The sequence below is a fragment of the Serpentinicella alkaliphila genome (genome assembly GCF_018141405.1).
GTDB lineage: Bacteria > Bacillota > Clostridia > Peptostreptococcales > Natronincolaceae > Serpentinicella > Serpentinicella alkaliphila.
In genome coordinates this window covers 3128645-3186315 of record NZ_CP058648.1, presented here as the reverse complement: position 1 = coordinate 3186315, position 57671 = coordinate 3128645, and the positions used below count along the sequence as shown (strand labels likewise).

The 57671-nt window shown below is 33.0% G+C and carries 60 protein-coding genes and 1 riboswitch (2 of these 61 running past the window's edge); of the genes, 50 read left to right on the top strand and 10 right to left on the bottom strand.

The window, feature by feature from the left end; genetic code table 11:
- The 27 genes from HZR23_RS16260 to HZR23_RS16135 form a co-directional block, all read left to right on the top strand.
- On the top strand, positions 1 to 194 hold the 3' portion of the coding sequence (locus HZR23_RS16260; RefSeq protein ID WP_132847716.1) for a LacI family DNA-binding transcriptional regulator. Its footprint begins 790 nt before the window's first position; only the last 194 of its 984 coding nucleotides appear in the window; its start codon lies off the left edge, out of view; its stop codon occupies positions 192 to 194.
- A gap of 171 nt (positions 195 to 365) precedes the next feature.
- Complete coding sequence (locus tag HZR23_RS16255) at positions 366 to 1859, top strand: sugar ABC transporter ATP-binding protein (RefSeq protein WP_132847715.1); 1494 nt, start codon at positions 366 to 368, stop codon at positions 1857 to 1859.
- 14 nt (positions 1860 to 1873) lie between these two features.
- Positions 1874 to 2881: an ABC transporter permease gene (locus HZR23_RS16250; RefSeq protein WP_132847714.1), complete on the top strand. Its 1008-nt coding sequence runs from the start codon at positions 1874 to 1876 to the stop codon at positions 2879 to 2881.
- 52 nt (positions 2882 to 2933) lie between these two features.
- A complete protein-coding gene (locus tag HZR23_RS16245; protein WP_132847713.1) occupies positions 2934 to 3920 on the top strand; it encodes a sugar ABC transporter substrate-binding protein in 987 nt (328 codons plus the stop codon).
- A gap of 102 nt (positions 3921 to 4022) precedes the next feature.
- A complete protein-coding gene (locus HZR23_RS16240; RefSeq protein ID WP_132847712.1) occupies positions 4023 to 5063 on the top strand; it encodes an NAD(P)-dependent alcohol dehydrogenase in 1041 nt (346 codons plus the stop codon).
- A gap of 28 nt (positions 5064 to 5091) precedes the next feature.
- Positions 5092 to 6567, top strand: coding sequence for a xylulokinase (xylB, locus tag HZR23_RS16235; RefSeq protein ID WP_132847711.1), 1476 nt, complete (start codon positions 5092 to 5094; stop codon positions 6565 to 6567).
- 326 nt (positions 6568 to 6893) lie between these two features.
- A riboswitch (cobalamin riboswitch) is annotated at positions 6894 to 7083 on the top strand.
- A gap of 263 nt (positions 7084 to 7346) precedes the next feature.
- Positions 7347 to 7700, top strand: coding sequence for a sirohydrochlorin chelatase (locus HZR23_RS16230; RefSeq protein WP_165913620.1), 354 nt, complete (start codon positions 7347 to 7349; stop codon positions 7698 to 7700).
- Between the two features lie 5 nt (positions 7701 to 7705).
- Positions 7706 to 8341 carry a precorrin-8X methylmutase gene (locus tag HZR23_RS16225; RefSeq protein ID WP_132847709.1) on the top strand — a complete coding sequence of 212 codons (636 nt, stop codon included), beginning with the start codon at positions 7706 to 7708 and terminating at the stop codon, positions 8339 to 8341.
- Positions 8334 to 9455 (top strand): cobalt-precorrin-5B (C(1))-methyltransferase CbiD, encoded by a 1122-nt coding sequence (gene cbiD, locus HZR23_RS16220; RefSeq protein ID WP_207667839.1) that lies wholly within the window; start codon positions 8334 to 8336, stop codon positions 9453 to 9455. Before HZR23_RS16225 ends, cbiD begins: the two co-directional genes overlap by 8 nt.
- Positions 9448 to 10062, top strand: a complete 615-nt coding sequence (gene cbiE / locus HZR23_RS16215) for a precorrin-6y C5,15-methyltransferase (decarboxylating) subunit CbiE (protein WP_132847708.1) — start codon at positions 9448 to 9450, stop codon at positions 10060 to 10062. Before cbiD ends, cbiE begins: the two co-directional genes overlap by 8 nt.
- Positions 10059 to 10637, top strand: a complete 579-nt coding sequence (gene cbiT / locus HZR23_RS16210; protein ID WP_165913619.1) for a precorrin-6Y C5,15-methyltransferase (decarboxylating) subunit CbiT — start codon at positions 10059 to 10061, stop codon at positions 10635 to 10637. The genes cbiE and cbiT overlap by 4 nt, the downstream gene beginning before the upstream one ends.
- A gap of 17 nt (positions 10638 to 10654) precedes the next feature.
- Positions 10655 to 11350 (top strand): precorrin-2 C(20)-methyltransferase, encoded by a 696-nt coding sequence (cobI, locus tag HZR23_RS16205; protein WP_132847706.1) that lies wholly within the window; start codon positions 10655 to 10657, stop codon positions 11348 to 11350.
- Between the two features lies 1 nt (position 11351).
- Positions 11352 to 12104 carry a precorrin-4 C(11)-methyltransferase gene (cobM, locus tag HZR23_RS16200; protein ID WP_132847705.1) on the top strand — a complete coding sequence of 251 codons (753 nt, stop codon included), beginning with the start codon at positions 11352 to 11354 and terminating at the stop codon, positions 12102 to 12104.
- The gene (gene cbiG, locus HZR23_RS16195) at positions 12101 to 13135 is read left to right on the top strand and encodes a cobalt-precorrin 5A hydrolase (protein ID WP_132847704.1); all 1035 of its coding nucleotides are present in this window, start codon (positions 12101 to 12103) and stop codon (positions 13133 to 13135) included. The genes cobM and cbiG overlap by 4 nt, the downstream gene beginning before the upstream one ends.
- Positions 13128 to 13868 (top strand): precorrin-3B C(17)-methyltransferase, encoded by a 741-nt coding sequence (gene cobJ / locus HZR23_RS16190; RefSeq protein ID WP_132847703.1) that lies wholly within the window; start codon positions 13128 to 13130, stop codon positions 13866 to 13868. The genes cbiG and cobJ overlap by 8 nt, the downstream gene beginning before the upstream one ends.
- Positions 13865 to 14629, top strand: coding sequence for a precorrin-6A reductase (gene cobK / locus HZR23_RS16185; RefSeq protein ID WP_132847702.1), 765 nt, complete (start codon positions 13865 to 13867; stop codon positions 14627 to 14629). Before cobJ ends, cobK begins: the two co-directional genes overlap by 4 nt.
- 15 nt (positions 14630 to 14644) lie before the next feature.
- Complete coding sequence (hemA, locus tag HZR23_RS16180) at positions 14645 to 15889, top strand: glutamyl-tRNA reductase (protein ID WP_132847701.1); 1245 nt, start codon at positions 14645 to 14647, stop codon at positions 15887 to 15889.
- 29 nt (positions 15890 to 15918) lie between these two features.
- Complete coding sequence (locus HZR23_RS16175; RefSeq protein ID WP_330571382.1) at positions 15919 to 16761, top strand: glutamate-1-semialdehyde 2,1-aminomutase; 843 nt, start codon at positions 15919 to 15921, stop codon at positions 16759 to 16761.
- Positions 16761 to 17198, top strand: coding sequence for an aminotransferase class III-fold pyridoxal phosphate-dependent enzyme (locus tag HZR23_RS17890; protein ID WP_330571381.1), 438 nt, complete (start codon positions 16761 to 16763; stop codon positions 17196 to 17198). The genes HZR23_RS16175 and HZR23_RS17890 overlap by 1 nt, the downstream gene beginning before the upstream one ends.
- A gap of 14 nt (positions 17199 to 17212) precedes the next feature.
- Entirely contained in the window at positions 17213 to 17863 is a 651-nt protein-coding gene (locus HZR23_RS16170) for a precorrin-2 dehydrogenase/sirohydrochlorin ferrochelatase family protein (RefSeq protein ID WP_132847700.1), read from the top strand.
- Positions 17856 to 18752 (top strand): hydroxymethylbilane synthase, encoded by an 897-nt coding sequence (hemC, locus tag HZR23_RS16165; protein ID WP_132847699.1) that lies wholly within the window; start codon positions 17856 to 17858, stop codon positions 18750 to 18752. Before HZR23_RS16170 ends, hemC begins: the two co-directional genes overlap by 8 nt.
- A gap of 18 nt (positions 18753 to 18770) precedes the next feature.
- A complete protein-coding gene (cobA, locus tag HZR23_RS16160) occupies positions 18771 to 20231 on the top strand; it encodes a uroporphyrinogen-III C-methyltransferase (protein ID WP_132847698.1) in 1461 nt (486 codons plus the stop codon).
- Positions 20224 to 21198 carry a porphobilinogen synthase gene (gene hemB / locus HZR23_RS16155; RefSeq protein ID WP_132847697.1) on the top strand — a complete coding sequence of 325 codons (975 nt, stop codon included), beginning with the start codon at positions 20224 to 20226 and terminating at the stop codon, positions 21196 to 21198. Before cobA ends, hemB begins: the two co-directional genes overlap by 8 nt.
- 264 nt (positions 21199 to 21462) lie before the next feature.
- Entirely contained in the window at positions 21463 to 24066 is a 2604-nt protein-coding gene (locus HZR23_RS16150; RefSeq protein WP_132847696.1) for a RyR domain-containing protein, read from the top strand.
- Positions 24067 to 24250: 184 nt separating this feature from the next.
- The gene (locus HZR23_RS16145; RefSeq protein ID WP_132847735.1) at positions 24251 to 25375 is read left to right on the top strand and encodes an amidohydrolase; all 1125 of its coding nucleotides are present in this window, start codon (positions 24251 to 24253) and stop codon (positions 25373 to 25375) included.
- A 145-nt stretch (positions 25376 to 25520) separates the two neighbouring features.
- Positions 25521 to 27353: a WG repeat-containing protein gene (locus HZR23_RS16140; RefSeq protein WP_132847695.1), complete on the top strand. Its 1833-nt coding sequence runs from the start codon at positions 25521 to 25523 to the stop codon at positions 27351 to 27353.
- 188 nt (positions 27354 to 27541) lie between these two features.
- The gene (locus HZR23_RS16135) at positions 27542 to 28528 is read left to right on the top strand and encodes a D-cysteine desulfhydrase family protein (protein ID WP_132847694.1); all 987 of its coding nucleotides are present in this window, start codon (positions 27542 to 27544) and stop codon (positions 28526 to 28528) included.
- A gap of 74 nt (positions 28529 to 28602) precedes the next feature.
- Here the strand turns inward: HZR23_RS16135 and HZR23_RS16130 are convergent, their stop codons facing one another.
- Positions 28603 to 29919: a M48 family metallopeptidase gene (locus tag HZR23_RS16130; RefSeq protein ID WP_165913618.1), complete on the bottom strand. Its 1317-nt coding sequence runs from the start codon at positions 29917 to 29919 to the stop codon at positions 28603 to 28605.
- On the opposite strand from HZR23_RS16130, the gene HZR23_RS17660 reads away from it, so the two are divergent.
- Positions 29903 to 30028, top strand: a complete 126-nt coding sequence (locus HZR23_RS17660; protein ID WP_283669813.1) for a hypothetical protein — start codon at positions 29903 to 29905, stop codon at positions 30026 to 30028. The genes HZR23_RS16130 and HZR23_RS17660 overlap by 17 nt on opposite strands.
- A 166-nt stretch (positions 30029 to 30194) precedes the next feature.
- On the opposite strand, the gene HZR23_RS16125 is transcribed toward HZR23_RS17660, so the two are convergent.
- Positions 30195 to 30716 (bottom strand): DUF6512 family protein, encoded by a 522-nt coding sequence (locus tag HZR23_RS16125; protein ID WP_132847692.1) that lies wholly within the window; start codon positions 30714 to 30716, stop codon positions 30195 to 30197.
- A 159-nt stretch (positions 30717 to 30875) separates the two neighbouring features.
- On the opposite strand from HZR23_RS16125, the gene HZR23_RS16120 reads away from it, so the two are divergent.
- The 7 genes from HZR23_RS16120 (at position 30876) to HZR23_RS16090 (ending at position 35994) form a co-directional block, all read left to right on the top strand.
- Entirely contained in the window at positions 30876 to 31100 is a 225-nt protein-coding gene (locus HZR23_RS16120; RefSeq protein ID WP_132847691.1) for a hypothetical protein, read from the top strand.
- Entirely contained in the window at positions 31057 to 31587 is a 531-nt protein-coding gene (locus tag HZR23_RS16115) for a phosphate ABC transporter substrate-binding protein (protein WP_132847690.1), read from the top strand. The genes HZR23_RS16120 and HZR23_RS16115 overlap by 44 nt, the downstream gene beginning before the upstream one ends.
- Before the next feature lie 166 nt (positions 31588 to 31753).
- Positions 31754 to 32407 (top strand): PstC family ABC transporter permease, encoded by a 654-nt coding sequence (locus tag HZR23_RS16110; protein ID WP_132847689.1) that lies wholly within the window; start codon positions 31754 to 31756, stop codon positions 32405 to 32407.
- 77 nt (positions 32408 to 32484) lie between these two features.
- Positions 32485 to 32727, top strand: a complete 243-nt coding sequence (locus tag HZR23_RS16105) for a hypothetical protein (protein WP_132847688.1) — start codon at positions 32485 to 32487, stop codon at positions 32725 to 32727.
- Positions 32720 to 33661 (top strand): phosphate ABC transporter permease PstA, encoded by a 942-nt coding sequence (gene pstA, locus HZR23_RS16100; protein WP_132847687.1) that lies wholly within the window; start codon positions 32720 to 32722, stop codon positions 33659 to 33661. Before HZR23_RS16105 ends, pstA begins: the two co-directional genes overlap by 8 nt.
- Before the next feature lie 2 nt (positions 33662 to 33663).
- Positions 33664 to 34470 (top strand): phosphate ABC transporter ATP-binding protein PstB, encoded by an 807-nt coding sequence (pstB, locus tag HZR23_RS16095; RefSeq protein ID WP_132847686.1) that lies wholly within the window; start codon positions 33664 to 33666, stop codon positions 34468 to 34470.
- Positions 34471 to 34776: 306 nt separating this feature from the next.
- The gene (locus HZR23_RS16090) at positions 34777 to 35994 is read left to right on the top strand and encodes a DEAD/DEAH box helicase (protein WP_132847685.1); all 1218 of its coding nucleotides are present in this window, start codon (positions 34777 to 34779) and stop codon (positions 35992 to 35994) included.
- Between the two features lie 60 nt (positions 35995 to 36054).
- Here HZR23_RS16090 and HZR23_RS16085 read toward each other — a convergent pair whose 3' ends face one another.
- Genes HZR23_RS16085 through HZR23_RS16065 form a run of 5 tightly spaced genes read right to left on the bottom strand, consistent with a single transcriptional unit; the run spans position 36055 to position 39997 of the window.
- Complete coding sequence (locus tag HZR23_RS16085; protein WP_132847684.1) at positions 36055 to 37152, bottom strand: NADH:ubiquinone reductase (Na(+)-transporting) subunit F; 1098 nt, start codon at positions 37150 to 37152, stop codon at positions 36055 to 36057.
- Positions 37153 to 37169: 17 nt separating this feature from the next.
- A complete protein-coding gene (locus tag HZR23_RS16080) occupies positions 37170 to 37757 on the bottom strand; it encodes an NADH:ubiquinone reductase (Na(+)-transporting) subunit E (RefSeq protein ID WP_132847683.1) in 588 nt (195 codons plus the stop codon).
- Positions 37757 to 38434 (bottom strand): electron transport complex subunit RsxE, encoded by a 678-nt coding sequence (gene rsxE, locus HZR23_RS16075; RefSeq protein ID WP_132847682.1) that lies wholly within the window; start codon positions 38432 to 38434, stop codon positions 37757 to 37759. Before rsxE ends, HZR23_RS16080 begins: the two co-directional genes overlap by 1 nt.
- Complete coding sequence (locus tag HZR23_RS16070; protein WP_132847681.1) at positions 38427 to 39041, bottom strand: FMN-binding protein; 615 nt, start codon at positions 39039 to 39041, stop codon at positions 38427 to 38429. Before HZR23_RS16070 ends, rsxE begins: the two co-directional genes overlap by 8 nt.
- Positions 39038 to 39997 (bottom strand): RnfABCDGE type electron transport complex subunit D, encoded by a 960-nt coding sequence (locus tag HZR23_RS16065; protein WP_132847680.1) that lies wholly within the window; start codon positions 39995 to 39997, stop codon positions 39038 to 39040. Before HZR23_RS16065 ends, HZR23_RS16070 begins: the two co-directional genes overlap by 4 nt.
- Before the next feature lie 256 nt (positions 39998 to 40253).
- Here HZR23_RS16065 and ftsH point away from each other — a divergent pair, with 256 nt between their 5' ends.
- The 3 genes from ftsH to HZR23_RS16050 all read left to right on the top strand — a co-directional run bounded on the left by ftsH (position 40254) and on the right by HZR23_RS16050 (position 44425).
- The gene (gene ftsH, locus HZR23_RS16060; RefSeq protein ID WP_132847679.1) at positions 40254 to 42074 is read left to right on the top strand and encodes an ATP-dependent zinc metalloprotease FtsH; all 1821 of its coding nucleotides are present in this window, start codon (positions 40254 to 40256) and stop codon (positions 42072 to 42074) included.
- A gap of 279 nt (positions 42075 to 42353) precedes the next feature.
- On the top strand, positions 42354 to 43031 hold the full coding sequence (locus HZR23_RS16055) for a SurA N-terminal domain-containing protein (RefSeq protein WP_132847678.1): 678 nt from the start codon (positions 42354 to 42356) through the stop codon (positions 43029 to 43031).
- Between the two features lie 152 nt (positions 43032 to 43183).
- Positions 43184 to 44425, top strand: coding sequence for a DUF401 family protein (locus HZR23_RS16050; protein WP_132847677.1), 1242 nt, complete (start codon positions 43184 to 43186; stop codon positions 44423 to 44425).
- A 115-nt stretch (positions 44426 to 44540) separates the two neighbouring features.
- Here the strand turns inward: HZR23_RS16050 and HZR23_RS16045 are convergent, their stop codons facing one another.
- The gene (locus HZR23_RS16045) at positions 44541 to 45827 is read right to left on the bottom strand and encodes an FAD-dependent oxidoreductase (RefSeq protein WP_132847676.1); all 1287 of its coding nucleotides are present in this window, start codon (positions 45825 to 45827) and stop codon (positions 44541 to 44543) included.
- Positions 45828 to 46144: 317 nt separating this feature from the next.
- Here HZR23_RS16045 and HZR23_RS16040 point away from each other — a divergent pair, with 317 nt between their 5' ends.
- From HZR23_RS16040 to HZR23_RS15985, 12 genes are all read left to right on the top strand, one after another.
- Positions 46145 to 46798 carry a (Fe-S)-binding protein gene (locus tag HZR23_RS16040; protein WP_132847675.1) on the top strand — a complete coding sequence of 218 codons (654 nt, stop codon included), beginning with the start codon at positions 46145 to 46147 and terminating at the stop codon, positions 46796 to 46798.
- A gap of 75 nt (positions 46799 to 46873) precedes the next feature.
- Positions 46874 to 47443 (top strand): LysM peptidoglycan-binding domain-containing protein, encoded by a 570-nt coding sequence (locus HZR23_RS16035; RefSeq protein WP_132847674.1) that lies wholly within the window; start codon positions 46874 to 46876, stop codon positions 47441 to 47443.
- A 210-nt stretch (positions 47444 to 47653) separates the two neighbouring features.
- Positions 47654 to 49255: an ATP-binding protein gene (locus HZR23_RS16030; protein ID WP_132847673.1), complete on the top strand. Its 1602-nt coding sequence runs from the start codon at positions 47654 to 47656 to the stop codon at positions 49253 to 49255.
- Positions 49252 to 49929 carry a response regulator gene (locus HZR23_RS16025; RefSeq protein WP_132847672.1) on the top strand — a complete coding sequence of 226 codons (678 nt, stop codon included), beginning with the start codon at positions 49252 to 49254 and terminating at the stop codon, positions 49927 to 49929. The genes HZR23_RS16030 and HZR23_RS16025 overlap by 4 nt, the downstream gene beginning before the upstream one ends.
- Before the next feature lie 142 nt (positions 49930 to 50071).
- Entirely contained in the window at positions 50072 to 51244 is a 1173-nt protein-coding gene (locus HZR23_RS16020; protein ID WP_132847671.1) for an NAD(P)-dependent malic enzyme, read from the top strand.
- A gap of 15 nt (positions 51245 to 51259) precedes the next feature.
- Complete coding sequence (locus HZR23_RS16015) at positions 51260 to 52573, top strand: 2-hydroxycarboxylate transporter family protein (protein WP_132847670.1); 1314 nt, start codon at positions 51260 to 51262, stop codon at positions 52571 to 52573.
- Between the two features lie 88 nt (positions 52574 to 52661).
- On the top strand, positions 52662 to 53936 hold the full coding sequence (locus tag HZR23_RS16010; protein WP_132847669.1) for a 3-isopropylmalate dehydratase large subunit: 1275 nt from the start codon (positions 52662 to 52664) through the stop codon (positions 53934 to 53936).
- A complete protein-coding gene (locus HZR23_RS16005) occupies positions 53933 to 54436 on the top strand; it encodes a 3-isopropylmalate dehydratase small subunit (RefSeq protein ID WP_132847668.1) in 504 nt (167 codons plus the stop codon). The genes HZR23_RS16010 and HZR23_RS16005 overlap by 4 nt, the downstream gene beginning before the upstream one ends.
- 154 nt (positions 54437 to 54590) lie before the next feature.
- Positions 54591 to 54968 carry an AEC family transporter gene (locus tag HZR23_RS16000; protein ID WP_132847667.1) on the top strand — a complete coding sequence of 126 codons (378 nt, stop codon included), beginning with the start codon at positions 54591 to 54593 and terminating at the stop codon, positions 54966 to 54968.
- 79 nt (positions 54969 to 55047) lie between these two features.
- Positions 55048 to 55419, top strand: a complete 372-nt coding sequence (locus tag HZR23_RS15995) for an AEC family transporter (protein WP_132847666.1) — start codon at positions 55048 to 55050, stop codon at positions 55417 to 55419.
- 14 nt (positions 55420 to 55433) lie between these two features.
- Positions 55434 to 56321 carry a 2-hydroxy-3-oxopropionate reductase gene (gene garR / locus HZR23_RS15990; RefSeq protein ID WP_132847665.1) on the top strand — a complete coding sequence of 296 codons (888 nt, stop codon included), beginning with the start codon at positions 55434 to 55436 and terminating at the stop codon, positions 56319 to 56321.
- A gap of 134 nt (positions 56322 to 56455) precedes the next feature.
- Entirely contained in the window at positions 56456 to 56788 is a 333-nt protein-coding gene (locus HZR23_RS15985) for a hypothetical protein (RefSeq protein ID WP_132847664.1), read from the top strand.
- 62 nt (positions 56789 to 56850) lie between these two features.
- Here the strand turns inward: HZR23_RS15985 and HZR23_RS15980 are convergent, their stop codons facing one another.
- Both HZR23_RS15980 and HZR23_RS15975 read right to left on the bottom strand, forming a co-directional pair.
- Entirely contained in the window at positions 56851 to 57429 is a 579-nt protein-coding gene (locus tag HZR23_RS15980) for an indolepyruvate oxidoreductase subunit beta (protein ID WP_132847663.1), read from the bottom strand.
- Positions 57426 to 57671: the 3' end of a thiamine pyrophosphate-dependent enzyme gene (locus HZR23_RS15975; RefSeq protein WP_132847734.1), read on the bottom strand. 1563 nt of this gene lie beyond the right edge of the window; 246 of the gene's 1809 nt are visible here — the last part of the coding sequence; the start codon falls outside the window, past its right edge; the stop codon is at positions 57426 to 57428. Before HZR23_RS15975 ends, HZR23_RS15980 begins: the two co-directional genes overlap by 4 nt.

The window sequence follows — 57671 nt, the reverse complement described above, 5'->3', positions numbered from 1 at the left end:
GGTTTGACAATAGTTTTATTGGTGAGCTTCTATATCCTTCACTAACTACTATTAATCAGCCAATAGAAGAAATAGGTAGAACTATCGTTGAATTATTAATCAAGCAAATCAATGGAGATGAAGTTGCAGTAAAAGACTATATTTTGCAAACAAAACTTATAGAACGAGAGACAACTTTGTCTTTAGAAATATAATGTACTTTTCATGTAAGTTTATTCTAATTATAGGATTAAATTAGGTCCTAGGCGGCTAATTTTTACAAATACATTTAGACATAACTTTACATCTTTAAAAAAATATAACTATTTGTAAAACAAAATTTAATAAGTATATAGAAATATTCTATAGCATGAAAGGAGATTAAAATGGATGAGGTTGTTAAACTAAGAGTTCGTAACATTGAGAAATCTTTTCCTGGTGTTAAAGCATTAGATAATATTAACTTCTCTGTAAGAAAAGGCACAGTTCATGTATTGTGCGGTGAAAATGGGGCTGGCAAGTCTACTTTAATGAAGATTATTAATGGGATTTACAAAGCTGATGCTGGGGAAATATTAATCGATGGAAAAGTTGTTGAAGTACAGGATCCGATTAAAGCTAGAAGCTTAGGGATATCTATGATATTCCAAGAGTTAAACTACATTCCAGAAATGACTGTAGAGGAAAGTCTATTTGTAGGGAACTGGCCTAAGAACAGGTATGGTAATGTTGATTGGGGGGCAATACGAAGGAATACAATTGTACTTTTAAATAGAGAGGGTCTAGATTACTCTCCTGAAACAAAGCTAAAGGATTTAACAGTCTCTGATATACAAATGTTAGAGATATTAAAAGCTATCTCATGGAATTCAGATATAATTATTATGGACGAACCTACCTCTGCAATCACTCAAAAAGAAGTTGAAGTACTGTTTAAAAAAATAAATGAATTAAAAAGTAGAGGCGCATGTATTATATATATTTCTCATAAAATGGATGAGATTTTCAAAATTGCTGATGAAATAACTGTTTTTAGAGATGGATGTGTTATTGATTCAAGACCCAAAGAACAGTATGATATGGAAACTGTTATATCTCAGATGGTAGGTAGAAAATTAGAAAATAATTTTCCTAAAGAAGAGGTTGAAATTGGCAATACATTACTTGAAGTAAAAAACCTAACAAATAAAGGTAATTTTAACGAAATAAGCTTTCATGTTCGTGAGGGTGAAATAATTGGTTTTGCTGGGCTTATGGGGGCTGGTAGAACAGAGATTATGAGATCTCTATTTGGTCTTGATGAATACCAATCTGGGGAGATTATAATCAAAGGTGAGAAAGTCAGTATTAAAACTGTTAAGGACTGTATAAATAAAAAGGTTGTAATGTTATCAGAGGATAGACGTAGATATGGTATAGTACCAGTAAGAAGTGTTAGGGAAAACGTTTCTCTTAGTAGTCTAAAGAAGTTTATATATAGAGGTAGACTACACGCTAAAGAAGAGAATGCTGTTATAGAGGATTATTGCAAGAAAATGAGGGTTAAAACACCTACTGTTGAAACCTCAATAGAATCTTTAAGTGGTGGTAATCAACAAAAAGTAATTCTTGCTAAATGGATGGTTACTGATCCAGATGTTTTAATTTTAGATGAACCAACAAGGGGAATTGATGTTGGGGCAAAGTATGAAATATATGTTTTAATGATGGAATTGGCTAAACAGAAAAAAGGCATTATAATGGTTTCTTCTGAACTTCCTGAACTTATTGGAATGTGTGACAGAATATATGTTATATCAAAAGGTAAAGTAGCTGGTGAGTTAATGAGAAGTGATTTTTCACAAGAAGAAATTATGAAATTAGCCACTAAAACAAGTTAAATTGAGGTGAATACATGACAACTAATAAAATAAATAAAATTTGGACAGAGATAAAAAGTAAATATAGTATATTTTTAGTATTAGCTGTTTTATTCATTATATGCTCCTTAGCAAATGAAAACTTTTTATCCTATACTAACTTAACGAATATTTCTAGGCAAATTTCTGTAGTAACGATTTTAGCCTTTGGGCAAACAATACTAATAATATGTGGTATGTTAGACTTGTCATCAGGTTCAGTTTTAGCCTTGGCAGGGGTGCTTTCGGTATCAACCTACATTAATACTGGATCTCTACTTTTAGCTTTCATAGTAGCTATTATTGCCAGTGTAATATGTAATATACTAAATGGTCTAATGGTTACAAAATTTAAGACACCGCCTTTTATTGCTACTTTGGCTATGATGACTATGGCCCGTGGAGCAGCACTGTTATATACTAATGGACAAAACATATATCAAATTGGTGATTATATTAAGTTTGGTCAAGGCTCAACCTTTGGACTTCCAACACCTATAGTTTTCATGTTAGTAATATTAGCAATTACCTGGTATATTTTAAAACATACTATTTTCGGAAGATCGGTATATGCGATTGGTGGTAACGAGGAAGCAGCTAATGCCTCAGGAATAAGTGTAGATAGTATTAAGATGAAAGCATATATTATAAATGGTGTATTTGTAGGTATTGCTGGAGTTATATTCATGTCTAGGGTTAATGGTGGAATGCCTAACGGTGCGGTTGGTTTTGAGTTCCATGCCCTTACAGCAGCTGTAATTGGCGGAACAAGCTTCACTGGTGGAATTGGATCTGCAGTAGGTACTCTAGCAGGTGCATTCATTGTTGGTTTTCTAGATAATATCATGGTTCTAACAAGAGTAAACTCGTATTTACAACAAATTATTCGTGGTGCAATAATAGCACTAGCTGTAATATATGATATATGGGCAAAGTCAAAAAGAACAAAACGAAAGTTAAGAAGTGTTGAAGCAGATTCGAAAGAAACAGCGAAGAATAACTAAAGGCTTTAATAGAGTAATCTATTAAAATAAAATTATTTAAGGGGGAGATTAAATGAAAAAATGGTTATCAGTATTACTAGTAGTTGTATTAATGATGTCAGTGTTAGTAGGGTGTAGTAAACCTGCAGAAACTAAAACGGAACCTAAAAATGAAGGTCCTCAGGTTTATAGAGTAGCTTATATTGCGAGAGCACAAGCTGACTCATTTGCTGCATGGTTAGCAAACGCTGTTAAAGAAGAAGCTGAAAAGTATGACAATATTGTTGTAGACATATTTGATGGTCAAGCTAATGACTCAACTCAAAATGCATTAATTGAAAATGCTATAACAAGCAAGTATGATGCAATAATTATCCAACCAAACAATGGTGAAGCACAAAGACCATATGCTGAAAAAGCTGTTGCGGCTGGAATCATTACAATTACGACAAATGCAAGAATCGATGGAATCGAAGGAGCATCTTCAGTAGACGCTGATCCATATGCACAAGCAGCAGTTAACGCGGTTGTTGCAATTGATCAAATTCCTCAAAATGCTAATGTAGTTGTATTAAATGGACCTCCAGGAAACTTCCATGCTGATGCAAGACGTGTTAGCTGGCAAAAAGAGTTCTTTGAAAAAAGACCTGATGTAAAAATCGTTGGAGAAGAAATCGCTAACTGGAATAAAGATGAAGCTATGAACTACATGGAAACATGGGTACAAGCGAACAGCAAAATTGACGCTATAATTGCTATGAACGACAATATGGCAGCTGGTGCACTTGAAGTAGTTAAAGGTGATGCAAGATTTGCTAATATTTTAGCTTACGGTGTTGATGGAACAGCTGAAGCGGTACTATTAATTAAAGAAGGATTAATGACTTCTACAAGTTTACAAAGTGCTTATGAACTTGCTACTAATTTATTAGCAACAAGCCATAAACTTTTAACTGGTGAAGAAACTAAAATCGATATGGATATCGATTGTCCATTAATCAATATTGATAACGTTGATGAATTCATTGAAATGCACAAAAGAGCAGGAGCAATAAGATAAGTAAGGTTTGAATTTCAATATAATTGGTGCGCAGCTAGCAATGGTATGCGTACCAATTTTAATATAAGGATAAAAATATAATTAATTAAGGGGGCAATCTTAATGTGTAATAAGGCAATTTTTATGCAAGGTACTAACAATATGGTAGTTAAAGATGTTCCGATGCCTGAAATAAAAGAAAATGAAGTACTTATTAAAGTGGATGTAGTTGGTATATGTGGATCTGACGTTCATTACTATACACATGGGAAAATCGGTAGTTTTGTTGTTGAAGGAGATTTTATCTTAGGCCATGAGTGTGCCGGAGAAGTTGTAGAGATTGGTAAAAATGTAAAAAATCTTGTTGTTGGTGATAGAGTAGCTTTAGAACCAGGTAAAACTTGTGGAAAATGTGAATTCTGTAAGAGTGGTAAATACAATCTTTGTACAGATGTGGAGTTCTTTGCAACACCTCCTTACCACGGTGTATTTACTAACTATGTTGCTCATCCAGAAGATATGTGCTTTAAGCTACCTGAAAATGTTTCAAATACAGAAGGGGCTTTAGTAGAACCATTAGCAGTGGGGTTACATGCAACTGACCAAGGTGGAGTTAAACTAGGAAATACAGTAGTTATTTTTGGAACTGGTTGTATCGGCCTTGTAACATTACTTTCAGCTAAAGCTAAAGGTGCTTCTAATGTGATTGTTGTTGATGTATTAGAGAATAGATTACAAGTGGCTGAGAAAATTGGCGCAACTCATGTTATTAATGCTAAAACTACTAATGTAATAGAGAAAATTGCAGAACTTACAAATGGCAGAGGTGCAGATGTAGTAATTGACACTGCTGGGGCAGAAATAACACTAAAACAAACTGTAGATGTAGTTAGACGTGGCGGAACAATAGTATTAGTTGGAATGACACCTAAAGACGAAGTTGAATTTGACTTTATGAAGCTTATGGGTAAAGAAGCAGAAATTAAAACTGTTTTTCGTTACAGAAATCTATATCCGACTGCAATTAATGCTATCGCAAGTGGATCATTAAATGTAAAAGATATAGTTAGTCATGAGTTTGAGTTTGACAAAACTAAGGAAGCCTTTGATTTCGTTGCAGGAAACGCTAGTGACGTAGTTAAAGCTGTAATTAAAATTAAGTAAATACCCAAATCAGAAAAGAGGGGAAAAAATGTATTTTGTTGGTATAGACATTGGAACAACCTCAGTTAAAATAATTGCAATAAATGAAAATGGTGAAATTGTCAAATCAGTCAGTAAAGAATATCCTATATCATTTCCAAAACCTCTTTGGTCTGAACAAAATCCAGAGGATTGGTGGGAGCAATGTATAGTAGGACTTAATGAGCTTTTGGATGATTTAGATAAAAGTAAAGTTAAGGCTATAAGTTTTAGTGGTCAAATGCATGGAATGGTTACTCTAGATGAGAATGACAAAACTATAAGGCCTGCAATACTATGGAATGACCAAAGGACCGAGAAAGAGTGTGAGTATTTAAATAATGTAGTAGGACAGTCGAAGATATCTAGCTGGACAGGGAATCTAGCATTACCAGGTTTTACTGCTCCAAAAGTATTATGGTTAAAGGAAAATGAGCCAGAGAATTTTAAAGCCGTAAAGAAAATAATGCTTCCTAAGGATTACATTGCATATAAAATGTCAGGAATATTTGCAACGGATATGTCTGATGCATCTGGCACTTTGTATTTAGATGTGAAAAATAGAAAATGGTCTTTAGAAATGCTTGAGGTCTTAGGTGTTTCAGAGAGCCAATTACCAAAGCTACTTGAATCTTATGAGGTAGTTGCTAATATAAAATCTGATCTAGCAGCTGAGTTAGGACTTCGTGATGATGTGAAAATTGTGATTGGCGGTGGAGATCAGGCTGTTGCTGCTGTAGGTGGCGCAGTAGTTAAACCAGGCTCCTGTTCATTATCCCTTGGTACTTCAGGTGTTGTTTTCACGTCAAATGAACAATTCTTTGTAGATGAAAACAATAGTCTACATTCTTTCTGTCATGCAAATGGAAAATATCATCTAATGGGAGTAACACTTGCTGCGGCTGCATCTCTTAAGTGGTGGATAGAAACTATAATTAAAACGGAAAACTATGAAGAACTACTAAAAGAAGCGAAAGAGGCTGAAGTAGATGACAATGTATTTTATCTCCCTTATTTAATGGGTGAAAGAACACCACATAACGATCCTAATTGCAGGGGGACCTTTATTGGACTTAATATGATTCATGAAAGAAAGCATATGACTAGAGCAGTACTGGAAGGTGTAGCCTTTTCACTTAGAGATACCTTTGAAATAATAAAAGAAATGGGAATTGCAATTGATAGCATTAGTATTAATGGCGGTGGAGCGAGAAGTGAACTTTGGTGTGAAATAATTGCTGATGTACTAAACGTAACAGTAAATAAACTAAACACTAATGATGGTCCTGCTTATGGAGCAGCCATATTAGCTACAGTTGGGTTTGGGTTGTTTAATACAGTAGAGGAAGCTTGTAGTAAATACATTAATATAACTGATAGCATTGCACCTAATGCAAAAAATGCTGAAATATATAACAAAAAGTATGATAAATTTAGAAAAATATATCCTGCGACAAAAGAGTTATTTAAACAACTAAACAATTAATATAACTTAGGATAAAAAATAAACTATTTATATGTTTTAGTAACAAGTAGTTTTCATCATAAATACATCTGTAGACCACCTATAGATGATTTAAAGTATAATAGTTTCTAACGAAAAACTTACACAATTGAAAGTGTAAGTTTTTCTAATTAATAAATTAGTATTCTGTAGCTTATGTTAGTCGATTTAAACTAGAAATCAATATTTATATGAGAATATGGGTATAACATATAAGAAAGTATTGTATTCTAGAGATTTGAGTAAGATATTTTAACTACATAATAAATTGATATTTAGCAAGTAGTAATATATAATAAAATGTATTAAAACTAAATAAATGGACAGGTGCTGATTATAAGAAAAGTTATGAATCAGTGAAAAGGGAAGATGGGTATAAGCCCACGCGGTCACGCCACTGTAATAGAAGAGTTCTTCAAGTAAGCCACTGGGAAACTGGGAAGGTTTGGGGAACAATGAAACTTAAGCCAGAAGACCTGCCTGAACCATATCACCAATTAAACTCTACGAGCGATAGGGGGTGACATTATACACAGGATTACTTCTGCGTATTTGTAACCTTTCGACTAGTTTTTGACGAGAGGTTTTTTATTTTGTCTATCATCTAGGTATTTAGTTACAAGGATTTCGCTAAAACTATTAATCTGTAAATCAAGATTCTATGGTAGTAGTATATACAATCCACATTCTGGTACAATAGTTTTGATATAGAAATAAGAGCAATATTAAGTAATTTAATAAATTCATAAAGGAGTATGGCCATGAAAGGAATAATTATTATAGGACACGGAAGCAGAAATAAGGAAGCTCAAAGTCAGTTTATACAAGTAGTAGATAAGGTTAGAGAGAAGACACAGTTAGTAGTAGAAGGAGCATTTATGGAACTTGCAGAACCAGGTTTCTTTGATGTAATAAAAAAACTGGAAGATATGGGGATTATTGAAATTACGGTTTATCCACTCTTTCTATTTTCAGGTGTACATATAAATGAAGACATACCTCAAATGATAGGGGAAGCAGAACAAAAACATCCTGGAATAATGTTTAGAATGTTAGAACCAATAGGAGTAAGAGAAGAGCTGATTAATATAGTTGTAAATTCTATTAAGGAGTAAGGGATATGTTTGAGTATATTAAAAATCCTAATTTAATTGAGGAAAAGAGCTTTGACATAATCAGTGAGCTTTTAGGAGACAAAAATGTAATCGGATTGAGCGGAGATATAATTAAAAGGGTAATTCACACGACTGCTGATTTCGAATATGTGCACTTATTGGAGTTTAAATTAGGGGTTGAACAATTGCTATTAAAAGCCTTTAAGGAAGGCTGTACAATAGTTAGCGATACTAATATGATTAAAGCAGGAATAAGTAAAAAGCTATCTAATGAATTAGGAATAAAGATTGAATGTTATGTAGACAGTAAGGAGGCCTATGACGTATCGAAGACTGAAGGTATTACCCGTTCTATGGCAGCTGTTGACATCGCAGGAAAATTAAATGAAAATATCGTTTTTATCATTGGCAATGCACCAACAGCCCTATATAGAATTATGGAGCTGTATAAAAATAATAGAATTAAACCTATAGCTGTAGTTGGAGTTCCAGTGGGCTTTGTAGGAGCAGCTGAATCTAAGGATGAGCTATGGAATACAGAAATACCTTGTATAATTACTAGGGGTAGAAAAGGTGGAAGTACAATAGGAGTAGCTATTGTAAATGCTATTTTGAGGGAGGCAAATAAAAGCCTTGGATAATAGTAAATTTGTTATGAAAAATGGTAAAAAACTTAGGACTGGCTTCACTACAGGCTCATGTGCTGCAGCTGCGGCTAAGGCAGCGGTATATATGTTATTTAATGATAGAATTTTAGAACAAGTAGAAATTGATACTCCAAAGGGCTGGAAGCTTAAACTAGATGTAAATGACCCGGTTATTACAGAAGAATATGCAACCTGCTATATTATTAAGGACGCAGGAGACGATCCAGACATTACAGACGGAATACATGTTTATGCAAAAGTAAGAAAAGTAATAACTAAGGAAATAAAAATAATCTCAGGAAAAGGAATAGGAATTGTAACTATGCCGGGCTTACAAGTAAAGCCAGGTAGTCCAGCTATAAATCCTATTCCTATGGTTATGATAAAAAAGGAAGTTTCAGAGGTTTTACCCAAGGGCACTGGTATTGAAATAGAGCTTTCAATACCAGCTGGAGAAGAGCTGGCAAAGAAGACATTTAATCCAAGGCTAGGAATAGTGGGAGGCCTTTCTATACTAGGAACAACGGGTATTGTGGAGCCTATGTCAGAAGATGCCATTAAAGATACTCTTGCTTTAGAATTAAATTACAAAAAAGAAGTGGGATTAAGTAGTATAGTGCTAGTGCCAGGAAATTACGGTGAAGTTTTTTCTAAGACATGGCTAAATATAAAAGAAGATAAGATCGTAAAGATAAGTAATTATCTTGGATTTGCTCTAGAGAAATGTAGTGAGCTGGGCTTTAAGCGAGTTATATTAGCAGGACATATCGGAAAATTAGTCAAACCTGCAGGGGGTATATTTTATACTCACAGTAGAGTAAGTGATACTAGAATGGAAATCTTGGTAGCATATCTTGGAATTATGGGATGTCCACAGCATAAACTTGTACAAATAATGGAGTGTAGGACAACTGAGGAGGCAATACAAATTATTGAAAGCGAAGATTTTGAAGATATTTACATCACTTTGGTAGACAAATGCGCATTAAGGTGTGAAGAGTATGTTTTTGGCTCTTTAAGTATTGGAGTTGCCATGTTTTCAATGAAAAAGTTACTTGCAAAAAGTAATAAAGTCGATAGTATTATGGAGGTGTTAGCTCATGAATAGTATTACTATAGTGGGCATTGGACCTGGAGCGTTAGAATTAGTTACACCAATAGCTTTGAAAGCAATAGAGGACTGCGATCTAATAGTAGCAGGTAAAAGAAACCTCAAAACTTTTGAGCATTTAGGTAAGGAAGTATTAGAGTTTGATTCCGGAATAAAGGATATGATCGAAAAAGTAGAATATTTGAGAACATTTAAAAAAGTATGTATTGCAGTTTCAGGTGATCCAGGTTTCTACAGTTTTTTAGATGCCTTTATTAGTAAATTTGATGAATCAGAGTTAACTGTCATACCTGGAATAAGCTCTTTTCAATATCTATTTTCGAAACTAAAAAAGAGCTGGAAAAATTTCGAGTTACTTAGTCTTCATGGAAGAATATTTGATGACATAGATTTCAATAAAAGGGAAGGTGTTTTATTTCTCACCGATAAAAAGAATACCCCTTCTGTAATTGCCACAAACCTGTTGGAAAACGGGTATTGCAATATGAGGATGATAATTGGAGAAAATCTTTCATATGATGATGAAAGAATTACTATTTCAAGTCCTGAAACAATAAAAAGTATGGAATTTAGTGACTTATGTGTGGTGGTGATAGAAAGATGAGTTGGAATTATAGAACACCAGGTATACCTGAGGAATACTTTATTACAGGTAATGTACCAATAACAAAAACGGAAGTTAGGGTAATATCTTTAAGTAAACTAAAATTAACTGAAGATTTAGTAGTGCTAGATATAGGGTGTGGTACAGGTAGTGTTACTGTGGAGATGGGCCTACTTTGTCCGAATGGATTAGTATACAGTATAGATAGTAATGAAGAGGCTATTGAGTTAGTAAATAAGAATGTTGAACGATTTCAGCTAAATAATGTGAATATTATAAAGGGAGAAGCCCCAGAGGCTTTACCAACTACTGCCTTTGATAGGATTTTTATAGGTGGGGGTAGTAAAAATATAGTTGAAATAGTGGACTATGTACATAAACATCTTAAAACAGGTGGAATAGTTGTAGCAAATACTATTTTATTAGAAAGTACATACAATCTTTTAAAGATTTTATCAGAAAAGGGATTTAAAGATATTGAGTGCATAAATGTCAATATATCTAAAGCTGCTACTGTCCCTGGTTGGATGATGAAGGCACAAAATCCAATTTATATAATAAGTGCTCTAAAATGAACGGGGGGGGGAATTGATTGAGTAAGTTTTATGGTATAGGAGTGGGTCCTGGAGATAAGGAACTATTAACTTTAAAAGCAGTGAGGGTATTAGAAAATATAGATTTATTAATTATCCCTGAGGCTAAGAAAAGTAACGGAAGTATTGCATATGAAATAGCTAAAGATTTTATAAATCCTAGGGCAGAGATTATATATATGGAGTTTCCAATGGTAAATAATACGGAAATAATGTATGAAGTGGGCAAAAAGGCTGCTAGAGTAGTGGAGTCCTATGCTGCGGATGGAAAGGATATTGGCTTTATCACCCTCGGAGATCCATCTGTATACAGTACATATAGCTATATTTTAAAGAATTTGGACTCAGAGGTAGAAGTGGAAACTATACCGGGAATTACATCCTTTTGTGCATCAGCAGCTCTGTTAAATAAACCCTTGGTAACTGGAGAAGAGATACTATCAATTATACCAGCCACTGCAGATGAAGAGCTTATTAATAGAGCTATTGATGTTAGTGGAGGACAAGCCTTTCTGAAGGTTTTTAACCATAGTGAAAAGCTAATAAATATATTAAATGAAAAAGGGCTCATAGATAACAGTGTTATGGTAAAAAGGTGCGGATTAGAAGGTTGTGAAGTAGTGCATAGTATAGAAGAGCATTTAAAGAAAGGTAAACAGTATTTATCCATAGTAATTAGTCGGAAGGAGTATTAAAATGGTATATTTTATAGGGGCTGGCCCCGGTGATGAGGAGCTTATTACGGTGAAGGGCATGAAAAGACTTCAGGTGGTTGATGTAGTAATTTATGCAGGTTCATTAGTAAGTAAGAAACTATTAGATTACTGCAAATCCGATGTAGAAATTTATGATAGTGCCTCAATGGACTTCAATCAAGTGATAGAGGTAATGCAAGAAAGTCATAATAAAGGGAAGACTTTAGCTAGGCTACATACTGGTGATCCATCTATTTACGGAACTATAAAGGAGCAAATGGATGAGCTTGATAGAAGAAACATACCTTATGAAATAATACCCGGGGTTAGTTCATTTTTAGCAGCTGCGTCTCGAGTAAAAGCAGAGTTTACTTTACCAGGGGTAAGCCAAACAGTAATAATAACTAGGCTTGAGGGACGAACAGGAAAGTCTGAAGGTGGAAGGTTAGATGAATTATCAAAGCATAGGGCATCTATGTCTATTTTTCTTTCTATTCAGGATATAGAAGGGGTAGTAGAGCAACTTAAAGTAGGCTACAGTGAAGAGACACCAGTGGCAGTTGTCTATAAGGCAACTTGGCCTGATGAAAAAATTTTAAGAGGAACACTTAAGGATATAGCCGATAAGGTTAAGGCTGAAAATATAGATAGATTTGCTCAAATATTAGTAGGTGATTTTCTAAACTCTGAGTATGAAATGTCGAAGCTATATGATGCTTGTTTTACACATATGTATAGGAGTGGAACAAAATGAAGAGGGCCATATTATCAATTACAGAGGATGGGTTAAGACTGGGACTTAAAATACAGGAAGCTTCCTCAGGTCATTTATATACTCTGGAAAAATATATTAACTCTGGTACTCCAAATATCTACCCGATAAAAGGGAATTTAAAGGATTTTATGGCATATGTTTTTGTGGAGTATAAAGAGATAGTAATGATAATGTCCAGTGGAATAGCCGTAAGAAGTATTGCACCATGGCTTAACTCTAAATTAACAGATCCTGCAGTAGTTGTATGCGATGACTCTGGAAAATATGCCATTAGTCTTGTTTCTGGGCATATTGGAGGTGCAAATAAAGTCGCTGAAGAAATAGGTGAAATCATCGGTGGACAAGCAATAATAACAACGGCCTCTGATAACAGAAACATTGAGTCTGTAGATATGTTAGCTAAAAGGCTTAGCTTACACATAGATAATTATGAGAATGCAAAGCTAGTAACTGCTTGTATGGTTAATGGTAAATCCGTAGGATATATTGATGAATATGGTATTTTAAATAATGGTAAAAAAAGCGACTGTTCCAATTCCGCTATAATATACATTGGTAACAAAGCAAAGCCTACGATAGAAGTAAAAAATAAAACTATAGTTAAGCTAACTAAAAAGTGCTTAGTAATTGGTGTTGGTTGTAGAAAAGGTACAGAACCTGAAAAACTTATAGCAGCAGTTGAAAGTATATTTAATGAAAATAATTTATCTCCTGTAGCAATTAAGGGGATAGCTACGATTGACTTAAAGGGTAAGGAACCAGCCATAATACAGCTTTCAAATTACTATAATGTGAATTTGAATATTATATCCAGAGAGGACATTAAGAAAGTTGAAGATAGATTCGAAAATTCTACTTTTGTAAAAGAAACTATTGGAGTGGGTAGCGTTTGTGAACCAGCGGCATATATATCATCGAACTATGGTAAAAGAATAGTACCTAAGGTAAAAGCAGGTGGTATTACTGTTAGTGTTTATGAGGTGAAAAATGTGGAGGTAATAGATGAATAATAAGCTATTTTTAATAGGCATTGGACCGGGAAGTATAGAAAATATGACTATAAGGGCATACAAATGTATTGAAGCCTGTGAAGTATTAGTAGGCTATTCTGTTTACATAGATCAGGTTAGGGAGCTCTGTAATAATAAAAAAGTTATTGAACGGGGAATGGGACAAGAGATAGAGCGGTGCCGCCTTGCGATAGATGAGGTATTGCATGGTAGAAAGACAGCAATTTTATGCAGTGGGGATTCATTACTATACGGCATGGCTGGTTTGGCATTTGAGTTAATAAATAGCTTAGAGCTTACTGATAAAATAGAGATTGATGTCATTCCTGGAATTACATCAGCAATATCATGCTCATCTTTGCTAGGGGCCCCAATAGTTGAGGATTTTTGCACTATTAGTCTTAGTGATTACATGGTATCCTGGGATAAAATATTAAAAAGACTAGAAAAAGCAGCAGAAGCAGATTTTGTTATAGCTATATATAATCCAAAAAGCAAGGCAAGACCGGACCACTTAAAAGTGGCTATGGAATATATAGAAAAATATAGAAGTAATTCTACTCCCGTAGGTGTAGTTAGAAATGCCTATAGAGATAATGAGCATATTACAATAACAACAATTAAGGAACTAGACTATGATGCTATCGATATGTTTACTACATTGATAGTAGGAAATAGCAATACATATATATATAATGAAAAAATGATAACCCCTAGGGGGTATAAATTATGATGCTAATTTTAGGTGGTACTTCTGACGCTTTAAATCTAGCAGATGAGCTATACAGAATATGCCCAAGATTAGTATATAGTACAGCAACAGAATATGGAGATTTTACTGCAAGCAAAAGACTACAGTGTAAAAGAGTATATGGTAGAAAAAATAAAGAAGAACTAGCGGAGCTATTAATAAAAAAAAATGTAAAAATGTTAATAGATGCAACACATCCATTTGCAGTTAATGTATCAGAGAATGCAATAAATGTTTGTGAATCCCTAGGAATTGAATACATAAGATACGAGAGACCCTCAAAAATATTCACAGCTGATAGTATATTATTTTTTCAAAACTACGAAGAAGCAGGGAGATATGTAGAAGACTTAGAAGGTAAAATTTTTATAACTACCGGTACTAATGATATTGAAAAGATTTTATGTCAAATAAGTGAAAAAAATAGAGTTGTAGCCAGAGTACTATCCGTATCACAGTCTATTTTAAAACTAGAAAGTCTAGGATTGAAGGCCGAAAATATTATAGCTATGAAAGGGCCATTTTCTGAGGAAATGAATTATATTATGTTTAAAGAATCAGATGCAAAAATATTAATTTGTAAGGATAGTGGCATAAGCAGTGGTTACGAAGAGAAGATTCAAGCTGCAAAGCGTCTAAATATGAAGATATTGGTCTTAAAACGGCCAGATATTATATATCCAAATAAATTTGATAGCATTGAAGAAATACAGAAGTATGTTATAAATAGAATAAAGGAATAGTCTTTTGGAGGCACTATGAATATTACATGTATAGGTATTGATTATAATAAAGAAGATATTGATTTCCGTAGCAGGGTTGCTTTCACAGAAAGCAAGTACAGTATTGTATATAGCAGGTTTAAAGAGCATGAAAATATTTTAAGTGTAGTAATTTTAGCAACCTGTAATAGAACGGAATTTTACATACATTATAAAGAGGATAAAGAGATTGAATCTGAAGCATATGAAATAATTAAAGATAGCTTTGGGTTGGAACATGAAGATATTGATAGATTTTATTTTCATAAGTCAGAACTAGCATTGTTACATATTTTTAAGGTCGCATCTGGACTAGAGTCTATGGTTTTAGGTGAAGATCAAATATTAAGCCAGGTAAAGTTAGCACAGAGTAGAGCAATGGAATTAAACTGTACAGATCGAGTATTAAACAAGATATTTTCAGAGGCTATAGCATGTGCTAAAGAAGTAAAAAGTAGAACACAAATTTCTCAGAACAAGCTATCAATAAGCTCTATAGCTGTTGAACTTATTGAAAATGAGGTAGGCGGACTAGTAGGTAAGAAGGCTTTAGTAGTAGGTATTGGGGAGATGTCAAAACTTGCAGTTAAAAATCTATGTTCTAAAGGGATTTCTTTAATTTATTTGGCTAACCGAAATTTACAAAAATGTCAACAAATTCAGCAGGAGTGTAAGGAAGTAGAACTTATTGAGTTTAGTCAAAGATATGATGTGTTATCCGAAGTAGATGCGATCATAAGTTCAACAGCAGCACCTCATGTTATATTTGATTATGATAAATTTTTATTAAACAGTAAAAATCGAAAAATAATAGCTGTAGATATGGCTGTACCTAGGGATATAGACGATGTAATTGGAAGTCTGGAAAATGTAAAGTTATATAATGTAGACTATTTTAAGTTAGTTTCACAGCAAAATGCCAGCCTAAGATTAAAGCTTGTAGAGGATGCCATAGAAATAATTAGGGAGTACGTTAACAAATTGATTACCTGGATTGAGGAAGGTAGTATACATAATCTCTTAAGTATGGTTGATAACTATACGGATAAGCACGTAACTGAAAATGCTACGTCAGTCATGTATAAATTAGAGCTGGGAGATAGTCTTAATAGAACTGAAGTTACGGAATACGCTTTAAACGTGACTAATAAGACTTTGAAAAAAATTGTGTTGAAGCTGAAAACAATGCCTATAGAAAAATCTAAGCAGTATGCATCAATGCTCGAAGAGTTGTTAGGCTAATTAGAAATGTAAGAACGGAGGAAATTCTAATGGTAGGTAGTAATTCTGTTAAATTATTTGAGGAGAGTAAAAAGTTCATACCTGGTGGAGTAAATAGCCCTGTAAGAGCTTTTAGGGGAACAACTGTAACCCCACCCTTTATAAAAGAAGGAAAAGGAAGTCACATTATCGACGAAGATGAAAAGGAATATATTGATTATATAGGCTCCTGGGGTCCACTTATACTTGGCCATGGAAATGAACAGGTTATTAATTCAATAACGGAGGCTGCAAGAAAAGGAACAACCTATGGAGCACCAACTTTGAAAGAACTGGAAATGGCAAAACTTATATGTGAGGCAGTTTCTTCAGTTGATATGGTAAGAATGGTAAACTCAGGAACAGAGGCAGTTATGAGTGCCCTAAGACTTGCTAGAGGGTTTACAGGAAGAAATAAAATTGTTAAATTTAGTGGTAACTATCATGGACATACGGACAGTTTACTTGTAAAGGCAGGATCCGGAGCATTAACTCATGGAGTACCTGACAGTCCTGGAGTTACAGCTGACGTAAGTAAAAACACACTAACCGCAAGGTATAACGATACGCAAAGTATTAAAGACATATTTAGTGAATATGGTAAAGACATTGCTGCAGTAATAATAGAACCAATAGCTGGCAATATGGGAGTGGTAGCTGCCCGTAAAGATTTTATGGAATACCTTAGAAGTATAACTAAAGAGTATGGGGCACTGCTAATAATAGATGAGGTTATGACTGGTTTTAGAGTGGCATATGGTGGCGCTCAGAGCGTGTATGGTATTGAACCTGATATAACTTGCTTCGGTAAAATTATAGGGGGTGGCTTACCAGTGGGAGCCTATGAGAAATAATGGAGCAAATTTCACCTGCAGGACCTATATATCAGGCTGGAACTCTTTCTGGGAACCCATTGGCAATGTCAGCGGGAATAACTACATTGAGTATTTTAAAGAGTAAACCCGAAATATACGAGCATATTGATAGACTTGGGCTAATGTTAGAGACTGGCTTCAGGGACATTGCTAAAAAGTATAATATTCAAGCAGTGGTTAATAGGGTTGGTTCAATGCTTACAACTTTCTTTACGGATAAAGAGGTAGTAGATTTCGAAAGTGCAATGAGCAGTAATACGAATTTATATGTGGAATTTTTTACAGGTATGCTAGAACAGGGTATATATATGTCACCATCTCAGTTTGAAGCTATGTTCATATCCTATGCTCATACAGAGGAAGATATAGCTAGGACAATAGAAGCCGCGGACAAAGTAATGAGTAACATTATATAATATTTGGAGGGAATATGTATTATCCAATAATGCTTAAAATAAAAGATAGAAGTTGTGTAGTTATAGGAGGCGGAAAGGTAGCCCTAAGAAAGACTTCTGAGCTTATAAAGTGTGAAGCAAATATTACTATTATTAGCCCAGAGATTTCTTTAGAGCTCTTAGAAAAATGTAGGGAGCACAATATACAATATATAAAGTCCAACTATGATAAAAAATTCTTAAATGGGGCTGTTCTTTGCTTCGCCTGTACTAACGACTATGAGTTAAATATAAAAATAGCACAGGATGCTAAGGAACTAAATATAGCCGTAAATGTTAGTGACAATGGAGTCGAGAGTTCATTTATAGTTCCAGCTATTCGAAGAAAAGGGGACTTAACTCTTGCAGTTACAGGAAATGAAAATCCTGCGGCGTCAAGATATGTTGCAGACTTAATGGCTGAACAACTGGAGGACTGGTTACTTGAGTATATTAGCATGACCAGTGATATAAGAAAAAGTATAAAAGAAAAACTTCCCCTATCTGAGATAAGGCAAAGGATAATGAAAGAACTTTTTACCGAAGAATATATAAATACTGCAAAAGTAAGTATATACGATGCAGAAAAAAAGGCAAATAAATTACTGGAAAAAATAATTCAAAAGGCGTGCGTAGATAATGAATAAATTAAAAATAGGAACAAGAGGTAGTAAACTTGCCCTAAGACAAACAGAAATAATTATAGAAAATCTAAAAAAATTATATGTAGATATAGAATTTGAAATTATTCAGATTAAAACTACTGGAGATAAAATTCTAGATAGAAGCTTAAGTAAAATAGGTGGTAAGGGGATTTTTATTAAGGAAATTGAGGATGCCCTCTTAAATAGAGATATTGATATTGCTGTTCATAGCCTTAAGGACATGCCAGCAGAGGTACCTGAAGGTCTTGTTATTGCAGCATATACTGAGAGAGAGGATCCTACAGATTGCCTTATTTCAAAAGATAATATGAAGTTAGATCAGCTGCCTAGAGGTTCAGTAATAGGAACTAGTAGCCTTCGAAGAATATGTCAGTTAAAGGCTCTAAGACCAGATCTCGAGTACAAACCCCTTAGAGGGAACATTCTTACAAGAATAAAAAAGCTAGATGAGGGTGAGTTTGATGCTATTGTTCTAGCCAGTGCAGGGTTAATTAGACTTGGATTACAAAATAGAATAGCTCAAAAATTTGAAATAAATGAGTTTATCCCAGCAGTATGCCAAGGAATTATTTGCGTTGAAGTGCGAAATGATGATGATGAAGTACTAAACATTATTAAGGCAATAGATAACAAGGTTTCTAGAATTATTGCCGAATGTGAAAGGTCCTTCTTAAAACATCTAAATGGTAGTTGTCAAATACCATTAGGAGCGTACTGTCAAATAAATGGAAATGAGTTATTTATAAATGGTATATTAGGTGATAGTGAAAGTGGTTCTTTATATAGGGATTCTATGAGAGGTACTATAGAAAAAGCGTCAGAACTGGGGCAAAGTCTTGCAATGTCAGTTAAGGCTAAATCTTTAGAATAAATATTTTATGAGGTGCTTATGAAAGGTAAAGTATATTTAATAGGTATGGGGCCTGGTGATCCCGAATTAATAACACTTAAGGCGATTAGTACAATACAGAAGTGTGATGTATTAGTTTATGATAGACTTGTAAACCCGGTTTTTTTGGAGTTAAATAAAAATGCAAAAAAAATATATGTGGGGAAATCCCATGGAGAGCATACAAAAACCCAGGATGAAATAAATGAGCTTTTAGTAAAGCTTAGTCTTGAAGGTATGGTCGTAGGGCGTTTGAAGGGCGGCGACCCCTTTGTGTTTGGAAGGGGTGGGGAGGAAGCCCTATATCTTGTTGAGCATGGAATTGAATATGAAATAATACCAGGTATAACTTCTTCTATTGCAGTTCCAGCATATGCAGGTATACCAGTTACTCAAAGAAATGTAGCTACTTCTTTTCATGTTATTACAGGACATGAGCACGGAAGTATTTCAAATATTGAGTGGAGTGCATTAGCTAAGCTAAATGGAACTCTAGTTTTTTTAATGGGTGTTGAGAGTATTAATACTATTACTCAAAACTTAATTGAGATGGGAAAAGAAAAGTCATGTCCAGCGGCTGTTATAATGAATGGCACAAGATACAATCAAGTAGAGGTTTATGGGACATTGGAAGATATTGCACTAAGATCAAAAGAAGCAGGAATAGAGTCCCCTTCAATTATAATTATAGGAGAAGTAGTTAAGCTTCATTCAAAAATAGGAAAAAATAATAATCGTCCACTAAGTGGTTTAAGTATTATCGTCACCAGACCCTATGATCAATCTAGGGAGTTTGCGCATAAACTTAAATACTTAGGTGCATCAGTCCAGATTTTGCCCTGTATTCATATTGAGCCAGAAGAAGTGGACTTAGACGAAGAATTAGTAAAGGCCTCCAATGCTTTCTTATTTTCAAGTAAGTATGGAGTAAGATATTTTATAGAGGCTATGAAAATGAATAGAATTGATGTAAGAACGATTACTGGTAAAATATTTGGAGTTGGGACATCTATATTAGAGGAATTTGAAACTCACGGTATATTCCACTGCATAGTTCCTGATGTTCAAAATGCCGAGGAGGCAATAAAGCTAGTACGTTGCACTGTACCGTCAGGTAGCAGAGTATTGATAGTTAGAGGGAATTTGGGTGATGAGAAGTTATATGAAAGTCTTTCGAACTACAATATTACACAATTAAAAGTATACAAAACTGTAGAAGGTTGTAATGAAGAAGCATTTAAGGCGGCAGAAGTTCTAGTGTTTACTAGTCCCTCATGTGTCCGTGGTTTTCTACATATAAACAGCATAGATTACTTTAGGAATAAGCAAATACTTTGCATAGGTAAATCTACTGAGAGGGAAGCCCTAGAGGTAGGTTTTACTAATGTGATAGTACCTAAGAGGGCATCAGAAGAGGCTATGTTAGAACTCCTTTTAGACTGGAGGAAATCAAATGTTTGATATAGTTAAAAGAAGCAGAAGACTTAGAGAAAAATCCAATATAAGGGCTTTGGTTAGAGAAACACAGCTTCATGTGGATGATTTTGTGTACCCCATTTTTGTAACTCATGGGGAGCATATTAAAGAAGAGATACCATCGATGCCAGGAATATTTCACTATTCTATAGATATGCTACATGAGGAAATTGAAGAGATTGCTAAACTTAATATAAAAGCAATTTTAATATTTGGAATACCTGAAAAAAAGGATGAGCTTGGAACCTCAGCGTATGATGAGGACGGTATAGTTCAGCAGGCAGTTAGACATATAAAAAAACTGAATAAAGAGTTATATATAATAACAGATGTTTGTTTATGTCAATATACCTCCCACGGCCACTGCGGTATAATAGAAGTGGAATCAGTACTAAATGATCCTTCCGTTGAGTTAATAGCACGAACTGCTCTATCCCATGCTAGAGCAGGTGCAGATATGGTAGCTCCATCGGATATGATGGATGGAAGAGTACAGGCTATTAGAATACTTTTGGATAAAGAAGGGTATAGTAATATACCTATTATGTCCTATAGTGCAAAATTTGCATCTAGCTTCTATGGGCCTTTTAGAGAAGCCGCTCATTCAGCACCTCAGTTCGGTGACCGAAAAAGCTATCAGATGGATTATTGTAATGCGAACGAGGCCATAAGGGAAATGGAACTAGATATTGAGGAAGGTGCAGATATAATTATGGTTAAACCTGCCCTATCATACTTAGATATATTAAGGCAGGGAAAGGATCAATTTAATGTACCAATGGCCGCTTATAATGTTAGTGGAGAATATGCAATGATAAAAGCTGCATCAAAAATGGGTTGGATAAATGAAAAGCAGATTATTACAGAAGTTTTAACATCTATTAAAAGGGCAGGGGCCGACATTATAATTACCTATTTTGCTAAAGATATTGTAAAATGGCTAAAGGAATAGCAAAAAAATATATGAATCCAGAAGAGAAAAAAGTTATAACTCTACTGGGTTTATTTTTTAGAAGTTGATTTAAAGGTTTAGTAATGTATAGTTATGGATATAAATTATGGGTATACTAATATTCTTTATTCTATAAGTAATTACTCTGATAAACTGTATAAGTTTGTTAGTTTTTTCTTTCAGAAACATACTCATAAAATATATTGACATTCCATAAACTTTACATTAAAATCAGTTAAATATACATAAATAGGAGGTGCTGATATGGATAGCAAAGATATCAAAATTGTAGTAACAGGGGATATTTGTATTAATTCACTTCAATGGATAACATATCCACAGAACAGTGAAGGTTTTAATTGGCAAACACATTTAAATATGCATAGCATCTTAAAACCAGGGGAGTCTTTACTACTTTCTGAACTAGTGTCCTTATCAACTGGAGCCTGTGTCCTTTCTCCAAAAATTGATGACATTGAACAGACTTTATCTAGGGAATTTCTTAGATCCACTGCTGAACTTAGCCTTTTTAGTAAGTATACTGATGGTAGAAGCAAAGAAAAGGTATATAGAGTAAGTCGTTTTCTAGGATTTACTGGGCCTACTGCTTCAAACTCAAAGCTCCTTCCAATTATTAAGGATGATGAAAATGCTGATCTTGTTATTATAGACGATGAAAACAACGGCTTTAATCTAAATGTGGAGTATTGGCCTTTGGCAATTAAAACATTAGGAAAAGCCCCAATAGTTTTATACAAGCTTAATAACCCTAACGGATCTAGTAATCTATGGAAGCATCTAGAAAGTAATCATTTAGAAAATACTATAGTTATTATAAATGCTGATGATCTACGATCAAAAGGTGTAAATATAAGTAAAAGTCTTTCATGGGAAAAAACAGCTCAAAATTTTTTATGGCAAATTGAGAATAATCCTAATTTAGCCTTTCTAGCAAAATGTCACCATCTTGTAGTTCCATTTGGACTTGAAGGGGCTATCTATTATAGAAATGATAGAATTACTGAGTCCCGCTTATATTTTCTTCCTTACGAGTTTGAGGGTGGCCTAGTAAATGAAAATCAAGGTAGAATGTATGGACTTACTTCATCCTTTGTTGCAGGACTTGCTCAAAGTATTGTAGTAGATAATGCAAAAAAAGAGCTTTTAGCTATATCCATTAATGATGGTATACGTCAGGGTATGGTAAATGCACATAAATATTTTATTGAAGGCTTTGGAAAAAATGTGGAGGAGACTCCTTTCCCAAATCCCGCTGTTTTTATAGAGGATAAATCTAACATAATTAAGAAGAAACATGTGCAGGATGTAAGAATACCATGTTCTACTAATATAAACTGTCCTTCCTGTTGGTATATACTGAAAGATAAAAGCTCTACGAATTTAGCTGGAATAGCCTATGATATAGTTAAAAATGGTGAAGAAAAGGTTCTGAATTTCATACCAATTGCTCAGTTTGGAAACTTAAAAACCGTAGACAGAATTGAAATAGAGAGCTACAGATCTATCAAAAACTTAATATGGGAATACATATCTACAAAAAATACAGTTAGACCTTTATCGATTGCAGTATTTGGTACTCCAGGTTCAGGAAAGTCATTTGGAGTAACGGAAATAGCCTCAAGTATTGCCCCAAAATTAATTAAAAAATTAGACTATAATTTATCACAATTCCGCTCTCCTTCGGATTTAATAAATGCCTTCCATAGGGTTAGGGACTATTCTTTAAAGGGTAGAATACCTCTAGTAATTTTAGATGAATTTGATTCCTCCTTTGATGGTAAATTAGGTTGGTTAAAATACTTTTTAGCTCCTATGCAAGATGGTGTATTTAGAGAAGGTGAGGCTACACACTCAATCGGAAAAGTAATTCTAGTTTTTGCTGGCGGTACCAGTAGCACCTTTAAAGAATTTTGTGGAAAAGGTATTTTAGATGAAAATGATCAAAAACAATTTAATTCTTATTTCAAAACTGCTAAGGGTCCAGATTTCGTAAGTCGTCTTAGAGGTTATGTAAATATATTAGGTGTTAATCCAACGGATGATACGATGGGTGATCAACTATATATTATAAGAAGAGCCATGTTATTAAGGTCTTTATTAGAAAGAAAAGTACCTCATTTAATAAATGAACATGGAGAAGCGCAAATTGATAATGGAGTATTACGGGCTTTACTTAAGGTCCCAAGATATAAACATGAGTCTAGATCTATGGAAGCCATTTTAGAAATGAGTATGCTAACTCAAGCTAGGAAGTGGGAGCAATCCTTACTACCTGCAAGGGAACAACTTAAGTTACATGTGGATGAAGAGCAATTTTTAAGACATATGATGCATGATGCATTCTATAGCGAAAAGATAGAAAGTATTGCGATAGCTATTCATGATAAATATAGGTCTCTTAACAAAGACAACATAGATTACGATGAAAACTTTATTAAACCTTGGCATGAGTTAAGCGAGGATCTTAAGGATTGTAATCGTGATGAGGTTAAACATATTCCAGAGGCACTATTAAGAATTAATTACGATATAACCTCCGTTAAAGACAAACCCCAAGTTAAAGAATTTACCCAAGTGGAATTAGAGAGCTTAGCTGAATACGAGCATACTAGATGGTATTTACATAGAAAAGATGCCGGTTGGAGTTATGGTGAAGTAAAAAGCTATAAGGATAAAACTGACCCAGCATTTGTAACATGGGATATGCTTCCTGAAGAGAAAAAAAATAAAGTATATGAGGTTATTAAGATTTGGCCAGAAATTCTTGCAAACTCAAATTTTAATATAGAGCAATTAAAATTTACCTGTCAATGTGAGCATAAAAGTATAGAACAGGGTATAATCTAATACAGATTCAAATGGAAGATTGTAATGAGTAAATCACTTATTGCAATCTTTTTTATTTGTTAATTGTTATGTTAGAATATATCAATTAATATGTATGTACCATTTTTCTATGTACATAATATTAAAGGATTAACTAACTTTTGAGGTGAAGAATGTGAAACTGCTCTTATTAAAAAATTGTTTAATGATCAATATAACCAATCAAAATATAGAAAAAAAAGACATATTAGTTAAAGATGGAAAGATTGATAAAATTTCAGAAATATTAGATTATGATGCTTGTAATACGGATGTAATTGATGTCCAGGAGCAGTATGTTATGCAAGGTTTAATTGATTGTCACACACATGTTGGTATTATAGAGGAGGCAGTAGGAAAGATAGGAGTTAATAATAATGAAACATCAGATCCAGTAACTCCACATATGAGAGGTATAGATGCGATCAATCCTTTTGATTTAGCATTTTATGATGCGATAAAATCTGGAGTTACAACTGTCATGACTGGACCTGGAAGTAACAATGCAGTTGGTGGTTTAAGCACAGCAGTCAAAACTTATGGAAAAATTATTGATAAAATGGTAATTAAAGATCCAGTAGGTTTAAAAATTTCACTTGGGGAGAACCCAATGAGCACATATGGAAAAATGAATAAAGCTCCAATTACAAGAATGGGTACTGTTGCACTTATTAGAGAACTATTTATGAAGGCTCAGGATTATATAAAACTTAAGGAACAAAAAAAAATTAAAGAGAGAGATATTAAACTAGAAGCAGTAGTTGCACTTCTAAAAGGAGAAATATCACTAAGAGTACATGCCCATAGAGCAGATGATATTGTTACGGCATGTAGAATTGCTGATGAGTTTGGAATTACAAAAATGGTTATAGAACATGGTACTGAGGCTAATTTAGTAAAGGATTATTTAGCTGAAAAAAATATTCCAGTAGCCTATGGACCAATGATTTCACCTAGGTCAAAAATTGAATTAAAAAATAGAGACTATAATTGTGCACTAGAGTTAATTGAATCTGGAATTAAAGTAGCTCTAATTACTGATCACCCATATAATTTGATTGACCAACTTCGAATAACTGCAATATTTGCAATTTCCGAGGGCTTAAGTCAATTAGACGCTATTAAATGTCTTACAACGAGTCCAGCAGAAATACTGAGATGTAATGAACGAATAGGTAAACTTCAGGAGGGTTATGATGCGGATATAGTTGTTTATAGTGGTAAACCCTTTGATATTAATTCAAAAGTAGTGATAACATTAATAAATGGTAAAATTGTATATAAACGATAGTAACCCATTATAGTCGCATATTTAATATGCGGCTATTCTTTTTTTCGTCAATTAGAAATATAATATAAAGCATATATGTAAAAAACAGAACATAGAATTTGTTAGGTATTTGGTATAGAAAATTTATTAGTAAAGAAGGTATATTATGAGAAGGTTTTATATTATTTTAGTAATTATTAGTTTAATGCTTCAATTAGGTGGCTGTAGCTTTAGACAAAATACATCTAATAATGTAGAGGAAATAAATAATGAAAAAACAAATTTATATCCTGCATTTGTATATGAAAAAGATATAAAAAAGTGGGGGTTTATTAACAAAAGTGGTGAGTTTGTTATAAAGCCCCATTTTGATGGTGTAGGAGATTTTAACAGAGATGAAATGGCAATTATTTGGAATAATGATAAATATGGGGTTATAGATATATACGGAGATTATATAGTAAAGCCGTTGTATAACTACATTGTAGATATTTATGAGGGAACTATAGTAGCTCAAAATAAAGAAAATTCCTATGTCTTTATTAATAAAGAAGGGAAAATAATATTAGAAAACAAAGGTGTTATAGGAGCTTTTAGTGAGGGTCTTGCCCTATTCTCAGACTCAGAAAATTGGGAAAACATGAGGTATGGATATGTTGATATACTTGGAAAAGTAGCTATAGCTCCACAATATTTAAGTGTAACGAGTTTTAATAATGGAAAAGCATTAGTAAAAGTAGATGCTAATTCTTTTGCTATAATCGATAATAAAGGTAATCTTCTAAGTAAAATAGATGAAGATATAATTGGTGAAATTAGCGAAGAGATATTGATTTATAGGGATAGTAATACTCATAATGAAGGCTATATGACTTTAGAAGGGAAAAAGATAACCGATGCAGAGTTTGTTGATGCTAGGCCTTTTGAAAATGGAGTTGCACAGGTAACTATTTTCAGTGGTTCAGAAAGTTATTTAAGTGGCCTAATAAATAAAAATGGAAAGTATATTATCAAACCTATGTATGGTAATATACAAAAAATTAGTGATGATTTATATGCTGTAAGTGAATCTAAAAATTATATATTTTATATTTGGGATGAGTTTATACCAAAGGCCATTATGAATAAAAATGGAAAGTTACTGAGCGATTATAAGTATTTTAAATTTGGAAATATTACAGAAAATTTAAAATACATTTCAGATGGAGTGTTTACGTATATTGTTGACAATAAATATAAGGAAGTTAAAAAATTTGCAAAGCTTTCAGGGATAGGAGATATTATAGCCTATAATGATGTGTTTAAGATATCATTAGATGATGAATTAATATATTTGTCTAATGAAGGTGAAACGATCTGGAATTCCGAATATAAATATACTTTAACAAATGGAGCCTATATAACAAAAGAAAAATATCGCCCTAATAGATATGAATTAACATACTATCCAAAAGTAACAGGTCTTTTAGATAATGTACGTGAAAGCCAGATAAGTAAAAAATTGAAAAATATTTTTGTAATTAGCAAGGAAGGGCATGATAATAATGAGATTGACTACTATGAATTAATTGAGAAGCGATTTGAAGTAAATGAGTTTAAAAAGCTTATTACAATTATAGAAAATGGATACTATTATGGAATTGGTGGAGCTCATGGAATACGATGGATAAGGAGTTTTCCAATGAATTTAGAAACAGGGACTATTTATACCTTAGATTCATTGTTTAAGAGTAATATTAACTATAAGGCAAGATTAGAGAAAATGATAAAGCGTCAGATGCAAGAACAAAACAAAAAAGACCATATATACTTTGATGATTCAGAACCTAAAATTTCGGATGAACAATTTTTTCTCCTAACTAAAAAAGGCTTAGAGATTCGTTTTCAAGCATATGAAATTGGACCTTATGCTATAGGAATGCCTTCCTTTACAATTCCATATAAGGAAATAGAAGACATTATTAATATTGAAGGAGAACTGTGGAGACTTATAGATTAATATAATATATATACGTTAGGAATAAAAGCTCACACTCTTATTTTAAAAGTGGTAGAGCTTTTCTTTTTAATGAATAAATAAAAAAGGAATTATAATACTAGATACAGAAATTTAATTAATAAGTATTAAATGAAAATTTGTATAAACGCCTATTTAGGAAAGCTAATAAACTATTAGGGGGAATTGGATTGATTAAAAAACCACCAAGAATTAACTTAGCTAATTTACCTACAAGAATAGACTATCTAAGCAGACTTACTAAAGAATTAGATGGACCAAAAATATTTATTAAAAGAGATGACCAGACAGGCTCAGAGGTATCAGGGAATAAAGTTAGAAAATTAGAGTATATAGTCCAAGAAGCAATAGATCAAAGTTGTGACTATTTGATAACATGTGGCGGTATTCAATCTAATCATGCTAGGGCAACCGCTGCTATAGCAGCTAAATTAGGATTAGGATCATTTTTAGTGCTAAAAGGTCATGAGGAAGAGGCGTTAGAAGGTAATTATTTTCTTAGCAAATTATTAGGAGCAAAGTTCAAACTTATTACCGGGGATGACTACCAAAATAAAAGAATGGAAATTATGAAAGACATAAAAACAGAGTTAGAGGCGAAGGGATATAACCCCTATATTATACCCGAAGGTGGTTCAATGGGTATAGGCTCCTTTGGATACTATACTGCCTTGGAGGAAATACAAAAGCAGGAGGAACATTTAGGTATTAAGTTTGATGCAATTGCTATTTCTGTCGGTTCGGGGGGAACTTATAGTGGTCTATTCTTAGCTAATAGACTACTGGGCAGAGAGTCTGCAATCTTAGGAATTAATGTATCTAGTAATGCTGAATATTTTAAGAAACAGATTTCAAATATATTAGAAGAGAGTTTTCCATATATTAATAGTCGAGTTGAATACTCAAATGATGACATAAAAATAATTGATGGTTATGTAGGACTAGGCTATGCAGAAAGTAGAAATGAAGAGCTTGAATTTATTAGCTATCTGGCAAAACTTGAGGGCATTGTTTTAGACCCTGTTTATACTGGCAAAGCAATGTATGGGTTAGTAAATGAAATAAAAAAGGGAAATATGAATGAATATAAAAATATATTATTTATACATACAGGTGGTTTATTTGGTGTGTTTCCGAAGAGTAATTTGTTTACCTAAATATAAAAATATTGGTATTAAAACCCGTACATTTTTGAGTACGGGTTTTTATTCAAGAATTAAATTATTTGAATTTAGTTTTTTTCATACATCTTTATTAGATCCGCTATGTCATTGTGTTTTGATTTTTTTGCATATAAAAATGCTGTGAATTTATCATCATCTCTAATATCTGTTATAGCACCAAATTCCAATAACTCTCTAGCAGCTTCTAAATTACCTTTTGAAGATGCACTCATTAAAGGGGTATAGCCATAGATATTTGATACATTAGGGTCAGCTCCAGCTTCTAATAAAATTCTTATATTTTTAGAATTATCGTTTGAAACTGCACTCATTAAAGGAGTCCAACCATATGAATCAGAAAGATTTGGATCTGCACCAGCTTCAAGTAAAGCTGCTATAGCTTCAACATAATCATTAGTAAGAGCAATTATTAAAGCAGTTTCCTCATAATAGTAGTCTATTTTATTTGGATCAGCCCCATATTCAATAAATAGATTTATCATATCTAAATCATTAAGCTGAGTTGCCCACATAAGTGGTGTCCAGCCTTCTGAATCTACGATGTCAGGATTAATTCTTGATTCTAAAATAGATTTAACTTCATCTGTATCCCCTGCAACAACAGCTTCAATTAAAATTATAAAATCGTCGTTAGAATAGAAGTTTGGAAAAAACGTATTTATGCTTTCTTTTATTTCATCAGCATAGTAGAAACCTACTCCACCTAGTGTAGACATTAATATAGACAGTAAAACAATAGAAATAACTACTTTAGGAGTAGTCTTGAATACTGTTTTTGATGAACCATTAAAGAATAGCTCGATTTTATTAATCCTCTTTGGCAATGTTGGGTGTGTAGAAAGCTTTTCTGCAAAAAATGTAAATAGCCCCTTTTCGTTGCTACTTTGATGTAAATACTCTTCTCTATTAACTTGTTTAAACAAGGTCTTCCCAATGGCTAGCATTGTTAGCCCTTCCATAGCTGCCTCAGGGTCATTGATGTAGTGGGCAGCCATACGGTCACAAGTATATTCACAGGCTCTAGAATATGCTTTTCCTAGAAAAGGAACCCACATTGCAGGTAGTATTAATGCTTGTTTAGTAATGTGATTTCTTTTAATATGTGCTAGCTCATGGGTAAGAATAAATGATAAAACATTTTCATCTGAAGAGTCAATTAGATCAAAAATTTCAGAGTACAGCACAACCATATTTTTACCAAAAAAACGAGTTGCGAATGCATTTAATACTCCACCTGACTGGATTACAAATATATCAGGTATCTTTTTTATTTCCATTAATTCACATAGTTCTTTTGTTTTTTCATATACCGCAGGAAATTGATGACTACTAATGCGTACCCCATTAATGCGTATATTAGCCATATATAATGCTGACAATAGAGTAATTAAAAAAAGTATAATAAAAGCATTTATTGAAGTGAAAACAAAGATGTATAAAATAATACTTATTAATAGGGAAAGAAAAAAATAAATCCTTTCTGATTTGTTAACTAAATTTAATTTAAAATTTGAGCTCATTTGCACCTTCCTTAGGAAATATTAGTTGTTACAATTTAAATTAATATTTGTAATATAAATTTAACTTAAATAATAATAACATCGAGAAGGGCATATTAACTATCGGTAATTATTAGCTATTATTTTTCAATACTAGTTTTAGGTTCTTGAAAAATACTTAGATTTGGTTGTACAAAAGTAAAAACAATATATGCAAGCATCATAAATATAATAAATACTAGACATGTTTTATTTAATGTTAAATAATTCTTTTCAAGTGTTAGTATTTTATAGCTTATTAATTGACCAATCCCTATCCATATAAATAAATTAATAATATCTATCAATACTATATGTCTTCCCAAAATAGTCGTATATACTATATGACCTATAGCTATCATAGCTGGAAGCAGTATAACTAGTATCCCTTTTGCTAAAAAAAAGTTATTGGAAATTCCTCGTATAAAGTAATACTCAATCATACTATAGAAAATAACTGCAAAAAATCCCATCTTCATATGCTCCCAAATACTTTCATTGATGGGTGCAAAAACACCAACTATAATATTTTGGCCTGTCATGTCGTACAATTCATGTAATAAAAAACTCATTATGAAAATTATAAAAATACCTGCAATTTCAAAATTTCTTATTATAATCAAATTATCACTCCCCAGTAGATTAATGTATAAATATATATTTAACCGAAACTATTTCTATTAAACAAATATTGATATAAATAATTCTTATTAATTTCTAATTAAAGGATTAGGTGTTAATTCATATTATTCATTCTTTCATAGAAAAATTATTAGTTTAATATGTACATTGGTGGTAAATTTTTAATTGCTGAGGCGGTTGGGGCAAAGGTAGATTGGAAGGAAAGTACTCGTTCCGTAGAAGTTAATTACTTTACAGATATGAATGGTACAGTTAAAATTGGTGGTTCAACAACACTACAACCTATATCACAAGCTTCGGCAGATCATTTAATGAAATTAAATTCTGGTAATAGGCAAAGATGGTATTGCAATCGTTGTACATAAAAACAACCCAGTTAAAAACCTAACTCAACAACAGATATTTGATATATTCACAGGTAAAGTAAATAATTGGAGTGAAGTAGGTGGAAACAATGCGCCGATCTTTGTTCAAACAAGAGAATCAGGTTCAGGAACATTAGGAGCATTTGTTGAGCTTGCTCTTGATAAAATTCAAAAAGGTCAACAAGTTATTGCCACAGCAACACCACACACTTCTAACCCAGCTGTGAAGCAAGCAGTAGCTAAGGAAGTAAACGCTATTGGTTTCTTATCATTCGGTCATGTTGATAACAGCATTAATACTCTTACTGTAAATGGTATTGAGGCAACAGTGGAAAATGCATTAAACAAAAAATATCCAATTGTACAACCTCTAGTAATCTGTACAAAAGGAAGACCGAGTGGTGTAACAGCTAAATTAATAGATTTCTTCACTTCTCCTACAGGTAAAAAAATAATTGATAGTGAAGATTTTATAAGCTTACCATAATTCATTGATAAATAAATAGTACTAAAATACAAAAAACTACCCACCATGGATATATGTAATTTATATAAAAGATTGATGTCCATGGTGGTTTCATATAATTGTGGGGTGAAGATTTGGAAAAATACATAGTTATGATATTCAACAACCATTCAAGTATAAAGAAAATTTGAATACATTAAAGTTAGATAAAATAAGAGAACTTGTCTTTGAAAAGCTTATTTTTCTCTTTACTTTATTTAGCGCAGCAATGGTAATTTTTATATTTATATTTATTTTACAGAAGGCATCAAAGGTTTTTTTAGTAAATGGTTTAGGATTTGTAACTAAAACTGGCTTTGATACACAAATAGTAAATGCATTTAATGCATTATCTAGTGAGCCTGTGTGGGAATTTGGGGCACTTAGTCTTTTAGTAGGTTCAATAACCACAACTTTAGGTGCCTTACTTATATCAGTACCTATGGGAGTTGGAACAGCAATTGTTATTAGTGAGATGTCTAATGGTTCTATTAAAAAGATGATTCTATCTATTGTTAGACTATTAGCAGGTATACCATCTATTATATTTGGATTAGTTGGATTAATAGTTGTAGTACCTTTTGCAAGAGAGAAATTTATGAATGTTCAAATGCAAATTGAATATTTAGAATATTTTCAACTAACTGGACGAAGTATGTTAGCTGGAATAATAGTACTAACATTTATGATTATACCGATAATAACCGCACTTTCGGCTGATGCAATTAAAGCAGTTCCTCATAAATATAGAGAGGCTTCCTTAGCCCTAGGGCTATCGAAATGGCGTACAATAGTTAAGTAGTATCACCTTCTGCAAAATCAGGTATTATTGCTGGTGTAATTCTAGGAACAAGAAGGGCCATTGGAGAAGCAATTGCTATGTTCATGGTTGCTGGTAGTTTAGGTGTATTACCTAATCCTTTACATGGAAGCGTATTTTTCTTAACACACGTTTTACCTTTAGCATCTGCTATAGTAAATAAATCAGAAGCTATTGCGGTACAGAGCATAGAATCAGCTTTATTTGGCTGTGGGGTTTTATTATTAATTACAACATCTATACTAAGTATTTCAGCAAAAGTTATCGAGAGAATTGTAAAAAGGAGGCAGGGACTTGTCTAATAGGAGAAGGGTTTTTGACTACATCCAACAATATTTTGCTTTGGGATCTTCATTAATAACTGTTGCTGGATGCATAGGAATTATTGTTTTTCTATTTATCAATGGATACAGTGTAATTAATCTACAGTTTTTAACAACAGATCCAGGGGCAACAGCAGTAGACATTAGCAAAGCAGGAGGTATTCTAACTCCAATTGTAGGAACATTTATAATTACAATACTCAGAATAATTATAGCTTTACCCTGGGCTTTATCTACAGCAATTTATCTTTCAGAATATGCGATGGATAATTTAGTGAACAATTTTTTTAGAACGTCAATTGATATTTTAGCCGGAATACCTACTATTGTAATTGCAATTTTTGGAGTAGCAATATTTACTAGGCCTCAGTTAGGATTTTTAAGTTCAATGGTAGAAGGTGTCGAAGGTGTAACGAGAGCCTTTGGTAAATCATTTTTAGTATGTAGCTTTGCTATGGCAATTATGATATTACCTTTTGTAATAAAAACATGCGAGGAAGCTATCAAATCAGTTCCGAAATCATATAGAGAAGCTTCCTTGGCTTTAGGGGTTTCAAAATGGGATACAATTGTGAACGTTGTATTACCGAGTGCTAGTAATGGAATAGTAACTTCTGTTATTTTGGGTATGGGTAGGATGATTGGTGATACCGCTATAGTTTGGTTACTTCTAGGGGGAACTCTGAGGATGACAGGAAACCAACCATGGTATCAACCACAAAACTGGATGAGTACATTAAAAAATACTGGATCTACATTAACTACTTATATTTACTATAATTCTCCTGCAGGTGAAGGAGATATGCCAGAGCTAGCCTTTGGAGCTTCAGTTGTTTTAATAACCATAATAATAATCTTAAATGCAATAACTATTTTTGTTGGATCTAGAAATAAGTCTGTGATGGAGGAATAGATATGGCAGAAGAAGCAATTAGTCTTCAAGAAAAGGATATAGATTCAAACATAGAAGATATAGTAATATCTATTAAAGATTTTAATGCATGGTATGGTAATAATAATGCATTATCAGATGTAAATATGAATATTAAAAGAAATGCCATTACAGCTTTTATTGGACCTTCTGGATGTGGAAAAACTACATTGCTACGTTCAATTAATAGAATGAATGATGTAATTAATGGGTATAGATGTTCTGGTATAATAAAAATGGATAATATAGAGGTAACTGATAGTGATTTGGATACCTTAGAAATTAGACGGAAAATAGGCATGGTTTTTCAAGACCCGAATGCCTTTCCGATGTCTATATATGACAATTTAAAGCTACCTATAGTTGAGAACTTTTCAAATATTGAAAAGAAGAGGATTAATGAGATAATAATTGAAAAATTAAAAGACGCTGCGCTTTACGATGAAGTAAAAGATAGATTACATAAATCGGCATTAAAAATTTCAGGTGGTCAGCAGCAAAGATTGTGTATTGCTAGGGCTCTTACAATAGAGCCAAAGGTTATTTTATTTGACGAACCATGTTCATCACTTGACCCTATAGCAACTCTTAAAATAGAGGAACTACTTGTACAACTAAAGGAAAAATACACTGTAGTAATTGTTACACATAATATGGAGCAAGCAAGAAGAATCGCAGATGATGTTGCTTTTTTCTATAAGGGAGAGGTAGTAGAGCAAGGAGCAAGCGAAAAAATTTTTACAACACCAAATTCACAAATTTTATCTAACTATTTAAAAGGAATAATTTAATTTATGCTATTCTTTTCTTAAGACAAGCTTTAGTAGTTTGTCTTTTTTTTTATTTCACAAAAAAACTAAATAGTATAGCAGTAATAAAATTGAAGCTTAAATTTTGACATTCACTAAAAAAATCTAAATAAAGTGACTGTATGATAATTTGTATTAAAAATGAAATAATAATTATATGGTTTAATATAATATAAACTTGGAAAATTAATTATTTTATGAATTATTTTTTATTATTAGAGGAAATTTGTGTTAATATATTAATGAGATTTATTAAAGTAAAGGTTATATAAAAGGAGAATTCTTATAGTGAGTAAAAAATTTAAAGATTTTAATATCAAAAATTTTATAGTAGATAATTTAGAGAGGGAAGAAAAAATTGATCCAACTGAGATTCAAGAGGCCGCTATACCTAAAATTTTAGATGGAGAAGATGTAATAGGGAAAGCTAAAACAGGAACTGGTAAAACCCTAGCTTATTTAATACCAATGATTGAGAAAATAGATCCTGAAAAAAAAGAGCTACAGATGTTAGTATTAGCTCCAAGTAGAGAGCTAAGCCTTCAAATAAATAGAGAAATTGAAAGTGTTATTAAAGGTACAAATATAAGTTCAGTGACTATATTAGAAGGAATGGAAATTAATAGACAACTTGATAAATTAAAGGATAAGCCACAGATTATAGTAGCTACCCCAGGTAGATTATTACATATTATAGGACTTAAAAAATTAAAGGTGCATGGTGTTAAAATTATTGCCTTAGACGAGGTGGATCAAATTCTTGAACAAGGGTTTAGGGAAAAGGTTCATTCAATTATTGATTCGACTTTAAAAGATAGACAAGTTGTAAGTTTTTCAGCAACACTTTCAAAAGATGCTTTGGATATACTAAATTCAATAATGAAAGACCCTAAGTATATTTCTTTAGACAATGCAAAGCCTGTTCCAACTGGCATAAAGCATTTTCATATTGTTAGCACTGCTCCGAAAAAAACTGAAACACTATCTGAGCTTATCGAAGTATTGAAACCAACTAAATCTTTAGTCTTCATTAATAAGAATGAAAACGTTGATAGATTTGTAAAAGAGCTAAAATCCTATGGACTGTCTGTGGGTGGCATACAAACTAGAACAAATAACCAAGATAGACAGCATATTCTTACTACATTTAATAATGGAAAGCTTAAAATTTTAGTGACAACAGATCTATTTACAAGGGGAATGGATTTTAGTGATGTATCGCATATATTTAATATGGACTTACCATTAAATCCTGTAGATTACTTACATAGAGCTGGAAGAACGGGTAGAATGAACAAAAAGGGCCAGGTCTACAATATAGTTAGAGATAGAGAAAAGTTTATTATGTTTAAGATGATGAAGAAATTAAATATTGATGTAGTTGAAATTAGTATAATAAATGGAAAAATTAAAGTAGTGGAAGACATTATTAATAGGAAGAAAGAGTCCATATATAAGAAGACATTATCAAATAAGAAGTATAGTACAGATAGTAAAAAATTGTAAAATATATTTGAGTAAAGATAATCCCCCATGTATTTATGAGGGATTACCTTTTTATAGTTGTTAATCAAAACTATCATAATAAATGTTGTCTTCAGAGAAACCCTTATCTATTAAGTGGTTGACCGTTGATTTAATCATAGGCCCATTTCCACAAAGATAGGCTTCCCTTCCCTCTTTATATTCTAAGTATTTATCAATCATGTCAGTAACTCTTCCAACCTCGCCATTCCAACTATTTTTATCAGGTCTAGATAATGTAGGGACAAATGTGAATTGTGGAAGCTCTTCTTCAAGTCTTTTCATTTCATCAATCATAAATAAATCATCTTCTGTCCTAGCACCAAAGAAAAAGATAACATTACGGCTTATTTTCTTATCTTTTATATCAAGCAAAATACTTCGAATTGGTGCCATTCCTGTTCCTACAGCTACAAGGACAATATCGCAGTCCGAATCGGATAAATAAAAATCACCATAGGGACCATTAAAAGTAACTTTATCACCTTTGGTTAGGTGTTTGTGGACATAAGTGGTTACGATTCCGTCTGGTACATAACCTATTAGTAATTCAATATATTTATTTGTAGTTGATTGAGAGGCTATGGAGTAGGCTCTAAAAACATCTTCATTACTGTCCGCATAGGGAGGGGCTAGTAGCTGTATATATTGTCCTGCTCTAAATTGTATTTCCTTATCTTCACATATTGCTAATCTTAAATATTTAATAGTAGGTGTAACATCCCGTGCAAACTCAACAACTACATTATATTGCTTAACGTTGAATAACTCCTCAGGTATTTCTATTTTCATATTTTCTTTTACCTTAACTTGGCATGATAGACGAATATTACAGTTTTTATCATCTTCAGATAAATAGGATAATTCTGTCGCTAAAATAGGCCCCCCGCCTTCTTCAACCTTACATTTACAATAGCCACAATTTCCTTTGCCACCACAGGCAGAAGGTATAAATATTTCATTACTTATTAAGGATGAAAGCAAAGTAGTACCGCCCTCTACATAAAGTTCTTTATCGTTGTTAATAACTATTTTTCGCTCTCCATAGTCAGCGATATAGTAGTTTGCTAGGGTAAGTAATAAAGCTAGAACTGTAGCAATAGTAGTAATTATAAATACGGTTACAAATATACTGGACATTATATATCACTCCTCTACTATATCTTTACAATTCCAGAAAAACCAATAAAGGCTAGAGCCATTAAACCAGTAATGATTAATGTAATGCCGGGGCCTTGTAATCCCTTAGGAATAGGTGAATTTTTAATTTTCTGTTTAATACCTGCCATTGCAACGATAGCTAAGGTCCACCCTAAACCTGAACCAATACCAAAGAAAAATGATTGAATAAGTGAGTAGCTTCTAATTATCATAAATAGTGATACTCCGAGGATTGCACAATTAACTGTAATCAGAGGTAAAAATATTCCAAGGGAATAATATAATGTCGGAGCATATCGCTCAACGACCATCTCGACTAGTTGAACAAACGCAGCTATTGTTATTATAAAGACAATATATCTTAAATACTCTAGATTGTATGGAACAAGTAGATATTTATATATAATGTAATTAATAATTGAAGTAGCTCCAAGTACAAAAGTTACTGCCTGCCCAAGTCCAATAGAAGTTTTAATTTCATTTGAAACTGCAATAAAGGAACACATACCTAGAAAATTTGATAATATCATGTTGTTAGTAAAAATTGAAGCCATAAGTATTACTAAAGGATTAATATCGCTCATTAATTGGCACCTCCTGGTACGACAGTCTCTTGTGAAGCTTTATTTATATCTATAGGCTTAATTTCTATTTCTTTATCTTGCTCCTTAGTTGGAATAAAGGAATTAGCAACCCATATTAAAATACCAAGCATAAAGAATGCTCCTGGAGGCATTATCATAAATATCCAATTAGTCCACCAGTCCCCAACCACAGCTATTCCAAAAATTGTTCCAAATCCAAGAAACTCCCTAAAGAAGGCTACAGTTAATAGAACTGTCATATAACCTAAACCTGCGGCCATACCATCGAAAAAAGATGCCAAAGGTTTGTTGTTCTGTGCAAAGGATTCACATCTGCCCATTATAATACAGTTTGTAATTATTAACCCAACATATGGACCTAAAGCTATACTCATGGATGGAAAATATGCTCGAAGGATAATATCAACTATAATTACATATGCTGAAATAATTAGAGTTTGCACCATCATTCTAATATGCCTAGGTATATGCTGTCTAATCATTGATACCGTTAGACTTGAAAAGGAAGCAACAAATATAAGACCTAAACTCATAAATAATGAGTTTATCATAAGGTTAGTGACAGCTAAAGCAGAGCAGATACCTAAAATCTGTCTATATACTGGATTATCCTTTAACATACCAATATAAAAGATTTTACCTATTTCCTTAGTCATTTTTTAGTCCCTCCTTTATATGTTCGAAAAAATTATAAAGGTTTTCGTTTAGAATTCTTCTTAAGGCATTAGATGTTCCTGTAGCACCAGAAATTGCATCAACTTGGCCATTAGGATTTGGGTTGTAAATAATGAAATTCAAATCATTTTCTCTATTAAGATTAATTCCCCTAAATTGCTCCTTAAAAGAAATGTCATCTATTCTGGCGCCAAGACCAGGAGTTTCACTATGAGACAAGATATCTATACCTATAACCTCTGAAAAGTCAGGGGTTAATGCCATTAACGCCCTTAGATCACCCCATACTGCTTTTCCTTCAATAGGTAGTATATATGCGATTAATCTATTATCTTCATATGCTTCATATAGTGTAAAGTCATTGACCTTAATTTCATTTATATGATCATTGTATAACAGATTTATAGTTTCTGCGTCTAATGTTGAAGCATCAAAATTTAAGACATATAGGAACGAGGCTTGCTGCTTTACTAGTTCGTTTAACATGATTTTATCTTTAGTAACATGATTAAGGGTTGAAAGAACAAGAGTAAATACTAAAGTCAGGATAAACATAAAAACAACTGGTTTAAGACTAAATTTTTTCATGCTATCACCTTCCTACTTCTAGAGCCTTTATAAAACTTAATACCCTCATCTAGTATAGGTGCAAAGGTATTCATTATTAAAACTGCGAACATGCCACCAGCTACGAAAATACCATATATTCTAATTAGTAAGGTTATACAACCAATTAAAGTCCCGTATATCCATTTACCTTCAGTAGTTTTAGGAGCAGTAATTGGTTCGGTAGCAAAGAAGACAGAAATAAATATGATACTGCCGGATAAAAGGCTCCATATCGGGTTAGGAATTGAAGTTACATTTGAGAAATATATAATTGTATTTAGGCTCATAAAACCTAAAATTGGAGATACCATTAATCGCCAATCCGCTGCTTTAGTATATATTAAATAAATACCAGCTAATATTATTAAAATTGCGCTAGTTTCACCTAATGAACCTGAAATATTACCCCAAAAAAGGTTTTTTAGTGGAACCAATTCGCCTGTCTGTGCAAAGGTTATTAAGGGGGTAGACCTTGTTACAGTATCAATTGAAGGGGTTAGGTATGTAGAAAAACCTCCTGGAAAATTAATTGAGGGGGAATTCCATTGAATAGTTAAATACTCTGGGAAACAAACGTATAAAAAAGTTCTTCCTACTAGTGCTGGATTAAATATATTTCTTCCAAAACCACCAAAAACCTCTTTAGCAAAAACAACACCAAAAATAATACCTACAATAGCTACCCAAAAAGGAGTAGATACAGGTAAAGTTAGCGTAAATAAGATGCTAGTTACTATAACAGCCTCACTTACCTTTTTGTTTAATCTTTTTTCAAATAAAAATTCAGTAATAATTGCAAATACTGTGGTAACCGACATTAAAACAATTGCCCTTAGGCCAAAATAGTAGGTTGAAATTATGATAATTGGTATTAAGCTATATATTACCTTTCTCATTAAAATTTGCTTAATAAATACTCTGTTAAGAAAAGACATAAACACTCACTCCCCCACAATATTAATAAGATATTATAAATATCTACCCGAAATATGAACCAACAAAACAGTAGGAATAATATATTATATTCACCAAACTAAAGATAGAGTAAAAAAAAAAGAGTTACGGACGGGGGCACTAATTATAAAAGCATGTTCATATTGAGTTCATATTTATGGTATATAAAAAAATATAAGGTGATTCGTACTTGGTTTAGAAAAGGCTAATATGAATTCTCAGTAAGGGGGTTAGAACATGAGCAAAGAAAAAAATAATCAAAAAAAACCTATAGTGTATTTCTATATTACAACAATAATAATGGTATTGCTTTTAAATGCATTTGTTTTCCCATTTATATTTAAAAAGAATGTGACTCAAGTGGATTATAGTACTTTCCTAATGGAAATAGAAAAAGGAAATATAAGTACGGCTGAAATTCAAGATAATCAAATTGCATACATTATTGAAAATGAACTAGGAGAGGAACAGATATTTATGACAGGGCGAGTAGATGATCCGGATCTAGTAAACCGCCTTTATAACGCAGATATACAGTTCTCTAAGGTAATTCCGAAACAAAACTCACCTTTGGTAAATTTTATTTTAACTTGGATTTTCCCAATATTATTATTTGTTGCCATTGTACAAATGATTACAAAGCCACTACAAAAGATGATGGGCACTAACAATGTGATGGGCTTTGGTAAAAGTAATGCAAAAGTTTACGTAGAAGCACAGACAGGGAAAACATTTTCAGATGTGGCAGGACAGAACGAAGCAAAGGAAGCCTTGAGTGAAATTGTAGATTTTCTAAATAATCCAACTAAATTTAAAGAGATTGGGGCTATTATGCCAAAGGGTGCCTTATTAGTAGGGCCTCCTGGCACAGGAAAAACTCTACTAGCGAAGGCTGTAGCAGGTGAAGCGAAGGTACCATTCTTTTCTATATCAGGTTCTGAATTTGTAGAGATGTTTGTTGGTATGGGTGCTGCAAGAGTTAGGGATCTATTCAAGCAGGCTCAGGAAAAAGCCCCATGTATAATCTTTATAGATGAAATTGATACAATTGGTAAAAAACGTGATAATGGTGGGTTAGGTGGAAACGATGAAAGGGAGCAGACCTTAAATCAGTTATTAACAGAAATGGATGGGTTTAGTGGTGAAAAGGGAGTAGTAATACTTGCAGCTACAAATAGACCGGAATCTTTGGATAAGGCTTTGCTAAGGCCGGGACGATTTGATAGACGTGTTCCTGTAGAATTACCTGACCTAGTAGGTAGAGAGTCTATTTTAAAAGTACATGCAAAAAAAATAAAATTCGATAGTGATGTTGATTTTAATGGGATAGCTAGGGCAACCTCTGGAGCATCTGGAGCTGAGTTAGCAAATATTATTAATGAAGGTGCCTTAAGAGCAGTAAGGTGTGGTCGCAACTATGTTATTCAAAGTGATTTAGAGGAAGCCGTAGAGGTTGTTATAGCTGGATACCAACGAAAGGGAGCCGTTATTTCACCTAAGGAGAAACAAATAATAGCATATCATGAAATTGGTCATGCAATTGTTGCAGCTAAACAGATGGAATCAGCACCGGTACACAAAATTACAATAGTACCTCGAACATCCGGAGCCCTTGGATATACTATGCAAGTTGCTCAGGAAGAAAATGTTCTGATGACTAAGGAAGAAGCTTTTAATAAAATTACAACTTTCACAGGTGGTCGGGCTGCAGAGGAATTAGTATTTGGAACATATACTTCTGGGGCTTCGAATGATATTGAACAGGCTACAAAAATTGCTCGGATGATGGTAACAAGGCTAGGTATGAGTAGAAACTTTGATATGATGGTTCTTGAAACCGTTTCAAATCAGTATCTTGGCGGAGATTCTTCTTTAATCTGTTCTCCTGAGACTGCATCAAAAATTGATGAGGAAGTACTTGGAATTATAAAGAAAGCCCATGAAAAAGCAATAAATATTCTTAAGGAAAACATGGATAAACTCCATCAATTATCAAGATATTTAATAGAAAGAGAGACAATTACAGGAGAAGAGTTTATGAGGATATTATTAAATTAAAAATATGCAGAGCTAGGCTTATGGACTATAGTCTAGCTCTATAGTCTTTCAGGACTAAAGTTATAATATAAAGAGAAAAATTTAGAACGTAGAGAACTTAATGAGATCTAAGTAAACTTTTAGTTAAAATAAGGAATCTAAGCTATTAGTGTAGAAATATTGTTTTTTTATATTAATTAGCTTATAATGTTCATATTAAGTTCACATTGTTTGTGTAGTATCTGTTAATATGCATCTAGAGGTGGGCATAAAATTTAGGACTTGGAAGGGGTTTTTAACTTGCAAAAAAAAATGGTGGCAATAATTACTGCATTAATTCTATTAGTATCACTTTCAGCATGTACTAAGAATGAGGAAGTCATAAATCCGATAGATGAACCATCTATCGATGTTGTAGCTACTGTAAATGGTGTTGAAATTAAATGGGACCAATTTAAAACTATGGTTGATGATATGAAACTATACTACCAGCAATTCAATCTAGATTTTGATAGTGATGATAATAAGGAATTATTGTCTATGTTAGAGGGCGAAGCTTTAAATATTCTAATTCAAGAGGAACTAGTATATAGATATGCCTTAGAAAATAACTACGAAGTATCAGATGAAGAAATCGATAAAGAGATTGAACTATTTAAATCTCAATTTGATAGTGAAGAAGAGTTTTTAGAAGTATTAGGCTCAAATGGATTAACACTAGATACTTTTAGAGTAAAGATTACAAGGGATAAAGTGTTATCTGATTACACTAAAAATGAAATGCGTGATGTAGATGTAACTGAAGAAGAACTTCTGTCACTATATGAGGAGTATAAAAACAGACTTGAGGAACTTCCACCATTAGAAGAAATCAGAGCTAGATTAGAGGATGAAATTAATCAACAGAAATTTTTAGAAAGATTTGAAGAACTAATCAATTATCTAAAGTCAAAAAGTGAAATTGAAATATTTATTTAGAAATAGTGCCGGGTTTTATTTACTTAGAATCTGGCATTATTTTTATTGGTTTAAATAATATATAAGATGATAGTAATGAAAATAATTATTCATATCATTAGAAAACTATGATATAAGTTATAGTATGTTAAATTTAAATAAGGACTGAGATTATGATTGTACTATCATTAGGTATTTCATTGGCGATTATTTTGATTTTAGTTAATAAGAAAGTAAATATGGGTTATTCGATGGTTGTAGCCGCAACTGTACTTGCATTATTAAATGGAAGAAGTATGGGGTATATTGTAGCTAAATTTATTAGTACATTAAATGATAGCACTACGATTACATTAGCCTTCACTATTAGTTTAATAACAATTCTAGCATATTTAATGGATCAATATTTAATTTTAGGCAGAATGGTATCGGCTTTAGAAATAGTTCTTAGAAGTGCTAAACTTACTATATTGTTGGCACCATCTATTATGGGAACCCTTTCCGTATATGGTGGGGCTTTAATGTCTTGTCCTATTGTAGGTAGATTAGGAGATAGGTTGTCAATGACAAATGATGAAAAAGCAACTATAAACTTAATTTTTCGCCATACTTTGTATCTTATATTCCCAATTTCACCTGCTATGATTTTAGCTTCAAAAATTGGAGGCATAGATGCATGGGACCTGATTAGGATACAACTACCTATAGGCTTATTTATGTATATATTTGGATATATATTATTTATAAGAAATTATAAAGACCCAGAAATCAAAAAATTAAGCAATATAGAATATATAAAATCTATATTTCGGTTTATTCTATATGCCTTACCAATTATTATAAGTTTACTAGGTACCATTGTTTTTAAAGTTCCTTTTTATATTTCATTAATAATCGGTATATGTTATTGTATTGCTGTTAACATGTATGATAAAAGAAAAGATTCTAGATTTAAAATAGATGAACATGCAATAAAAACTATATACAAAGGCTTAAAAATCCCTTTAGTATTAACCGTAATTGGTATACTATTCTATAGAAACATTGTTACTGATTTAAGTGAAATTCATATGTTTTTAAGCGGATTATTAGATCGTGGGATGCCTTTAGAACTGATGATATTTATAGCCAGTGGTGTAATTTGTATATCATTAGCCTCACCGCAGCCTGGTATTGCTATTTTATTCCCTTTAATTCTGCCTTTAGCTCCTACCTATGAGATTAGACTTATGTATGCAATGTTTATTTTTACGACTTCTTTTTTATTTTATTACATTTCACCACTACATCTTTGTCAAATATTAACATTAGAATATTTTCAAGTACGTTTAAAAAGCTTGTATCGAAACTATATCTTTTTAATACCACTTACATTTATTTCAATGGTTATAATCTATGCAATTAAAATATTTTAATAGAATAAAAAAAGGCCCTTACTTAGTATTTAAAAGAGCCTTTTTGTATTTGGTCTTATACTTATAAAAATCTCATTAATATATATAGATACTATGATACGCTATATTAATTAACCTAAGCATTGTCGGTAATATTTTGATTAAATATATTTTTGAATCCTAAGGATTCTACCTTAGAGTGAATATCTAAAACATTAGTCATATATAATCCTAGTTCTCTCATGCGATCAAAATACGCACTCCCAGAGAAAGTATATTTCTTACTCATACCGTCCTGAGTATTCATCGCTTCCTTAACGTAAGCAATGGCATCTCCAATAGCAAGCTCTGTAGGTAATTGTATCATTGGTTTATTTAGAGCAAATCTAACACTATTATTACCAGCTAAAACTCCTGTAACTATAGCTTCTGTGTGTCCAACTAGAAGTCCTGCTTTTTCACCAGCACAGAAAAGGTTATTAATGCCTTCAACTTGCAAATAGTTATCTCTGGGAGACATATTAAAAAAGCGCATAGAATTTCCTATTCCCCCTGTGTATGGGTCTTCATATCTAGCATTCTCTAATCCAGGAATTTTTCTCAATCTTTCCAGATTGAAATATGGTGCCATCAATTTAGCATGTCCAGTATCAAGTAGAATAATATTATCTTTAAAGTCAGGTAATGCATACTGCTGACAGGCTTTAATATCTAAATGATTTTCTGCCAACTCTTCTGGGATAGCAATAATAGCTACTCCTTCACGAGTTAATAGCTGTTGTATTTCTATAGATAGGGATTCCTTAAGAAGTTTACATGACCCGCTCATTGCCCCTATGCTACCATCAGGTTTTATACCGACCATTTCGGATACCCCAACTAAAGCACCTAAACTTAATCTTCCACCAAAGCTTGGACATCTTAAGACACACATAGCACATCCATTACCGTATTTATTACAATTATTTATAGGGCCAGCAGTACCGGTAGTATCTATATAAACATCTCCGGTAAATATTCTTTCTTTTTGATCCTGAACTGAAAGAATGGTTTTATCGTCCATTGTAACTTTTTCTATTCTAGCTTCAAAAATGATTTCAACCCCAAGTTTATGCAAATGAGAAAAAACTGCTCCATGTATCTCAGCTATATCATATAGATTAACATGGTTATGTCCTGGGAAATTTATATTTTTATGCCTGCTAGTATTATCACAGATTTCAAATAGATCACCACCACCCATTGCAATCATTTCTTCAGTAGCAGTAAATCGGCCATTATTACGCATGATTCCACCAACTAGTCCTGTACCTAAAAGCATATCAGTTCTTTCTAATATTGTAACTTTTGCACCGGCTTTTACTGCTCCGACAGCAGCTGCACATCCTGCCCAACCACCACCGATTATAGTAACTTTTGGCATCTGAAATCCTCCTCATAAAAAATAAAGCAATAAATATAGTATGCTAGTTGCACGTTATATCAATTACAAAAAAATAATATTTTACTCAAATAAGATAGGACTCCACATATTTTATTGCAGTTTTAGGCAATTAATCCATAAATTCCCATGAACTGGATATACTAGTTACTGCACTATTAGATGTAATAATATTAAGCTAACTATTGTAAACAAGGGATATATGTAGTATTGTAGTGTTGTTTAATAGTTTCATTTAAAGTGACTAATATTATATTAATTTTTTAATTTTATTTAAAAAGATTTTGGGGGAATTAAAATTGAGTAGTGTATATGCTCCAGGTTGTGCTCTTATGTTGTACAAGCCAGAATTAGGAAAAAAGGTTTTAGATGCTTTAAAAAAAGAAGTTGATATAATGGGGGACCATCATATTTGTTGTAGGCATGACCATGGACTTGAAATGGATTCAGAAATCATTAATACATGTTCAGGTTGTGATAGGAGATTCAGAGAAGAATATATGGATATCACTACAATATCATTATGGGAAATTTTAGCTAAGAGTAAAACCTTTGAGTTTCCAAATTATAAGGGGATTGAAATGACAATACACGATGCCTGTCCAACTAGAGGTAGAAATAGTGTTCATATTGCAATCAGGAACCTTTTAGAAAAAATGAATATAAAGATAGTTGAACCACGAAATACTTGTCAAAATGCAGTTTGCTGTGGGGATAGTTTTTATGGTGTTTTACCAGTTCAGCAGGTAAAGGAAATGATGAAAAAACGTGCAGATGAAATGCCCTGTGAAGAAGTTGTTGTATATTGTGTATCGTGTATTAAAGCTATGCATATAGGGGGAAAGAAACCGAGATATTTAGTTGATCTTCTATTTGGTGAAGAAACAAAAATTGATACTTTCGATCCAGATGAATGGCATGCTACTCTTCAACAGTATATAGATACACACTAGTTAATTGGTACGTCACGGTGGAATCCAACATATGATATATGACATAGAATTTCTTAATAATAGGAGGAGTGTTATATGTCGTATGGATCTAGAGTCCCTGTTTCTTGCCCCGTAGGGTTTAAGGGTCGGTATACTGTTCCACCTGGTGATACAATGTTTATGATAGCTCAGATGTTTAGAATACCTTTGGATACATTAGTAAGGGTTAATCCTCATATTACAAACCCAAGTATAATTTATCCTGGAGATGTACTTTGTGTACCAGCACTGATAACTATACCCTGTTGCATTGCACTAAATAAAATAGGCCGCCATCCCTTTGGGTCAGGTGGAGTTGCATTTGTTAACTTTGGTCCAAGAGGGGGAGAAGTTATTAGTGTTATGGCTACATTACCACAACAATCATATTTTGGAAACTTTGATATATATATTGCTACTGCCTTTTTCGGTGACTTTGGAGGTTTTGGTAACCAGCTGTTTCCTACACCAGAAGACCCACCAACTTGGGCTACAAGAATAGAGCTTCCGACGATAGTTTCGGTTAGTCCAGAGGTACAGATAGCTGTTCAACCTAGCAACTCTCTAACTGGTGTTTCAGGACCAATAATATTATTTAACGACTTAACTTCATGTGTATTATGTTAAACTATAAAAAAACAAAATAGTAATGCCTGTATGGGAAAAAGCATGTTATTAATAGTATCATGTTTTTTTACTTTTACTTTGATTTTTATATTAATATAAGAATATAATTAAAGAAACAATTATTACAATAAAAAATAGAGGAGATATCTATATTAGGATATTAATAGATGTAGAATTAATTATGTAAGACCATATCATTGAGAAAGTGAGTTGTTTACAATTAGACTTCGAACTAAAATAACAATTTTAGTAATTGCAATAGTTACTATTTCAATTTACTCAACTACTTTGTTAACAACAAAGAGATTAGTTGATAATTTTAGCAATGAAATGAATATTAACCTAATGAACATTGCAAAGGTAATTGCAAGTAGTCCTAATGTAGTTGAAGGGATGAAGACAGGTACGTATAGAAAAAATCCTATACAAGCATATGTTATGAAGATATTAAATGAAACTGAAAATGTTGAAATTATTGTAGTTGCAGATATGAATGGCTACAGATATGCTCATCCAAATCCAGAGAGGCTTGGGGAAAGATTTGTAGGTGGAGATGAACAGAGGGTTATTGAGTATGGGGATTCATATATTTCTGAAGCTACCGGTACACTGGGAAAAGCCATAAGGGCATTTGTACCAGTTTACGACCAGGAAACTGGAGAACAACTAGGTTTTGTCATGACTGGTGCTTTATCTCATACTATAGGTGTCATAAAAAGACAAAGGGTGTTAAATAGTATCCTTGTGTCATTTATCGGATTATTTATTGGTATTATTGGTGCTATTTTATTAGCAAATAATATTAAGAAAATTTTGTTAGGATTAGAGCCTGAAGAGATATCAAAATTATATGTTGAAAAACAAAGCATATTAGATACAATTCATGAAGGTATTATCGCTATAGATGAAAATGAAAATATAACATTAATTAATAGTTCTGCCAGTAAGTTACTGGGACTAGATGAAGATAAAATTATTGGTAAAAGAGTAACTGATGTGTTGTTGTCTACTAGGTTGCCGGATATTTTAAAGACTGGTGAAGGAGAGTATGATAGGGAACAGGTTCTTAATGGAACAGTAATAATTACAAACAGAGTACCAATCAAAGACGGGGATAAAATTTTAGGGGCCATAGCAACATTTAGGGATAAAACAATGGTAACCCGTTTAGCTGAAGAGGTTACAGGGGTAAAGCAAATTGTTGATGCTCTACGGGCTAATACTCATGAATTTATGAATAAGCTACATGTTATTTTAGGTTTAATTGAAATGGGTGAGCTACATGAGGCTAAAAATTATATAATTAGTGTGAGCGAAAATCAACAACAAATAGTATCCTTATTAATGAAAAGAATTAAAGAACCTGCAATTGTTGGTTTGTTATTAGGAAAGTTTAGTAAGGCAAAAGAGCACGGGGTTACGTTAATAATATCTGAGGATAGTACATTAGAAAAAAGATATGATAATATAAATAATAACTCTTTGGTTACAATAATAGGAAACTTAATCGAAAATGCTATAGAATCAGTTAGTGTTTCAAGCAGTAGAGAAAAGAAAGTTTATATTAAAATAAAAGAGGAACATAGTCGTATAATTATCGCAGTAAAAGACACAGGACCTGGAATAAAAGAAGAGTTTATACCTTTAATTTTTAAAAGGGAGTTTACAACAAAAGGTACACATAGGGGTGTGGGACTTTCACTAGTTAGACAATCTGTTGAAAATCTTGGGGGAATTATTGAAGTTTCCAGTATTATTAACCTAGAAACAACTTTTAAAATAATGCTTCCAAAAGGGGGAGTAGTACGTTGATTAAGGTATTAATAGTTGAAGATGATCCAATGGTGTTGAATCTAAATAAAAGATATATAGAAACTGTAGACGGATTTAAGGTTGTTGAAACTGCTCTAAATGGCAAAGAGGCATTAAGATTTTTAACTAGCCACTCAGTAGATCTAGTAATAGCTGATATTTATATGCCACACTTAGATGGCATTAGCTTCTTAAAAGAAATGAGAAGACGAATGATTAAGGCAGATGTTATTTTTGTAACTGCTGCTAAGGAAACAGATAGTATAGACGAAGTATTGATGTTAGGGGCTGTAGATTACCTAATTAAACCTTTTGAATATGAGAGACTAAAAAGCTCTTTAGAGAGCTACTACAAAAGATATCAGCTATTAAAGAGAAATGATGTAATAAAACAAGAGGATATAGATCAAATTACTAAAAGAGGCTACTATAATATAGAAAATACAGTTCAGAAAGGTCTTCATAAAAAGACTCTTGAAAGAATAAGAAACTTTATGAAAAAAAACGAAGGCATATATTTTACAAGTGAAGAGGTATCTGAGAAACTGCATGTGTCTAGAGTTACTGTACGAAGGTATTTAGAATACTTAGTATCTATAAGTGAGCTAACTTTAGAGATTGAATATGGCTCTATAGGAAGACCAAGTCATCTCTATAAACACGAAATCAAGTAGGCCAAAAACTATGTGAATACTATAACAATAAAATTTAAAATTACTAAACATTTAGAATACTTTCTAAATGTTATTTTTTTTTGCCCATATTATATACTTTCTATAATAGAAAAAATAAAAAATACTAGCGGAGGTGCTGACAATGAACATATCAGAAGAGAGTTTAAAGCTTCATGAGGAAAAACAGGGCAAAATAGAGGTTATATCAAAGGTCCAAGTTAAAGACCGACAAGATTTAAGTTTAGCTTATACGCCTGGTGTAGCCGAGCCCTGTAAAAAAATTCATGAGGATAAGGAAAAGGCCTATACTTACACTTCAAAGGGAAATTTGGTAGCAGTTGTTACTGATGGTACTGCAGTACTAGGATTAGGAGATATTGGACCAGAGGCCGCTATGCCAGTGATGGAGGGAAAAGCAATACTGTTTAAAGAGTTTGCAAGTGTCGATGCTTTCCCAATTTGTCTAGCAACTAAAGATGTTGATGAAATTGTAGAAACTGTTAAGCGAATTGCACCAACTTTTGGAGGAATCAATCTGGAGGATATAGGTGCGCCGAGATGCTTTGAGATCGAGAAAAGACTTAAGGAAGAGCTTGACATTCCTGTGTTTCATGATGATCAACATGGTACAGCCATTGTTGTAGTAGCTGCGGTTATAAATTCTTTAAAACTTGTTAAAAAGAACTTTAATGAAGTTACTATAGTAATAAATGGAGCCGGCTCTGCTGGAATTGCTATTGCAAATATGCTATTAAATATGGGTCCAAAAGATATTATTTTATGTGATAGAAAAGGCATACTTAGTGAGAGCTCCACAGATAACGACCCAAGCAAACAAGAAATGACTAGAAAAACAAATATAAATAAAATAAGAGGCAGTTTAGCTACTGCTATGGAGAAAGCGGATATATTTATCGGTGTTTCTGCGGGCAATGTAGTTTCAGAAGAAATGGTTAAAAGCATGAATGAGAATCCAATTATTTTCGCTATGGCAAACCCAATACCAGAAATTCTGCCAGACTTAGCTATAAGAGCAGGAGCAAAAGTGGTTGGTTCTGGACGATCTGATTTTCCAAATCAAGTAAATAATGTATTAGCATTCCCTGGAATATTTAGAGGGGCATTAGATGTAAGAGCTAAGGATATCAATGAGGAGATGAAGCTTGCGGCAGCATATGCCATTGCCAGTATTATTGAGGAGGATGAATTGAAGCCTGATTATGTTATTCCAGATGCTTTTGACTCAAGAGTTGCTGCAAGGGTTGCGGAGGCTGTTGCAAAGGCCGCAATAGAAACTGGAATAGCAAAAAAATAAAAAGGAGGGAAAACTATGTCAACTTCAACTGTATCTTTAAACGAAAAGTCAGGTTACAGAATTATGGGCATGAGTATTCAACTTTTTGCAATCATTACATCAGTTGTTTTAATTGCCACCTACATGGAAGTTTTACCTAAAGGTATGATAGGGGCCTTTGCATTAATGATGGTTATAGGCGCAATTTTCAATGAAATTGGTAGTAGGCTACCAATTGTTAAAGACTATTTAGGGGGCGGACCAATTGTAATTATCTTTGGCTCTGCAGCACTTGTAACCTATGGAATTCTTCCCGAGTATTCATCAGCTATTATGAGTAACTTTATGAGGGGTGAAGGCTTTTTAGATTTTTATATAGCAGCCCTAATAACAGGTAGTATTTTAGGAATGAATAGAAAACTCTTAATTAAAGCTTCTATTAGATATTTACCAGCAATTATAGGTGGGGTTGTTGTTTCGCTAGGATTAGTAGGTTTAGTTGGTGCAGTTATTGGATATGGAGCCACTGAGGCTATTTTATATATTGGTGTACCGATAATGGGAGGCGGTATGGGAGCAGGGGCTGTACCTCTATCACAAATCTTTGGAACTAGTTTAGGTGCTGATCCAGCGGATATTCTTTCTATAATGATTCCAGCCGTTGCTCTAGGGAATGCTATTGCTATAGTTGCTGCAGGGTTACTAGATCGTTTAGGTAAAATTAAGCCTCAATTAACGGGAAATGGAGAGTTAATGGAAATCAAAAACAAAGAAGATGAAAAGAAAGAAGAACAGCAGGAAGAAAAAGTTGAGTTAAATCTTACTATGCTTGGAAAAGGACTACTACTTGCAGTTACATTCTTCTCATTTGGTACAACTATAGGTAAATTCTTTCCAGCAGTTCATTCATATGCTTGGATGATTATAGCTGTAGCTGTTGTTAAGGCATTAAATATTCTTCCAAGAGAATATGAAGCAGCAGCATTCCAATGGTTCCAATTTGTAATGACAAATCTTACAGGTGTATTATTAGTTGGAATAGGAGTAGCATTTACGAATCTTCAACAAATTATTGATGCATTTACAATACAATATTTAATCTTAGTTGCAGTAACAATTGTTGGAGCAGTAATAGGGTCAGGTATCGTAGGAAAACTAGTAGGATTTTATCCAATCGAATCATCGATTACTGCGGGCCTATGTATGGCAAATATGGGTGGAACCGGGGACGTTGCCGTATTATCAGCTTCTGATCGTATGAAACTTATGCCATTTGCTCAAATATCATCTCGTATTGGTGGGGCATTTATGTTAATTCTGGCATCCGCACTACTTGGAATATTCTTATAAAGGTAAATGTAATTTAGTTCAATAGAGAACAGACTTTGGTCTGTTCTCTCAAATTATATAAAGCTATTTTATATAAGGAGGGACACAAATGCATGCGATAGAGAAAATATTAGCTAGGGCCTCTGGAAAAAAAGAAGTAAGGGCTGGAGAAATAATTCAGGCTAAGGTGGATTTTGCCGAAGTGAATGATCTGTATTTGCAATCAATAAAGTCGTTCTATGAGATGAAGGGTACTAAAGTATGGGACCCGAATAAAATTGCATTTATTTTGGACCACTATGCCCCAGCACCTAGTATACAGTCAGCTGCAAATCAGAAATCTATGAGAGAATTTGTAAAGGAGCAGGGTATTAAGTATCTCTTTGATATAAACGCTGGAGTATGCCATCAAGTTATGGTAGAAGAAGGCATCGTATGGCCAGGTATGATATTAATTGCAACAGATTCCCATACAACTACCCATGGGGCCTTTGGGGCATTAGGAACAGGCGTGGGGGCGACGGACTTAGCAACAATTATGCTAACAGGAGAGCTATGGTTTAAAGTACCTGACGTTATTAAAATAGAGATTAATGGTAAATTACAGACTGGAGTTATGGCTAAGGATGTTGTTCTTCATATATTAAGTGAGTTAGGAACAGATGTTGCCGTATATAAAGCTATTGAGTATACAGGAAGTACTGTTAGAGATATGAGTATTTCTGAAAGAATGGTTTTATGTAATATGGCAGTGGAAATGGGTGCAAAGACGAGTTATATAATACCTGATGAAAAGACTATTGAATATGTTAAGAGTAGAGCGGATTATGAATTTGATATTTTAGAGACTGATGAGGACTACAAGTACTCAGCAGAGTATATATTTAATGTTGATAATCTTGAGCCACAGGTGGCCTTACCTCATAGTGTTGATAATGGGGTAGACATACAAAAGACACTTGAAATTAAGGTAGATCAAGTATTTATAGGCACCTGTACTGGTGGTAGGCTTGAAGATCTAGAAATAGCAGCAGAAATAATAGGCGATAACAAAATCCATAAGGATATTAGACTAGTTGTAATACCTGCCTCAAAAGAGGTTTTGGAAAAGTCTATAGAAAAGGGTTATATTATGACATTAGTAAAAGCCGGGGCAACAATAACAAGTCCAGGCTGTGGACCATGTCTAGGTACACATCAAGGATTGCTAGCCCCTGGGGAAGTATGTGCAACTACATCTAGTCGTAATTTTCCTGGGAGAATGGGAAGTACAGAGGCAGATATTTACTTAGTTTCTCCCGCAACAGCTGCGGCGATAGCAATTAATGGTAAGATAACAGACCCTCGGTATTATATAAAAAATGCAAAGGTGGAAAATAAATGAAAGATGTAATCAGAGGTAAGGCAATTGTAGTGGGTAAAAATATTGATACGGATCAAATATACCCTGGAAGATATCTAGAGCTTGTGGAACCAGAGGATATAGCAAGGCATGCAATGGAAGGTGTTGACCCTAACTTTTTAAAAAGGTTTAGTAAAGGGGATATAATTGTTGCAGATAAAAATTTTGGATGTGGGTCTAGTAGAGAGCATGCAGTAATTACATTGAAAACAGCAGGGGTTGCTGCAATAATTGCTCCATCCTTTGCTAGAATTTTCTATAGAAATGCAATTAATCTAGGACTACCTTTAGTGACATGTGCAAATATTATTGAAAATATAAAAGAGGGAGAGGAGCTAGAGCTTCAATTAAGTACAGGTTGTATTAATAATTTAACTCTATGTACTGAAATCAAAGGAGATGAGCTTCCACCCTTTGTTCTTGAGATGATTTCTTATGGTGGTATAAAACAGTATTATATCCAAAAAAATTCTGAAAAATAGATATAAAAGTAGGTACTGTACCTAATTATATTAGTATATAGATTCATTTCTTATAACAGACAACATAACTGCTGAGGTGAAAGTAGATGTTTTTTTTCAGTATAGTATTTCCCGTATTCACTATAATAGCAATAGGGTAATTATGTGGTAAAAAATGGACATTGAAGTTAAGACTCAATCTAGACTAGCGCTCTATGTTTTTAATCCCGCTCTAAATTTTAATTCCATGATTACTACTAAAACAGACAATGAAGTTTTTACTAAGGTATTAATGTTTGCTATTTTGTTATTTGTAACATTTACAATATTAGTATATTTATGTAATCACTTTTTATTTAAGTTCTCTCAAGATATGAGAAGTGCATTACTGCTAAGTACTACATTTCCTAATAGTGGTAACTTTGGTCTCCCAATTATTCTTTTTGCATTTGGGCAAATAGGGTTTGATAGAGCTGTAGTTTTCACTGTTTTTCAATCTTTTATTATGAATTCTATAGGTGTGTACTTTGCATCTAATAGTAAAATAGTATGATGAATTCTTTCAAAGATGTAATTAAAATGCCAGCAGTTATTGTTTTAATAATAGCAATAATAATGAAAATTTTAACTTAATGCTCCTAGCCTTCTTAATGAGACCTGTAGAACTACTAGGTCAGGCAGCTATACCTACGTTATTAGTTGTATTGGGAATTCAATTGAGCATGGCAAAATTGGTATTTGACAAGTCATTTATTACTATTTCTTCGATATTGCGTCTTATTATTTACCCTATTATAGCTTTTATATTGCTACCTTTATTTTTCGAACTTAATACAATAACTGCGAAGGTTATTTTAGTATTATCAGCAACACCAGCTGCTGTTTCTACTACTTTATTTGCAATACAATTTGATTCACAGCCTCAACTGGTTTCCACAATGACTTTAATTACTACCATAATTAGCATAATTACGATATCAACACTATTAACTTTTATTGTATAAGGAGGGTTTTGATATTGAAAATAGGGTTTATTGGCCTAGGTATTATGGGTAGGCCTATGGTCAAGAATTTATTAAAAGCAGGATATGACGTTACAATTTTTGCTAGAAAGATGGAGTTACAGCAGGAAATGTTAAATTGCGGAGCAACTATTGGTATTTCACCTAAGGATGTTGCGATGAGAACTAATGTTGTAATTACAATGTTACCAAACTCCCCTCAAGTAGAAGAAGTTATACTTGGAATAGATGGTGTTTTAGAAGGGGCTAATGAAGGTCTTATTATAATTGATATGAGCTCTATTGATCCCACTGTTACCAAAGGGATTGCAAAAAAAGCAAAACTAAAGGGTGTAGAGATGTTAGATGCACCAGTGAGTGGCGGTGAGGGCAAAGCCATTGATGGAACTTTAGCTATAATGGTTGGAGGAGATGAAGAAGTATTTCAGAGGGCCCGAAATATTTTATCTGTAATGGGTTCATCAGTTGTTAGAGTTGGGGAAATAGGAAGTGGTAATATAACAAAATTGGCTAATCAAATAATAGTTGCACTTAATATTACTGCTATGTCTGAAGCTATGGTATTTGTCAAAAAAGCTGGTGTAGACCCAATGAAGGTATATAATGCTATAAAATCAGGGTCTGCAGGAAGCTCAGTTTTAGATAATAAACTACCCAAAATATTGGAACGAAATTTTGAACCTGGTTTTAGACTAGAACTTCATATAAAAGATCTAGTCAATGGGTTGAATGCAGGTGAAAAAATGTCTATTCCTTTACCATTCACAGAATATATATTGTACATTATGCAACAACTTAAAGATGAAGGCAAATCACAATTAGATCATACTAGTATAATACAATTCTTTGAGAAATTAGCAGAAGTTGAGGTTAAAGGGTTTTAAAATATAGCATTACAAAATCAAATATCTACCCAACAATAAAAGAAAATTATATGCATTAAGTAATTATGTATCACAATTATTTAGTGTACTAGAATAAAATTTTTGCGGAGATACTATTGTTGGGAGGTGTAACAATGCGATTAATTGCAAGATTTCCAGAACAAAGACAGGCTAGTGCCCTTATAGATAGCTTACGTAATGTTGGACTTGATAGAAAAGATATGATTGTAAGTGATCTAGCAAAGGAACAAAAGTTTAGTAGCTTTGATGAAGCGGCTGAAGAGGTTATTTTTATCAAAACCGAGAGGGAAGGATTAGGCGAACTAGGTACCTTTGCTGATGGCATACCTGGATTAGAAGGTAAAAACGAAGGAATTATTGTTGCAGTGGAAACATCGAAACACAATAGTAATAGGGTAAGGGAAATTATGGAGCAATCAGGTGCTGCTCAAATAATTCAAGACTAAATTAAATTAACTACCTATCATTATGATAGGTAGTTAATAATATATGATTTACATTTAATAAATTATTTAGCATCTACATAGTTATAACCATATTCAAAGGCTTCCATATTTAGATCTATAGTTTTTTCAGGAACATTATCTGCAATAGTTTCTTTCCAAATTTCTTTATGTAAATTAAGTTTATTTGCTAATATTCCTAGTAAAATGACGTTAGATACTTGTTTTTTTCCTAGTTTAACAGCATCCTCAAAAGCATTAATCTCTATTGTATTGTACTTATCTTTAAGAGTATTAATTTCTTCTTCAGGATAATCTGCTTTTTCTTGCTGCACCGGTACTGGATACCAACGTTTACTATTTAAAATAATCACTCCACTTTCCTTAATTTCAGAGCTCCATCTTAGGGCTTCCATAGGTTCCATTGCTAGCAATATATCTACTTCCTTTGGAGGAATATTAGGAGAGTATATGTTATCTCCAAAACGAACGCTACCCCAAACCATACCACCTCTTTGAGATAAACCAACAACGTCATTGCTTTTTACATCTAAGTCTGATTTTAAAGCTACCTGAGAGATAATTCGGGTCATAAGAACCAACCCTTGACCGCCTACACCACCGAGCATTATATTAGTTATCATATTTCATTCCTCCTATCTACAGGAACTGAGGATTTGATAGCATTAACAGGGCATACTTGAGCACAAACGCTACATCCTATACACATATCTTTATCGATAGAGGATTTTAATTTATCTATGCCTTCATATTTGACCATTCTTAAAGGTGGACAAGCTGTTTTTATACATGATCTACAACTTATACATGTATGAGGCTCTACGTAATAATAAGGCTGCTCAATATTATATCTCAATGCACAGGG

Coding starts and splice junctions, on each gene's coding strand:
- HZR23_RS16255 (WP_132847715.1), top strand. CDS start 366: ATGGATGAGGTTGTTAAACTAAGAGTTCGTAACATTGAGAAATCTTTT.
- HZR23_RS16250 (WP_132847714.1), top strand. CDS start 1,874: ATGACAACTAATAAAATAAATAAAATTTGGACAGAGATAAAAAGTAAA.
- HZR23_RS16245 (WP_132847713.1), top strand. CDS start 2,934: ATGAAAAAATGGTTATCAGTATTACTAGTAGTTGTATTAATGATGTCA.
- HZR23_RS16240 (WP_132847712.1), top strand. CDS start 4,023: ATGTGTAATAAGGCAATTTTTATGCAAGGTACTAACAATATGGTAGTT.
- xylB (WP_132847711.1), top strand. CDS start 5,092: ATGTATTTTGTTGGTATAGACATTGGAACAACCTCAGTTAAAATAATT.
- HZR23_RS16230 (WP_165913620.1), top strand. CDS start 7,347: ATGAAAGGAATAATTATTATAGGACACGGAAGCAGAAATAAGGAAGCT.
- HZR23_RS16225 (WP_132847709.1), top strand. CDS start 7,706: ATGTTTGAGTATATTAAAAATCCTAATTTAATTGAGGAAAAGAGCTTT.
- cbiE (WP_132847708.1), top strand. CDS start 9,448: ATGAATAGTATTACTATAGTGGGCATTGGACCTGGAGCGTTAGAATTA.
- cbiT (WP_165913619.1), top strand. CDS start 10,059: ATGAGTTGGAATTATAGAACACCAGGTATACCTGAGGAATACTTTATT.
- cobM (WP_132847705.1), top strand. CDS start 11,352: ATGGTATATTTTATAGGGGCTGGCCCCGGTGATGAGGAGCTTATTACG.
- cbiG (WP_132847704.1), top strand. CDS start 12,101: ATGAAGAGGGCCATATTATCAATTACAGAGGATGGGTTAAGACTGGGA.
- cobJ (WP_132847703.1), top strand. CDS start 13,128: ATGAATAATAAGCTATTTTTAATAGGCATTGGACCGGGAAGTATAGAA.
- cobK (WP_132847702.1), top strand. CDS start 13,865: ATGATGCTAATTTTAGGTGGTACTTCTGACGCTTTAAATCTAGCAGAT.
- hemA (WP_132847701.1), top strand. CDS start 14,645: ATGAATATTACATGTATAGGTATTGATTATAATAAAGAAGATATTGAT.
- HZR23_RS16175 (WP_330571382.1), top strand. CDS start 15,919: ATGGTAGGTAGTAATTCTGTTAAATTATTTGAGGAGAGTAAAAAGTTC.
- HZR23_RS17890 (WP_330571381.1), top strand. CDS start 16,761: ATGGAGCAAATTTCACCTGCAGGACCTATATATCAGGCTGGAACTCTT.
- HZR23_RS16170 (WP_132847700.1), top strand. CDS start 17,213: ATGTATTATCCAATAATGCTTAAAATAAAAGATAGAAGTTGTGTAGTT.
- hemC (WP_132847699.1), top strand. CDS start 17,856: ATGAATAAATTAAAAATAGGAACAAGAGGTAGTAAACTTGCCCTAAGA.
- cobA (WP_132847698.1), top strand. CDS start 18,771: ATGAAAGGTAAAGTATATTTAATAGGTATGGGGCCTGGTGATCCCGAA.
- hemB (WP_132847697.1), top strand. CDS start 20,224: ATGTTTGATATAGTTAAAAGAAGCAGAAGACTTAGAGAAAAATCCAAT.
- HZR23_RS16150 (WP_132847696.1), top strand. CDS start 21,463: ATGGATAGCAAAGATATCAAAATTGTAGTAACAGGGGATATTTGTATT.
- HZR23_RS16145 (WP_132847735.1), top strand. CDS start 24,251: ATGATCAATATAACCAATCAAAATATAGAAAAAAAAGACATATTAGTT.
- HZR23_RS16140 (WP_132847695.1), top strand. CDS start 25,521: ATGAGAAGGTTTTATATTATTTTAGTAATTATTAGTTTAATGCTTCAA.
- HZR23_RS17660 (WP_283669813.1), top strand. CDS start 29,903: ATGCGTATATTAGCCATATATAATGCTGACAATAGAGTAATTAAAAAA.
- HZR23_RS16130 (WP_165913618.1), bottom strand. CDS start 29,919: ATGGCTAATATACGCATTAATGGGGTACGCATTAGTAGTCATCAATTT.
- HZR23_RS16120 (WP_132847691.1), top strand. CDS start 30,876: ATGTACATTGGTGGTAAATTTTTAATTGCTGAGGCGGTTGGGGCAAAG.
- HZR23_RS16105 (WP_132847688.1), top strand. CDS start 32,485: ATGTTCATGGTTGCTGGTAGTTTAGGTGTATTACCTAATCCTTTACAT.
- pstB (WP_132847686.1), top strand. CDS start 33,664: ATGGCAGAAGAAGCAATTAGTCTTCAAGAAAAGGATATAGATTCAAAC.
- HZR23_RS16085 (WP_132847684.1), bottom strand. CDS start 37,152: ATGTCCAGTATATTTGTAACCGTATTTATAATTACTACTATTGCTACA.
- HZR23_RS16080 (WP_132847683.1), bottom strand. CDS start 37,757: ATGAGCGATATTAATCCTTTAGTAATACTTATGGCTTCAATTTTTACT.
- rsxE (WP_132847682.1), bottom strand. CDS start 38,434: ATGACTAAGGAAATAGGTAAAATCTTTTATATTGGTATGTTAAAGGAT.
- HZR23_RS16070 (WP_132847681.1), bottom strand. CDS start 39,041: ATGAAAAAATTTAGTCTTAAACCAGTTGTTTTTATGTTTATCCTGACT.
- HZR23_RS16065 (WP_132847680.1), bottom strand. CDS start 39,997: ATGTCTTTTCTTAACAGAGTATTTATTAAGCAAATTTTAATGAGAAAG.
- ftsH (WP_132847679.1), top strand. CDS start 40,254: ATGAGCAAAGAAAAAAATAATCAAAAAAAACCTATAGTGTATTTCTAT.
- HZR23_RS16050 (WP_132847677.1), top strand. CDS start 43,184: ATGATTGTACTATCATTAGGTATTTCATTGGCGATTATTTTGATTTTA.
- HZR23_RS16045 (WP_132847676.1), bottom strand. CDS start 45,827: ATGCCAAAAGTTACTATAATCGGTGGTGGTTGGGCAGGATGTGCAGCT.
- HZR23_RS16035 (WP_132847674.1), top strand. CDS start 46,874: ATGTCGTATGGATCTAGAGTCCCTGTTTCTTGCCCCGTAGGGTTTAAG.
- HZR23_RS16020 (WP_132847671.1), top strand. CDS start 50,072: ATGAACATATCAGAAGAGAGTTTAAAGCTTCATGAGGAAAAACAGGGC.
- HZR23_RS16015 (WP_132847670.1), top strand. CDS start 51,260: ATGTCAACTTCAACTGTATCTTTAAACGAAAAGTCAGGTTACAGAATT.
- HZR23_RS16010 (WP_132847669.1), top strand. CDS start 52,662: ATGCATGCGATAGAGAAAATATTAGCTAGGGCCTCTGGAAAAAAAGAA.
- HZR23_RS16005 (WP_132847668.1), top strand. CDS start 53,933: ATGAAAGATGTAATCAGAGGTAAGGCAATTGTAGTGGGTAAAAATATT.
- HZR23_RS16000 (WP_132847667.1), top strand. CDS start 54,591: ATGGACATTGAAGTTAAGACTCAATCTAGACTAGCGCTCTATGTTTTT.
- HZR23_RS15995 (WP_132847666.1), top strand. CDS start 55,048: ATGCTCCTAGCCTTCTTAATGAGACCTGTAGAACTACTAGGTCAGGCA.
- HZR23_RS15985 (WP_132847664.1), top strand. CDS start 56,456: ATGCGATTAATTGCAAGATTTCCAGAACAAAGACAGGCTAGTGCCCTT.
- HZR23_RS15980 (WP_132847663.1), bottom strand. CDS start 57,429: ATGATAACTAATATAATGCTCGGTGGTGTAGGCGGTCAAGGGTTGGTT.